The organism is Prauserella aidingensis (assembly GCF_024171865.1).
GTDB lineage: Bacteria > Actinomycetota > Actinomycetes > Mycobacteriales > Pseudonocardiaceae > Prauserella > Prauserella aidingensis.
On the sequence record NZ_JAMTCN010000001.1, the window covers coordinates 401,512 to 457,317 of the forward strand.

Here is a 55,806-nt window from a genome sequence, read left to right on the forward strand (position 1 = left end):
TCACGTCGACGGGCAGCCACCGCGCAGTGGCCAAGAAGCCGAAACGCAAGGTCGCGGCATGGCCCGTCGCCTGCGGGGTGCTGGTGGTCCTCGTCGTGGCGGGTTTCTTCGGCTGGAACTGGGCCGACGGTGTCCTGTCGAACCGCGCCGAGGCCCAGGCAGCGGCCTGCCAGGAGGGCCGGTCGACGCTGCGAGTGGCGGCCGATCCCGCGGTGGCCGAACCTGTCCGCCAGGCCGCCAAGACCTGGAACAACGACGACACGGTGGTGCACGGGCACTGCATCACCGTGAAGGTGCAACCGGGCAGCTCGCAGGTCGTCTACGACGATCTGACCGGCAACCGCGCCCGCGGCACTCCCGGCGCCTGGATCATGGCCGACACGAAGTGGTCGGACCGCCTCGCCTCGGAGCAGCCCGACCGGATCGGCGCCTCGCCGGAGAAGATCGCCTCCGGACCCGACGGCACGTTCACCTACGTCAGCCTCGCGGGCGACGGCGTGGACACCGTGCAGCAGCGGGCTGCCCAGTCCTTCCGCTCCTACCTGACCTCGCCGAAGCAGGAGAAGCACTTCACGCAGGCGGGCTTCACCGGCTGACGCTCTCGTCCCGGCCTGTCCGTGGCGGGGACCCGTCGTCGGTGGAGCCGTCGTCGAGTCGAGGCCGGAACCGAAACGACCCGCCGTATAGGTCGTTATACGACTTCGTGGCTCACAGACGAAGCGGCGCCCGAACACTCCATGAGCGTTCGGACGCCGTTCGGGTGCGTCCGTAGGTCGGGTGGTCGACCGGCGAGCGAGTCGCTCAGCCCGTACGGCGAGCGTTGCGCCGCTGCGACAACTCGTCCGCCGCCACAGGCGTGTCGAGCTCGCCACCGTCGGCCCGTTCGGCAGGGAACTCGTGCAGCGAACCGCTGATCTCCTGCATCGCCCCGCTGACCGCGATACCGAACACGCCCTGACCGCCCTGGAGCAGATCGACGATCTCCTCGGGCGACGTGCATTCGTAGACGGTCGTCCCGTCGGAGAACAGGGTCACCCGGGCCAGGTCGCGCACTCCCCTGCCGCGCAGATGATCGACCGCCACACGGATGTTCTGCAACGAGATGCCCGTGTCGAGCAGCCGTTTGATGATCTTGAGGACCAGGAGGTCCTTGAACGAGTAGAGCCGCTGCGAACCGGAACCGTGCGCGGTGCGAATGCTCGGCGCGATCAACTTCGTGCGCGCCCAGTAGTCCAGCTGACGGTAGGTGATACCGGCGATCTGACAGGCCGCTGGACCACGGTAGCCAACCAGTTCGTCCGGCAGCGAGTCGTCAGGGAACAGCGCTCCCTGCTCGCCACCGTCGATGCCCCTGATCGGACTGTCGTCGACCACGCATGCCTCCTCTCGCCCGGCCGCGCGGCCGACGAAACAAGACCGCCGACCCGGACGGGCCGACCGGTACGACTACGCCCGTGCGGCCCGGTCGCCGACCACGGCGCGTTTCGTCGCTCTTCGAACGGTATGCCTGCCCCAGGGGGCGGTCAACGCGACGCGCGGGCACCGTGGCGACATCTCGACCGGATTACCCGGTTGTCGGGTTTTACTCACCCGAGTAATTTATTACCCATGCAGGTAACCACCCCATCGGACGACACAGGCGGCGACGGCGACGTCAGCACCTTCGGCGCGGGCGCCGGCCTCACCCCGACAGAAGACATCCGGCGTAGACAGATCGTCGACGCCACGATCACCGCGCTCGCCGAACTCGGCTACGCCAAGACATCGTTCGCCCGCATCGTCGAGCGGGCGGGTCTGTCCAGCACGCGGATGATCTCCTACCACTTCGCGGGCAAGAGCGACCTCGTCCAGGCGACCCTCGGGACGATCATCGACCGGCAGGACACGTTCGTCGCCGAGCGTCTCGGCGACGAGAAGGACCTGAGACGGCTGTTGCTGGGCCAGCTGGCCGCGGAGGTCGCGTTCGTCGCCACCCACCCGCGGGAGTCGACCGCGCTCGTCGAGATCGCCTCCCATGCCGGGACCGCCGACGACGCCGACATCTCGCCGCAGGTCGTGTACGCGGTCCGCGTGGGCAGGCTCGAGGGGCAGCTCGTCCAGGGCAAGCGACACGGTGTGTTCCGCGACTTCGACCCGAACGTCATGGCACTCGCCATGCGCCAGGCGGTCGACGGCGTGACCCTCCGGCTCCGCCAGGAACCGGATCTCGACCTCGACGCCTACGGCCGCGAACTGAGCGAGCTGTTCGACCGGGCCGTCCGGGCCGAGTGAGAAGGCGGGCCGTCGTGGACCGGCGGCATCGGGCGGCGGCAAGCCCCGCAGGAGCGGGACCCGGCCGCGGGTGCGGTGCGGTACCGACTACGTGTCGGCGCCGCGGAAGTCCTCCGGCGAGACGGAGTCGAGGAACTCACGGAACTTCTCGACCTCGTCCTCCTGCTCGTCCGGGATGATCAGGCCCGCTTCGTCGAGCACGCCTTCCTCCGCGTGAATCGGCACGCCCATCCGGAGTGCCAGGGCGACCGAGTCGCTCGGCCGTGCGGAGACCCGGACGTCCCCGTCGAACACGAGCTCGGCGAAGAAGGTGCTCTCCTGCAGGTCGGTGATGACGACCTGTTCGAGCTCCCGGCCGAGGCCACCGATGACGTCCTTGAGCAGATCGTGAGTCAGCGGACGGGCCGGCCGCACGCCTTGCTGTTCCAAGGCGATCGCGGTCGCCTCCACCGAGCCGATCCAGATCGGCAGGTACCGCTCGCCTTCCGTCTCCCGCAGCAACAAGATCGGCTGGTTCGCGGGCAGCTCGACCCGGACGCCGACGACGCGCATCTCGCTCATCGGGCTTCGCCTCCCTCTCTGCGCGCGGGCTGCAGCGCTTCGCGGTGGATCATCCGTTCGGCCGGCCCACACGACACTCCGCGCGGACACCGCCGACGCTACCCGCCATCGCTGCGCTGTGCTCGCTTCTCACTCTCGCCGGCCCGGTCTCTTCGAGCCCGCCTTCAACCGTACGTCATCCCGGGGGCTGCACCGAAGTTTCGCCACCCGGCTTCTGAATCCGTGACCGCCGCGCTGCTCCGTCCGAGCGTGTCCCGGCCGCCGAACGACGCCGTCCCTGCCGCCGTCCGCGACCTCACCCGTGGGTCATCCCCCGGATGCCCGCCTTGACGAGGAGCGTGTGCAACGTGACCGACAGTGCCGCCAGCTCCCGGACGAGCTCGTCGCCGCGTTCGCGGGCGCCCTCGTCACGATGCCGGTACACCGGTGCCGCGATCTGTTCGAGCAACCCGACCTCACGGTCGGCCGCGACCCGCAGTGCCCGCAGGTGCCGCGGTTCGATGCCGAACGCCCCCATCGCGGTGACCGTTCTGGCGATGGCCACGGCATCGGCGTCGTAGAAGCCGCCGGCGCCCGGCCGGACCAGGCCGTACTGATCCAGTTCCGTCAGCAGGTCCTCGTCGATCCCCGCCTCGGCGAGCAGCTGATCCCGCGACAGCCGGGACGGGGCCGTGACCGCGAAGTCCTCCGCCGTCGGCACCGGGGCACCGGTCTCGGGGCTGTCGAGCGGGACCAGTCGCGGCGTCCGGGGCTGCGATGCGGGTGCCGGCTCGCGTTGCGGGCCGCCGTCCGATTCCGGGGCCGCGCCGCGATCCACGGCATCGAGCTGTTCCTTGATCACCTTCAGCGGCAGGTAGCGATCACGTTGCGCCGTCAGGACGAACCGGAGCCGTTCCACGTCGGCGGTCGTGAACTGACGGTAGCCGGACGGCGTGCGAGCGGGTCGGACCAGGCCTTCGGATTCGAGGAACCTGATCTTCGAGATCGTCACCCCGGGAAAATCCGTGCGCAGTTGCGCCAGCACGGCCCCGATGCTCAGACCCTCGCGTGGTTGCCGTCCGGCAGCCGTCACTGCGCCCCCTGGCCTCCGGTCAGGAACACCAGACGGAACTTGCCGATCTGCACTTCGTCACCGCCGGCCAGGACGGCCTGGTCGACCGGCTCGCGGTTGACGTACGTGCCGTTCAGGCTGCCCACGTCGATCACCACGAAGGAACCGCCTTCGCGCCGGAACTCCGCGTGCCGCCGGGACACGGTGACGTCGTCCAGGAAGATGTCGCTGTCGGGGTGCCGGCCCGCGCTCGTCGTGTCGCGGTCGAGCAGGAATCGCGATCCCGCGTTCGGACCCCGCTTGACCACCAGCAACGCCGAGCCCGCGGGCAGCGCGTCAACGCCGGCCTCCTGCGGCTCCACCGCCGGCGCCTCCTGCCCCTCCCCTTCCGACAGGAAGTCCGCCCGGAACACGGAGGTCTTCTCCGGAGCTCCCTCCGGGGGAATCTCGGGCCCGTCGTTCGTGCTCACCTGAGCTCTCCTTACGCACTGACAGTGTGTCGCTTGGCATTCTCACCGCCCGTGGTCGCGAAACCTCGGGCGGCCATGAAACCTGGTGCGCCTCAACGTACCGCGCGGGCGACCGCACGCAATGCCCGGGCTCCCCGATCAACTCCCGGTCAGGCGCTGGTATGCCTCGGCGTCGAGCAACCCTTCCAGGGTGTCCGGATCGGCGACCCGGAGCTCGACGAGCCAGCCCTCGCCGTACGGGTCACCGTTGATCAGCTCGGGGGTGGCCGTGACGGCGTCGTTGGCCGCGACGATCTCCCCGTCCAGCGGGGCGTAGATCTCGGACACGCTCTTGGTCGACTCGACCTCACCGAACGTGTCGCCCGCGGCCACCTCGGTGCCCGGCTCCGGGAGATCGACGAACACCACGTCGCCCAGCTGGTCCTGGGCGTACTCGGTGATGCCCACCCGCACGACGCCGTCGCTCCGTTCGGCGACCCATTCGTGGTCCTCGGTGTAGCGCAGTTCCTCGGGTGTGGACTGTGCAGCCAAGGTTCGTTCCCCTTTCACTCCCTACGTGGCCGCGAACGAGGGGCATCGTCGCACGGCGCCGCGGCCTCGTCAGGCCGACCGGCCCGGGGCCTCAGTGCCCGCCGGATCACTCCGGTCACGGCCCCGCGTGACGGCCAGCACGGTCTGCGCAACGTACAACGCACCGGACCACAGGTAGAGCGCGCCGCCCCAGATCGTGAACGCGTAGGCCAGCGGTGCGGCCACCGTGGCCGCGGTCGAATCGCCCTGGACCAGCAGAAGCAGCGGGAAGGCGTACATGAGGACGAACGTGGCACCCTTGCCGACGTAGGTCACCTCCGGTGGTTCGAACCGGTAGTGCCGCAGGATCAGCAGGCAGATTCCCCCGGCGGCCTCGCGCAGCAGCAGCGCGGCGACGGCCCACCACGGGATGATGTCGCGCAGCAGGAACGCCACGAGCGTGGCGACGATGTAGAGCCGGTCCGCGGCGGGGTCGAGCAGCTGCCCCAGCCTGCTCATCTGGTTCAGCCACCGCGCGAGCTTGCCGTCGAGCCAGTCGGTGAGGCCACTGAACACGAGGATCGCCAGCGCCCAGCCGTCGGCGTGCGGCCCGAGCAGTAACCACAGGAACACCGGAACGCCCGCGAGTCGCAGTACCGACAGCAGGTTCGGCGCCATCACCGCCTGTCGCAGCAGCGACGGTTCGCCCTCCCCCGCATCGTCGCCGGACGCCGTCGTCGCCCCCGAGCCACCCGACATTCGCGTGCCGCCGGAAGCTCCGGCGCCGCCCGACGTTGCGACGCCGCTCGATCCCCCCGAATCCCCCGTACCTGCCGCCTCGTCGCCGACATCGGTCGAGCGGCCCGCCACCTCGTCACGGCCGTTCCGCCCCGCACGCTTCCCCTCCGCGTCCTTCACCCGCTCACCGTATCGACTCGCCGGTCCCGGCGGGTGCGGCCGTGGTCACCCCGCCCCGTCACGATCGCCACACGGCGCCCGCGCGGGCCGGACCGGAGGCCGAAGCCGGGGCCGAGATCGCCGCCGCGGGCGTCGACCACGGCGACCTCGGACCGTCATCGGGTGCGGTGGTAGCTCCAGCCGCGGCGACGGAGCTCGTCACCCGTGAGTGCCTGGGGCCTGCCGTGACGATCCGTCCCCATCCACCGCGGGCGGCCCGCCACGTTCTCGAGCACGTACGGCCTACCCTGACTCCACACGACCGTGCACGGCGTGGTCGGCGGCGCAGTCGCCTGTCGCCGAGCAGGTGCCCGCAGCGGCTCGGTGCTCTGCTGCGAGGACGGAAGCTGCTGCGAGGGTGGAAGCTGCTGGGAGGACGGGACGTGCTGGGAGGACGGGAGTTGCCGCGGGGCGGTGTTGTACCGCACCTCGGTGTTCGACCGCGGCGTGGTGTTCGACCGCGGCGTGGCGTTCTGCCCTGCCGCGTTCTGCCGCGGGGCGGGGTTCTGCCGCGCGGAGTTGGTGTGCCGCTCCGCGGAGTTGGTGGCACGGGCGGCGGGTTGCTCACTGTCGTTCATCACCGTCGTTATCGGCACGTGACCCGCCGGTGTTAACCGCCCGCCGCAGGGTTCACCCGTCCGCGGCCGGCCCACCTGTTGTCCACTGTGGACTTCGAGGTGGGCCGGCCTGCGTCCGGTCAGCTCTTCAGTCCGGGGAAGTCGTCGTCCCGGAACTCCCCCGCGGGACGGTCGGTGGCGTCGTTCTCCTTGCCGCGCAGCTCGACCCTGCGGATCTTGCCGGAGATCGTCTTCGGCAGCTCGGCGAACTCGAGCCTGCGCACGCGCTTGTACGGCGCGAGGTGCTCACGGGTGAACGCGAAGATGCTCTCCGCCGTCGCCCCGTCGGGAGCGTGTCCGGAGGCCAGCACGACGTACGCCTTCGGCACCGCCAGCCGGATCGGGTCCGGAGCGGGCACGACGGCCGCCTCGGCGACCGCCTCGTGCTCCAGCAGCACGCTCTCCAGCTCGAACGGCGAGATGCGGTAGTCCGAGGCCTTGAACACGTCGTCGGTGCGGCCGACGTAGGTGATGTAGCCGTCCTCGTCGATCGAGCCGACATCGCCCGTGTGGTAGTAGCCGTTCGCGAACGCGGTCGCGGTGCGCTCGTCGTCACCCGCGTACCCGACCATCAGCCCGGTCGGCCTGCGCGACAGGTCCAGGCACAGTTCGCCCTCGGTGGCGGGCTCGCCGCTCGCCGGGTCGACCAGCACGACGTCGAAGCCCGGCACGGCGCGTCCCATCGAGCCCGGCTTGACCTTCTGGCCGGGCGTGTTGGCGATCTGCACCGTGGTCTCGGTCTGGCCGAAGCCGTCCCGGATCGTCACGCCCCAGGCGTCCCGCACCTGTTCGATGACCTCCGGGTTCAGCGGCTCCCCCGCGCCGACGACCTTGGTGGGCGGCGTCGGCAGCGCGGACAGGTCGGCCTGGATGAGCATCCGCCACACCGTCGGCGGAGCGCAGAAGCTCGTCACGCCGCACCGCTCCAGCTGGGCCAGCAGGGCGTCGGCGTCGAACCGCGAGTAGTTGTAGAGAAAGACCGTGGCCTCGGCGTTCCACGGCGCGAACACGTTGCTCCAGGCGTGTTTCGCCCAGCCCGGCGAGGCGACGTTCAGGTGCACGTCACCGGGCTCGAGGCCGATCCAGTACATCGTCGACAGGTGCCCAGCCGGGTACGACGTGTGCGTGTGTTGCACCAGCTTCGGTTTCGCCGTCGTGCCGGAGGTGAAGTACAGCAGCAGCGGGTCGGTCGCCTGCGTCGGCCCGTCCGGGGTGAACGCGTCGTCGGCGGAGTAGGCGTCGCCGTAGGACAGCCAGCCACCGGTGGGCTCCCCGACGGCGATGCGCGTGTAGTCGCCGGGCACGTCGGTGAACTTCTCCGCGTCGGCCGACCGTGCCACGACGTGTCGCGCCTCCCCACGGTCGACGCGGTCCCGCAGGTCGGCGGGCCCGAGCAGGGTCGTCGCCGGGATGAGCACGGCGCCGAGCTTGACGGCCGCGAGGATCGTCTCCCACAGCTCGACCTGGTTGCCGAGCATGAGGATCAGCCGATCACCGCGCCGCACGCCCTGAGCGCGCAGCCAGTTCGCCACCTGGTTGGACCGCCGCGACAGCTCGGGGTAGGTCCAACGGCCCTCGGTGCCGTCCTCCTCGACGATCCACAGCGCGGGACGCTCGGCGTTGGCCGGGTCGGCCGCCACGCGGTCGAACCAGTCGAGCGCCCAGTTGAACTCGGTCAGCTCGGGCCAGCGGAACTCCGCGCGGGCCGTGTCGTAGTCCTCCCGATGGGCGACCAGGAAGTCCCGGGCCCGACGGAACTCGTCGTGACCCGCGTTCGAATGGGCGGTGTGGGCCTCGTTGCTCACGTTCGTGCTTCTCCTCGTTCGTGCCGGTTCCGCTGTGGTCCCTCGCTCCCGGGTGCTCCCGGGCTCCGCGGTGTTCCCGGGGCTCCGCGATGCTCCGGGGCTCCGTGTTCCCAGGGCTCCGCGGTGGCCCCGGGGCTCCGCCGTGTTTCCGGGGCTTCGCCGCGGCGCCGCTATTCGCCGGTGAAGTGGGGCGGGCGCTTCTCCAGGAACGCCTGCACCGCCTCACCGAGATCCTTGCTGGGCAGGAACGCCGCGTTCCACGCGGACACGTAGCGCAGCCCGGCGTCGACCTGCTGCTCGGTGCCCATGGACAGTACGTCCTTGATCCCCCGCACCACCAGCGGAGGATTGGCCGCGAGTTCGGTGGCCAATTCTCGGGCTGCGGCGAGCAGCGCGTCGCGGTCGGCGTAGGTGTCGTTGACGAGTCCGATCTTCTCGGCCCGTGCGGCGTCGATGTCCTTGCCCGTGAGGGCGAGCTCCCGCAGGTGCCCCTCCCCGATGACGGCGCCGAGCCGCTGCAGACTGCCGATGTCGGCGACGATGGCGACCTTGACCTCGCGCACGCTGAACCGCGCATCGGCGCTGGCCAACCGGATGTCGGCCCCGGCGATGAGGTCGACGCCGCCGCCGATGCACCACCCGGCCACCGCGGCGACGACGGGCGTGCGGCACTTGGCGACCGAGCTGACCGCCTCCTGCATCGTCCGGATCTCCTCGAGGAACCGCGTACGCGGACCGGCCTGTGCATCACCGGCCAGGAATTCGGACCAGCCCGGCAACATCGCGTTCAGGTCCAGGCCGTACGAGAAGTGCTCACCACTCCCGGCCAGCACGATCGCCCGCACGTCGGGGTCGGCGTCGAGGGCACCGAACACCAGCGGCAGCTCGCGCCAGAAGTCCGGGCCCATGGCGTTGCCCTTGGCGGGGCCGAGGAGCGTGACCTCGGCGACGTGACCGTCCCTGCGGACGTCGAAGGCGACCAGGTCGTCGGGCAGTTGTGCAGTGTGCGCGGCGTTCATGGCGCCATCCTCGCTCACGGCCCGGCGGGTCAGGTGAGCAGGTCGACGACCGGGCCGATCACCGTCACCGCGGGCGGGCGCATCCCTTGGCGGGCGGCGTCGGCACCGACCTCCTTCAGCGTCGAGCGCAGCACCTTCTGCCCCGCCATCGTGCCGTCCTGGATCATCGCGACCGGAGTGTCGGCGGGCCTGCCCGCGGTCATCAGCGCATCGGCGAACCGGTCGATCCGCTCGACGCCCATCATCAGCACGATCGTGCCCCGCAGGCGGCCGAGCGCGTCCCAGTCGGTCAGCGACGTCTCGTGGTCCGGCGGGACGTGCCCGGAGACGACGACCACCTCGTGGGTCACGCCCCGGTGCGTCACGGGCACGTCGGCCAGCGCCGGGACGGCGAACGCGCTGGTGATCCCGGGCACGACCGACACCTTCACGCCTGCCTCCACGCAGGCGAGCAGCTCTTCGAAACCGCGGCCGAACACGTACGGATCGCCACCCTTGAGGCGGACGACGAACTTGCCCGCCCTGGCGTTGTCGATCAGCGCGCTGTTGATGACGTCCTGGCTGGCCGCGCGGCCGTACGGGATCTTCGCCGCGTCGATCACCTCGACGTGCGGCGGCAGTTCGTCGAGCAGGTCACGCGGCGCGAGCCGGTCGGTGACCACCACGTCGGCGCGCGCGAGCAGCCTGCGACCGCGCACGGTGATCAGCTCGGGGTCGCCGGGGCCGCCGCCGACCAGCGCGACCCCGGCTTCGGGCCTGCGATCGTCCTGCCCCGCACCCTGGCCGTAGCCGCGTCCCGGGTCCGCGGCCGCTCCCGAGCGCAGCGCGTCCAGGAGGCCGTCGCGCACCACGGCGGAGCGCTGAGGCTCGCCACCGGACAGCACGCCCACGAGCACGCCGTCGTTCTCGCCCGCCGCGGGCGTCACCGCACTGCCGTCGGGCCCGGAGTCCGCGCGGACACAGAAGACACGCCTCCGGTCGGCCTCCGCGCACACGGCGGCGTTGACGTCCGCGTCGTCAGTGCACGCCAGCGCGTACCAGGCGTCGGCGAGGTCGCCGTCGGCGTACTCCCGCCGGGTCCAGGTGATCTCGCCCTCGTCGGCCATCGCTCCGACCGACGGGGTGGTGTCCGGGGCCACGACTTCGATGACGGCCCCGGCCCTGACCAGCCGTGGCAGCCGCCGCTGAGCGACGGTGCCGCCGCCCACGACGACCACGCGCCGCCCGGTGAGGTCGAGTCCGACCAGGTAGTGCTCTTCCTGCGCCATGCCGGTCAGCATGACGCATGCCCTGTCACGGTCCTACGCTCAGGGCCTGCGCAACGTGAGGAGTTCCTCTGCGCCGAACATCCGGGCGGTCTCGACCGCGCTCGGCTGCCCCGCCTCCGGATCGGCGCAGCCCTCGAGCAGCGCGCGCACGACCTCCGCCTCGCCCTTGAACACGGCACCGGCGAGCGGGCTCTGGCCCCGGTCGTTGAGCCGGTTCGGGTCGGCGCCGCGGCTCAGCAGCGCGGCGACGGTCCCGGCATGGCCGTGGTAGGCCGCCAACATCACGAGCGTGTCGCCGCTGTCGTTGGACAGGTTCACCGGTACACCGGCGTCCACGTACGCGGCCAGCGTGTCGGTGTCACCGTGGCGGGCGAAATCGAAGACACGGCCCGCGAGTTCGAGCAGTTCGGGGTCGATCTCGGTGCCGGCGGCGTGCGCCCGCCCGTCCCCGTCGGTCCGGCCGGGCGCAGGATCCGGATGCCGCTCCGTCATCAGGCCAGGGTGGCACGTTCCGACCCCGAGCGCTCGGCGCCGGACCGTGCGCAACAGCGCCGTGTCCTTCCCGTCGACGTGCTCGACACCCTCGGCACGCAACAGGTTCCGCGTGCGGCGCTTCTGCGGTGCGGGCTTCACCGGTCCCCTCCTACCAGCTCGCCGTGCTCACACCGGGCAGCTCACCCCGGTGCGCCAGCTCGCGCAACCGGATCCGGGACAGCCCGAAGGCGCCGTAGAAGGCGCGCGGACGGCCGTCGACGGCATCGCGGTTACGGATACGCGTGGGACTCGCATCGCGCGGCATCCGTTGCAGCTCCGACACGGCCGCCGCCTTCTCCTCCGGAGCGGACCGGGGCGAGCGGATCGACTCCTTCAACTCCACCCTCCGCTCGGCATACCGCGCGGCGACGACCTTGCGCTGCTCGTTCTTCGCGATCTTCGACTTCTTCGCCATCAGAGCCTCACCCCTCGTGCACGCAGGTCGGCCACGACGGCGTCGATCCCGCGCTTGTCGATCGTCTTCATGCCCTTGACCGACACCCGCAGCCGCACCCAGCGGTTCTCGGACGGAACCCAGCACCGGCGCGGCTGGATGTTCGGCTGCCAGCGGCGCGGGGTACGCCGGTGCGAATGCGACACCTGCTTGCCGTAGCCCGGCCCGCGACCGGTGACCTGGCAGATCGCCGACATCGACCCTCCCTGGATGGTGTTGATAATCGTTTTCATTTACAGTACACGGCGTGGCCGCACCGCAACGACGACCCCTGGTCCGGCCCTGCGACAGGAGGAACGATGAAGCCCGACATCCATCCCGACTACCACCCGGTGGTCTTCCAGGACGCCAACACCGGTGACCGGTTCCTGACCCGCTCGACGGCCACCTCGGAGCGCACCACCGAGTGGGAGGACGGCAACACCTACCCGCTGGTGACCGTGGACATCAGTTCCGCGTCGCACCCGTTCTGGACGGGCACGCAACGGATCATGGACACCGCGGGTCAGGTGGAGAAGTTCCGCCGCCGCTACGGCGACGCGTCGGCCGCGCGGGGCCGGTAGAGCGTTCCGAGGAACTCGGCGAGCAGCCGCTCCCGCAGCCTCGGCGACGCGACCGCCAACATGGCGTTGATCCCGGCCATTCGGTCAGGCAACCGGATCGGACGGCCGGGACCACGGCCCTGTCCGTCACCGGTCCGTCCGTCGCCGTTCCCGTCGGGGCCGTCCTCGTCGGGGCCGTCCTCGTCGGGGCCCGCGCCGAGACCCGCCGCGGCGAGCAGGCCCGCGAACTGCTCCGGCGTGAGCGCCTCGGGGTCGAGAGCGTCGATCAGCGCCCGCAGGTCGTCGTCGAGCGTGACCGGCCCTGCGGCCACGGCCGACGTCACGGCCTCGCGCATCGCCGTCAGCAGCGCGTCCTCGTGGCCGCGGTTCGCGGCGGTCACCGTCAGGTGCAGATTGGCGGGCGACGACTCGTGCGGGAACTGGAGTTGCACGTACCAGCCGCGGGCTGCCAGCTCGTCGGCCACCGTGAACAGGTCGAACCCGGGGTCCCCGTCGAGCGCGACGGCCAGCAGCGTGGAGTCGGGCTCGCCGAGCACGCCGAGTCCGTCGATCGCGGTGATCCCGGCACGGATCTCCTCGGTCGCCGCGCGGGCGGTGCGGGCGAGCGCGGCGTAGCCGTCGTCGCCGACGTGGCGGACGACCGCCCACGCCGCCGCGAGCGGACCACCCGACCTGGTCGACTGCAACGTCGGGTTGAGCATCGTGTACCCGGGCCAGTCGGCGCTCGCGAAGTAGTGGCCGCGGCGCAGCTCCGCGTCGGCGTGCAGCAGCACGGACACGCCTTTCGCGCAGTAGGCGTACTTGTGCAGGTCCACCGACAGGCTCGTGACCCCGGGCACGGAGAGGTCGAACGCGGGAGCGCGGGTGCCCACGCGCTCGCGGCGCAGGTACGGCAACACCCAGCCGCCGATGCACGCGTCGACGTGCAGGCGGACGCCGTGTTCGCGGGCCACCGCGGCGATCTCGGGGATCGGATCGACGACCCCGTGGGCGTAGGACGGCGCGCTCGCGACGACGAGCACCGTGGTGTGGTCGATGGCCGCGGCCGTCGCGTCCGGGTCCGCGCGGAAGGTCGTGGGATCCACCGGCACGCTCACCACGCGGACGCCGAACAGGTGGCCCGCCTTGCGGAACGCGGCGTGCACCGTCGACGGGACGACGATCGACGGGTCGACGACGTCCCGTCGGCCCTCGCGCGCCGCCAGCACGGCCAACAGGCACGACTCCGTGCCGCCCGACGTCACCGTCCCGACGGCGGCCCGCCCTCCGCCCAGCAGCTCGATCGCGGTGCCGACGAGGTCGTTCTCCATGTGCAGCAGGCTGGGAAACGCCGTCGGGTCCAGCCCGTTGGCCGAGGACGCCGCCGCGTGCGCCCGCGCGGCCAGTTCGTCGAGGTCGCCGAGACCACTGTCGTAGACGTAGGCCAGCGTGCGCCCGCCGTGGGTCGGTGCGTCCCCGGCCCGCAGCCGGGTCAGCTCCGCGAGCACCTCGTCGGCGCCGGGACCCACGCCGGGGATCACGCGCCGCCCCCTTCGGCCGGGGCCGTGGCATCGGCATCGGGGTCGCCGTCGGGGCGGCGGTCCCCCAGCACGCTGCGCCGCAGCAACGGCAACGCCAGCGCGACGAACACCGCGGGCAGTGCGGAGAAACCGACGGTGATGGCCGTGACCGCGCTCTCGGGCTGGGTCGCCACCGACTGTCCACTCGAGACGTACCCGCCGAGCGAGAGCACGAGTCCGAACAGGCCGGGGCCGACGGCGAGCCCGAGCGTCTCGGCTGCCGTCCAGACGCCCGCGGTGATCCCGGCGCGGGTGGCACCGGTGCGTTCCTCCTCCGCGGAGATCAGGTCCGGGAGGATCGCCAGCGGGAACACCTGGATCCCCGCGTATCCCACACCCGCGAGCGCAACGAACACGAACACCACCGGCGTCGCCATGGCCGGTGAGAATGCGAGGGCTCCGAGCGCGGCCGCCAGCAGTACCGACGAGACGCGGAAGCCCGTGAGTTTGCCGCCGCTGCGGCCGATGCGGTCCCACACCGGCATGACGAGCAGTGCCGGGCCGACGAAGCCCGCGAACAGCGCCGACTGCAGGTCGGGGTCACCGAGGACGTACCGCGCGACGTAGTTGACCCCGGCCAGCAGGGTGGCGACGCCGAGCGCCTGGAGGAAGTAGACGGTCAGCAGCCAGCGGAACGCCCGCCAGGACCGCATGGTGGCGAGCAGGTCGCGCCACCCCGGTGTGGGCTCCCGCAGCCTCCCCACGGGTGCACCGCGCGTGCCGGCGTAGACGGCGACCGCGCCGAGTGCGATGAGCACGCCGACGAACGCGCCCATGGCGCGATAGCCCGCGGTGCCGCCGAGCCCGCTCGCGATGGCCGGTGCGACCGCGCCCGACACCAGGATGGCGAGCGCCAGCACGGCGATGCGCCAGGTCGTCAGTCGCGTCCGCTCGTGATAGTCCTCGGTCAGTTCCGCGGGCAACGCGTTGAATGGCACCTGGAAGAAGGCGAACGCCGTCGCGCACACGAAGAACACGACGACGACGTAGGCCGCGTCCGCGGCCGTCGAGCCGAGGCCGGGACCCGCGAACAGCGCGGCGAAGCACGCGGCCAGCACCAGACCGCCGATCAGCAGGAACGGTCTGCGGCTGCCGTGTCTGCGCAGCGCGCCGTCCGAGATCCGCCCGGCGACCGGGTTGAACAGCACGTCCCACGCCTTCGGCAGCAGCACGATCGCACCCGCCACGGCGGCGGGCACGGCCATCGTGTCGGTCAGGTACGGCAGGAGCAGCAGCCCCGGCACCGTCCCGAACGCGCCCGTCGCGAACGACCCGAGCGAATACCCGAGACGAGTCCTGGTCCCCAGCGCCGACATGCTCCTCCTCGGACGGTGCGCGTGGAGGAATCGTGCCACCCCGGCGCCGCCACCCGGCTCCGACCCCGACGTGCGAGACAGCGCCGGGTCAGCCGAGCACGTCGGCCACCCGGCGCAGCGTCGCGGCGTCACCGCGGACGAGCAGCGTGGTCACGACCGTGTCCTCCCACGCCTGCAGTTCGTCGCGGATCTTCGCGGGCGGCCCGATCAGCGACGTGTCCTCGACCAGTGAGGTCGGGATCGCCGCCGTGGCCTCCTCCTTGCGGCCCGCCAGGTACAGGTCCTGCACCGTGTCCGCCACATCGGCGTAACCCATGCGCGCGAACACGTCGTGGTGAAAGTTGGCGTCCTTCGCGCCCATACCGCCGATGTAGAGCGCCAGCGACGGCTTGATCATCGCCGCGGCCTGTTCGACGTCGTCGTGCACGATCACCGGCACCGACGCGGCGACCTCGAACCCCTCCGGCCGGTGCCCGCGCGCCGCGAATCCCTCGTCGAGGGCCGCGCGGTAGAAGGCGTCGCTCTTCGGGGAGAAGAACAGCGGAAGCCAGCCGTCGCAGATCTCCGCCGACAACGCCACGTTCTTGGGCCCCTCGGCCGCCAGGTGGATCGGGATGTGGGACCGCAGCGGGTGCACGGTGGACTTGAGCGGCTTGCCCAGCCCGGTGCCGCCCTGCAGCGGCAGTTGGTACTGCTTCCCGTCGTGCACGACCGGTGCCTCGCGCGCCACCACCTGGCGCACGATGTCGACGTACTCGCGGGTCCTGGCGAGCGGCCTCGGGTACGGCTGCCCGTACCAGCCTTCGACGACCTGGGGTCCGGACGCGCCGAGCCCGAGGACGAATCGGCCGCCCGACAGGTGGTCGAGCGTCATCGCCGCCATCGCCGTGGCCGTCGGCGTACGGGCCGACAGCTGGACGATGTTGGTGCCGAGGGTGACGCGGGAGGTCGCCGACCCCCACCAGGCGAGCGGGGTCAGGGCGTCGGAGCCGTAACCCTCGGCGGTCCAGACCGAGTCGAATCCGAGTCGTTCGGCCGTCGTGATCGCCTCGAGCGCACCCTCCGGCGGGCCCGACGACCAGTATCCGAGGTGGTAACCCAGTTTCACGTCGTGTTCTCCTTCGGGCCGCACTGTCGTCGGATGCCACCGGGGTCCGGTGGCGCTGCCGGTCCGTTGCCGTCGTCACCGGTCCGCGCCGGATCGTGCGTCAGCCCGCGGGCCGGTGTTCGGCGGGCACGTAGTGGGTGGGCCGCGACCGCTCGGCCACGGGCGGCAGGTTCCGCGGCGGGGTCTCGACGGTGGGCGTTCCCGCAGGGTCCCTGCCGAGCGCGCGCCGCCAACCCGCCCTCGCCCGCGGATGGTACCGACGCTGCCACGGGACGAACCGGAACGCGAGCCCGATCGCCTTTCCCACCAGCCGGTGCACCCGCTGGTCGCGCGGCGACCACGGGTAGCCGAGGCGGGTGCGCACGGGTTCGTCGTACATGCCGACCGTCAGCCACACGAAGCCGCGATGCACCAGCGGCCGGACGAGTGTCCACAGGGGACGCGGCAGCCACTTCAGCAGTGGCGGCCTGCCGATCCGCGAGATGTCGAGGACGTCGCGTGTGGCCTTGTTGTCCTCGAGCACGTCCCGGCACATGCGGTCCCAGTACTCCTGGAAGTCCTCCCAGGTGGCCGGGACCGGGCGCATCGACATGCCGTACATCCGGTACCAGCGCTTGTGTTCGTCGAACAGCTGCCGCCGCTGCGCCTCGGTGAGCCCGCCCATGAAGTTCTCGGCGATGATCAGCGTGCTGACGAAGAAGGTCGCGTGCGCCCAGTAGAACGTGCCGGGGTTCAGGGCGTGGTAGCGGCGGCCGAACTCGTCGGTGCCCTTGATCGTGTCGTGGTAACCGCGCACCTCGAGCGCCGTGGCGTGGGCACGCGGGCCGTCGTAGATCACCCCGCCGATCGGGTACAGCGAGCGGAACAGCCGTTCCCAGCGTTCGTCGAAGAACCGGGAGTGCTCCTCGACACCGGCCCCGAGTTCGGGGTGCATGTTCTGCATGCTCCCCGCCCACAGGGCGATGAGCAGCCCTCGCCAGTCGCCGAAGATCCGCCAGGTCAGCGAGTCCGGCCCCAGCGGCTCGGGGGCGTGTCGGGCAGTGGCGGCGTACGGCGCGGCCGTGTGCACGTCGGAGGCCGGGGCCACGTCGGAGGCCGGGTCCGCCGCCTGTTCGCCCGCGGAGTCCCGTGCAGACGGTGCGTGCGGGGACGGCACGCCGTCGCGGGAGCGGCTCTGCGTCATCGTCGACTCCAATGTGACTACGGCCGTTGTCACCTTCGTCGGTCACGGTACGGTCGACAACGTTCGTGGTCAATCGAGGGAAGCTGACATGACTGCCGAAAGCCGCACCTGGGCGGGCACCACCCTGGCCGACCGCAAGGCCACCCGCAGGCGCCGACTGCTGGACTCCGGGCTGACCCTGCTCGGCTCCGAGGACAGTGCCGCCCTGAGCGTGCGCGCCGTCTGCCGTCACAGCAGGCTCACCGAGCGCTACTTCTACGAGAACTTCGCCGACCGCGACGAGCTCATCGTCGCCGTCTACGACGAGCTGACCTCCGAGGCCCACCGCGTACTCGTCGACGCCGTGGCGGCCGCGCCCACCGACGACCGGCCCGCCCGCGCCCGTGCCGCGGTCACCGCCTTCGTCGAGCTGATCATCGACGATCCCCGCAAGGGGCGGGTGCTGCTGCTCGCGCCGCTCACCCACCCGGCACTGAGCCGCAGCGGCGTGCAGCGCATCCCGATGTTCGCCGGGCTGGTCCGCGACGAACTCTCCGCCAACGTCGACGAGGAGGACCGCGCGATGACCGCCACCGCGCTGGTCGGCGGACTCGCCAACCTGTTCACGGCCTACCTGGACGGCACGCTCGACGTCGACCGCGAACGACTCGTCGTCCACTGCGTCAAACTCGTCCTCGGCATCGACGCCCTCCACAGCTGAACTGTCCGCAGCGGAACCCTCTCCGGCTGCGGCCTGTACAGCCGGACGTTCCACGGCCGGATCCACCGCTCACGCGCCCGCGACGTTCTTCTTCTCCTCGACCAGTTCGAGCGCGATGTCGATGATCATGTCCTCCTGGCCGCCGACGTAGCGCCGCTCACCCACGCGGTAGAGGATCTCGTGGGCGGGCACGCCGTAGCGCTCCGCGGCACGTTCGGCGTGCAGCAGAAAACTCGAGTACACGCCCGCGAAGCCCTGCACGATCGAGGAACGGTCCATCACGGGCAGCCGCGTGATGAACGGCTTGACCACGGTGTCCGCCGCGTCCATCAGCGCATCCTTGTCGACGCCCGTCTCGACACCGAGTCGTTCGAACGTCGCGGCGAGCACCTCGGTCGGCGAGTTTCCCGCGCCGGCACCCAGTGCGACGAGCGACCCGTCGATCTGGCGGGCGCCCGCGCGGTGGGCCAGGACCGAGTTGGCCACGCCGAAGCTGAGGTTCTGGTGCCCGTGGTAGCCGACCTGCGCGTCATCGCCGAGTTCGGCGACCAGAGCGGCGACCCGGTCGGACGCGTCCTCGAGGATGAGGGCGCCTGCGGAGTCGACGACGTACACGCACTGACAGCCGGCGTCGGCCATGATCCGCGCCTGCTTCGCCAGCGTCTCCGGCTCCGCCATGTGCGAGAGCATCAGGAATCCGACCGTCTCCAGCCCGAGATCCCTGGCGGCCGTGAAGTGCTGCACCGACACGTCGGCCTCGGTGCAGTGCGTCGCGATGCGCACCGCGCCCGCGCCGAGATCCGCCGCGGCGCGCAGGTCGGTCACCGTGCCGAGCCCGGGCAGCAACAGCACCGCGATGCGCGCCCGGCGCGCCTCCTCGACGGCCGCGGCGATCAACGTACGTTCGTCGACGAGGGAGAAGCCGTAGTTGAACGTCGACCCGCCGAGGCCGTCGCCGTGGGTCACCTCGACGAGGGACACCCCGGCGTCGTCCAGCGCCCGCACGGTGTCGCGCACGTGCTGTTCGGTGAACCGGTGCGCCATCGCGTGGCTGCCGTCGCGCAGGGTCGTGTCGACGATCCGAACCGGGGCCGTCATGCGTACACCGCCTTCGTCGAGGGGCCACTGTCGGCGCCGAGGAGTCGCTCCGCCATGAGCTCGCCGATGCGCGCCGCCGCGGCCGTCATGATGTCCAGGTTGCCGGCGTAGGTCGGCAGGTAGTCGCCGTTGCCTGCCACTTCGAGGAACACGCCCACCCGGGCGCGGCCGTTCCAGTCGGGTCTCGGGTCGTCGAACTGCGGTTCGGCCTTCACCGTGTAGCCGGGAACGTACTCCTGCACCCGGCGCGCGGTGTCGTGAATGGACTGTGCGATGGCCGCCCTGTCGGCGTCCGGGTCGATCGCGCAGAACACGGTGTCCCGCATGATCATCGGCGGTTCCATCGGGTTGATGATGATGATCGCCTTGCCGCGTTCAGCCCCGCCGACCACTTCGAGCCCCCGTGCGGTCGTCTCCGTGAACTCGTCGATGTTGGCGCGCGTGCCGGGCCCCGCCGACCGTGACGACACGGACGCCACGATCTCCGCGTACGGCACGTCGGTGACACTGCTGACGGCGTGCACGATCGGGATGGTCGCCTGCCCGCCACAGGTGATCATGTTCACGTTGGGCACCTCGAGGTGCTCCGGCGGGGCCACGACGGGGCACGTGAACGGGCCGGTCGCCGCCGGGGTCAGGTCGATCGCCCGGATGCCGGCCTCGGCGTAGCGCGGCGCGGCGGCCAGGTGCGCCTTCGCCGAGGTCGCGTCGAAGACCAGGTCCGGAGTCTCGTCGCGGTCCAGCAGCCAGTCGACGCCACCCGCCGAGGCCTCGACCCCGAGCGCCTCCGCACGGGCGAGACCCTCCGAGGCCGGATCGACGCCCACCATGTACCGCACGTCGACGAGGTCGCTCCGTTGCAGTTTCGCGAGCAGGTCGGTGCCGATGTTGCCGGGGCCGACGATCGCGGCCACCGCTCGAGGTGTGGTCATGGGGATGACGCTCCGGCACGGCGTACGCCAGAATCAACGTATGTGTCCCGCTCATCGGAACAACGCGGCTCCGAACAACGCGGCTGCGAACAACGCGACTCGGGACAACGCCGCCTCCTCGGGTGCGGACGGTGCCGCCGACGGTGTCGCGTCAACGGCCGCTCGGGTGGCGGCGTTGCTCTCGGCGTTCAGAGCCGGCGACGACGCGCTCGGCGTGTCCGAACTGGCACGGCGCACGGGCGTGCCGAAGTCGACCACACACCGGCTCGCCGCACACCTGACCGACCAGGGACTGCTGGAGCCCGCGGGCAGGGGCAGACTGCGGCTCGCGCTGAAACTCTTCGAGATCGGCCAGCTCGCCGCGGCCCAACGGGGCCTGGTCGACGCGGCCCGGCCGTACCTCGCCGATCTCCGCGAGGCGACCCGCAACACGGCACATCTCGCCGTGTTGGAGGGCACCGAGGTCGTCTACCTCGACATCCTCCGCGGGCCCGACGCGCCGACGCTGCCCTCCCGCGTGGGCGGCCGGTTCCCCGCCCACGCCACGTCCGTCGGCAAGGCGATCCTCGCGTTCTCCTCGCAGTCCGTTGTGGACGGCGTGGTGACCGCGGGCCTGCCCCGGATCAGCCCGCGGACCGTGACCGCTCCCGGGCTCTTCCGGACCCAGCTGGCGACGATCGCCCGCGACGGGATCGCCTACGACCGTGAGGAATCCGGGGTCGGGGTGGTCTGCGCCGGCGCACCACTGGTCGGCTCGGACGGGACCGCCGTCGCCGCGCTCTCGCTGTCCGGCTGGACCAATCGGATGCGGCTCGACCGTGTCGCCCCCGCCGTCCGCACCGCCGCGCTGACCCTGTCCCGCCTGCTGCCCTGAAAACGACCGCCGCGGTTCACACCGCGACATTCACACCGCGGCGTTCACACCGCGACCGGGGGCTCCGACTCGTAGGCGTCGTGCAGCAGGCTCACCAGCTCGCCGGGGTCTTCCATCGTCGTGTCGGCGATGCGGGCGAGTCCGACACCAGGACTCCAGGAATTCATGACCACGCCGGCGAGTCCCGCCGTCAGCTCGGTCTCCCCGACCGGCCGCACCACCTGGTCCACACCACGGGCCGCAAGCCGCCGTTCGACGATCTGCATCGTGACGCCGCGGAGCACCGGCGCCTCGGGCCAGACGACCGTTCGGCCGTCCCGGAACGCCAGATTCCAGATCGTGGCCTCGCTCAGGTGCCCGGCCGGATCCGCGAACGCGGCATCGTCGAAACCGCGCTCGGCCGCCCGCCGGAGAAATCGGGTCTTCGCGACTTCGCCCACGTGTTTGATATGCGGCAGGTGCCGCTGGTACGGCACGACGTCGAGCGCGAGCGGCTCCGCCGACGGCGTCACCGGGTCCGCCACGGTGACCAGGACGTCGATCTCGTCCGCTCCCCCGCTCTGCAGGAACTCGCCGGGCCGCGTGGTGAGGTGGCACGTGAGGGAGACGTCGGGCGGTGCGGACGCGACGGCCGACGACAGCAGCTCGCGGATCCGGCCGTCGGGCAGGTGGTGCCCGAACAGCTCGTCACTCGCGGTCCTGAGCCGGTCGAGGTGCAGGTCGAGCCCACGCACCGCCCCGTCGCGCACCTGCATGGCCGTGAAGTGCGCGAAACCGGAGAAGGCCAGCGGAGCGAGATCGTCGGCGGTCGCGACACGACCGTTGACGTACGTTGAGATGATCGCCATGCCGACAACGTAGGAGTTGACACCAGTGACAAGGGCAAACACGGATGCCCCACTTCGGGTGGGGGACCTCGCCGCCCGTACCGGGGTCAGCGCCCGACTCCTGCGCTACTACGAGAACCAGGGCGTCCTGCCGGCACGACGGTCCTCGTCCGGGCAGCGCCTGTTCGACGCGACCGCGGTCGACCAGGTGCTGCGGATCCGGGAGCTCCTGGATGCAGGCCTGCCCCTCCGCGTGATCCGCGAACTGATCGACTGCATCCGCGCGCCGGGGCGCCTCGAGCCGTGCGCAGTCCCTGTCCTGGCCGAACATCTCACCGAGTACGACTCGCGGATCGCCGAGCTCGTGACCACGCGGGACTCGCTCCAAGGGCTCATCGACGCGTCGGCCGGATGATCGCCGGCCCGGCCCGGCCCTGCCCGTGTCCGCGCGGCCGATCGCCACGTCCGTGACGTCCACACCGCACCGCGTACGCCTCGCGACCGCCTGCGCCTAGGGTGGGCGCATGTCCGACACATCCAGGCCGAGTGACGAGCTGACCGAGTTCTGGCGCGAGCGTCACATCGCGACGTTGACGACGCCGCGCGCCGACGGCACACCGCACGTCGTCCCCGTGGGTGTGACCGTGGACGAGGAGTTCGCAGTGGCCCGGGTCATCTGCTCCGGCGACAGCGTCAAGGCGCGCAACGTCCGCCGCGCGGGTCCCGAGGGTGCGTCCGTCGCGGTCAGCCAGGTCGACGGGCGCCGGTGGTCGACGCTCGAGGGACGGGCCGTCGTCCGTGACGACGCCGATGCGGTGGCCGAGGCCGAGCGCCGCTACGCCGGGCGCTACCGCACGCCCCGCGTCAACCCGAAACGCGTCGTCCTCGAGATCACGCTCACCCGCAGGCTCGGCATGCGCTGAGCACGCTCCCCGCCCCTCCCGGCCGGGGTCGTGCCCACATGCGCTCGGGGCTCAGCCGCCGAACATCGCCCGGAACTGTTCCAACGACGAGGCACGGTAGACGAAGTTGTTCTCGGTGACCTCGGACAGTGGCGCCGACGGCTCGGCCGAGTACAGATGTCCGGGGTGCACCACCGGGTCGCCGGAGAGGCGCGCCAGCGCCTGCAGGCTGTGGTACATCGCGTCGGCGTCGCCGCCCGGAAAGTCGGTGCGCCCGCACCCTTCGAGGAACAGCGTGTCACCCGCGACGAGCTTGTCGCCGACGAGGAAGCACTGGCTGCCGGGCGTGTGCCCGGGCGTGTGCAGCAGCCGGATGCCGACGGCGCCCACCTCGAGCCGGTCGTCGTGTTCGTGCGCGACGAGGTCGCCGGACACGCCCGTCGTGCGCCGCACCCATTCGGACTCCGCGTCGCTGACGTGCACCGGTACCTGCTCGCGCTCCAGCAACTCGGCCAGTCCCGGCAGGGAGAACCCCATGAAGTCGCCGCCGACGTGGTCCGGGTGGTGATGCGTGGCGAGCACACCGCTGAGCCGCATGTCGTCGGCGGCGAGCGTGTCGAGCAGGTCGCCCGCCGCGTACGCCGGGTCGACGACCACGGCCTCCCGCGTCTCGGTGTCCCCGATGAGGTAGGCGAAGTTGCGCATCTGCGTCGCGACGGGATCGCCCACGGCGAAGTCCCGGCCCGCGAGCAACTGGCGGAAGTACAGCCGATCGGACATGGCGCGCAGGCTACCGGTCGCCGCTCCCGGATACGTCGCCGCAGTCCCGGGTACCCGTCCCGCCCTGGCCGTGGCGTCGTCCCCGCGCGGCGGCCGTTCGGGCGGTATCGGCGGACGCGGTGCGTGGCCGGGCGGTCACGGGTGCGACAATTCCCGGACCTGAATCCGCCGGCGAGGAGGGCCCCATGCAGCTCGGACGTGCCGCCGTCGGCGTGGTACTCGGCATCGCGATCCTGTTCACCGGGGCGGCCAGCGCGGCGCTCGAACCCGAGCCGGGTGACGCCGCACGGGCGGCCCCGCACCCGCCGCCACACCCGGCATCGCCGCCGGACCCGCACCACTCCCCCGACACCGCCCCGGACGCCGCGGGCCCGCACACCGTGCGTATCCACGTGTCCGGTCCGGACGACACGCTCATGCGGGTACTGCGCGACGACCAGGGCACCCAGGTGGCGCTGGGCGGTGAACCGTTCGACCACTCCTTCACCGAACCGGCGGGCAGCGACGGGCACCTCGGCATCCGGGTGGCCGCGGCGAGCAAACAGGCAGGCCGCCCCGCCGTGCAGTGCCGCATCACGGTCGACGGCGACGTCGTGGCCAGGGACCGGGCGACCGAGCGGGACGAGACCGGACTGGCTCAGGTCCAGTGCGCGGTGCCCCGCGGCGTCTGACGCGGGTACCGCCGGGCAGACTCGAGGGTCATGAACGGAACCGTCGTCGTCCTCGGCGGGCGCAGCGAGATCGGCGTCGCCGTCGCCCTGCGCCTCGTCCGCGCGGGCGCCACCGAAGTCGTCCTCGCCGCCCGCCGCAGCCACGATCTCGACGAGCAGGAACGCCTCCTCCGCGACGCAGGCGCCACGTCCGTGGCCCGCGTCGAATTCGACGCCGACGACACCGCGCGGCACGCCGACGTCCTCGGCGAGATCATGACCGCCAACGGACCGGTCGGCGTCGTCGTCACCGCCTTCGGAATCCTCGGCGACCAGCAGCGCGCCGAACACGATGCGGGCCACGCGCTGCGGATCGTCCACACCGACTACACCGCGCACGTCAGCGCGCTGACCCACCTCGCGAATCTGCTGCGCGCCCAGGGCAGCGGCAGTCTGGTCGTGTTCTCCTCGGTCGCGGGCGTGCGGGTACGGCGGGCCAACTACGTCTACGGGTCGGCGAAGGCGGGCCTCGACGGCTTCGCGAGCGGACTGGGTGATGCCCTCGCAGGCAGTGGCGTGCACCTGCTGCTGGTGCGGCCCGGGTTCGTCGTCGGCCGCATGACCGACGGCATGTCGCCCGCCCCCTTCTCCAGCACCCCGGACCAGGTGGCCGACGCCACCGTCGCCGCGCTCCGCGCGGGTAGGCACACCGCATGGGTGCCGCGCATCCTGCGGCCGGTGTTCTTCGGCATGCGCCTGCTGCCGCGTACCCTCTGGCGGCGACTGCCCCGCTGAGTTGCCCGACGCCGCAGCATCACCGGCGTCACAGCATCACCCCGCGTCCCAGCATCACCCGAACGTCACAGCGTCACCCGAACGTCACAGCGTCGCGCCGCCGCGCGGTGTTCGCGGCGCACGGGCACATCGCGTCCCCGTGCGGAGTTTCGCCACACCCCGCCACCGCGCCGTCGCGTACCGTCCCCGTAGGACGGACGAGATCACGAACGGGAGGCGCCGATGACCGAAGCCGGCCGAGGCCAGGGACCCGTCGTCGTCGGGACCGACGGTTCCGAGACCGCACTGCGCGGCGTGCAGTGGGCGGCGCGGGCGGCGGCGATCCGGCGCGCACCCCTGCACATCCTGCATGCCTCCGGCTACCCCGAGCGCTACACGGGCGAGTCGATACTGCCGCCCGAGTCGTTCAAGGCCGAGCTGCGCCGCCAGCGGTGGGCCTTCCTGCACGCGGCGCGGCAATCGGCGATCGACACCGTCGCGGCGGCCGGACTGCCCCGGCTCGACGTGGCGACCGTGCTCGATCCGGAACAGCCCATCCCGGCGCTGGTCCACGCCTCCGCCACCGCACGGCTGCTCGTCCTCGGCACGTCGGCGCACCGCAGCATCACCGGGCTCATCGTCGGCTCCACGACCATCGCGCTGGTCGGCCACGCCCACAGTCCCGTGGTGTCCGTCCGCGGTGACGTCGCCGACAGCGGCGAACCCGACCGCAGGCCGGTCGTGGTCGGCGTCGACGGCAGTCCGTTGAGCGAACGCGCCCTCGGGTACGCGTTCGACGAGGCCTCGTTCCGGGGCGTCGCGCTCGTCGCGGTGCACACGTGGAGCGACTCGGACACCTCCGCGTTCCGCGACACGTACGTCGACTGGGAGCCGCTGCGCGACACCGAGGAACGGCGGCTCGCCGAACGCCTCGCGGGCCGGCGCGAACGCTACCCCGACGTGCCCGTGGAACGCGTCCTGGTCAAGGACAAGCCGCGGCACGAACTGCTCGAATGGAGCAACCGGGCGCAGCTGGTCGTCGTGGGCAGCCGCGGCCGGGGTGGGTTCCGTGGCCTGCTGCTCGGCTCGACCAGTCACGCCCTGATTCACAACGCCGGCTGTCCCGTGCTGGTCGCCCGCCCCGAGGACGCCTGACCGTCTCCTCGGCCCCGCTCGTGCGCGGCGTGTGCGTCACCGCGGAGTGAGCAGTACCCACACCGGCCCTTCGGCGACCGGCACGCGCTGCCCGCCGCGGGTGCGGTACGTCGTCGGATCCTCCGGCGACGGGCGTGACCACGTGCCGTCGAACGCCGTGCCGTCGCGCAGGATCGTCGCCTCGCCGCGCCCGACCGTCCCGGCCACGGGCGAGAGCTGCCCACCGGAATCGCGCACCTGCCTGCCCTCGCGAACGGCCACGCGCTGCACGACGACCGTCCCCGCGGTGACCCGGCCCGCCTCCCGCGTGGTCAGCGGGGACCCGTTGAACGAGATCCGCCAGCGGTCGTCGGCCGCCGACCACGTGAACCGGTAGCGCGCGTCGCGGAAGTTCACCGCGCGGGCCTCGACCGGTGTGCCGCCCTCCGGTGCCGCACCCGGTCGGGTGACCGGCGTCGGCTCCCGCTCCCGTTGTTGCCCCGGAAGCTGCTGCGGGCGCACGTACAGGTTGTGCGGGATGGGCCGGTCGCCCCCGCGGAAATAGGCCCCGGGCCGTGTCTTGTCCGTGACGAGCGTGATCGGCGCGCGTTTCAACAGCGGCTCGATCTCCGGTGCGCCACCCGAGTAGGCCAGCACCGGTCTGCCGAACTGCCGGACGAGCGCGATGTCGGTCTCCCGCGCGCTGCGCACCGGTCCGACCGCCTCGGGCAGCCTGCTCGCGTACACCGCGGCGAGCCGCGTCAGCCCGCCTTCGACCGGTTCGACGTACACCTTGTCCGCGGCCGACAGACCGGCCTGCGGGCGCGCCTGCTCGACGTTGTCGACCTTCACGACCACGACCGGCCTGCGCGGGGGTTCGCTCGGCGCCGCGCCCGGCTCCGAGGGCGCCCGGTCCTCACCGTTGCCGCCTCCCGGCAGCACCAGCAGCGTCACCGCCACGGCGGCGACGAGGAACACGACCACCGCGGCGATCAGCCGCAACGCGGAACGCGACAACGTCATGGCGTCACTGCCGCGCCCAGTCCTGTGCCACGCGCTGCCATTCGCGGTCCCACCACGCCTGCCGCGACCGTGCCAGCAGCACGCGGAAGGCGCCGTAGGCGAGCCCGCCCCCTGCGGCCACGAGCAGCCACAGGGCCAGGCCCGCGCTCGCACCGTCGACGACGGCGCCCGTTCGCGTCACGGGAGGCGAGGTGACGGCGCCGCCGGGGTCGACCCAGATGGCGACCTCCGTGCCCCGGGTGGCGCCGCGGTGGGCGGGTACCGATCCGGTGCGCTCGCCGCCTCCGGGCGCCGTCCACCGCGCCGGAGCGCGCACACCGCGCGCATAGCCCGTCGTCGCCGAGGTCGGCGCCTTCGCGGTCAGGACAGCGGTCACCTGGTGTTTCGCCGCCGCGTCGCGGGCGACGTCGTCCAGCCTGCTCGCGTACACGTCACCGCCCCAGCCGACCGCGACGGGCACGGCCGCGATCACGAGCGCCACGAGCATCACCAGCAGGCGGCCGTCCCAACGGTCACCCCTGCGTGCCAACGGGTTCTTGCCCGGACGGATCCGCCGCCACGCGCGCGTGAGCCGTCCGTCCGATCCCACGCCTCTCACCGTCACCGTTCTCCCCTCGTCGGCCGCTCGGGTGCGGGTCCTCGGACCACCGGCCCTCGGACCACGACACGCGGTCGGTACGCATGTCATGTTCCCGCCGCGGCGGCGAACTATTCAACACATCGCCCGCCCACCCACCGGAACGTGACCCGCCGACCGACGACGGCGGGCCGGCACATCGTCGATGTGCCGGCCCGCCGTGACAGCTGCCGAGATACTCCGCGGACTCACCGTCGGAGCCGCGGACGCCCCCTCGCCCGAGGGGCTCCCGTCAGGAGACGCTCGCCAGGTAGTCCGCCGCCTTCTGCGGGTCCATGAACCAGTGCTGATAGTCCGACGGGTCGGAGAAGCCGTTGGCGAACCGCTTCGCCACGACCGGGTTCTCCTGCGCCGCACCCAGGATGTCCATGACGTGCGGGGGCGGCGGGGTGAGCAGCGCGTTCGTCCAGTTCGTGACGTGCTGGGCGTAGTCCCAGTACTTCTCGAACGTCTCGTGCATCCACGCGTCGTCGAACGGCTGGTCGCCGCGCTCCATGATCGACTTCAGGTACGAGTCCGCACACTTGGCCGCGTTGTTCGAGCCCTGACCCGTGATCGGGTCGTTGGCGACGACGACGTCGGCCATGCCCAGCACCTTGCCCCCCGACGGCAGCGTGCCGACCGGCTTGCGGATGACCGGGGTGTAACCGCCCGCCAGCGTGGCGCGGTCGTCGGTCAGCTCGGCGTTCCGGGCCCGGTCGTACTCCCACGGCAGGAACTGCTTCATCAGCGCCAGCGTGCGGTCGAGGTGCTCCTGCGGGGACGGCCGGTCGGTGAACACGTCGAGCGGCCCGCCCGGAATGCCCTCGAAGAACAGGATCTCGCAGTTCCCGCTCAGCGTGTAGCCCGGGATCATGAACAGCTCACCCACACCCGGGATCAGGTTGAACCGGACCGCGCGGTTGTTCGGATGCTCCGGCCGAGGCTCGACGCCGTGCGCGTAGACGACCGACAGCGCACGTTGCGGCTTCGTCCACACCGAACGCTCGTTGTCGCGGTCGAACAGCTGCACCAGCTCGCCCTTGCCCGCGGCGACGACCGTCAGGTCGTACATCGTCGACAGCGAGTTCAGGTCGGCCGTCGTCACGCCGTGGATGACGAGCTTGCCGCCGCGCTGTTCGAACAGCTCCAGCCAGCCGGCCATCTTCACCCGCTGGTCGACCGACTGGCCGTAGTTGTCGAGCCAGCCGATCCAGTTGAGCTGGCGGCTGGCGTCCTCACCGGCGATCGACACGCCGAGGCCGTCGACCGTGACGCACTCGGACTCCCACAGGTTGAGGCCCTCGTCGCGCTCGGTCTGCAACGCGTCATTGAACATGCACTGGGTCGACATGACACGGCCGCCGCGGATCTCGTCCGCGGTCCGCGCCGACATCACGGTGACGTCGTACCCGTGCTGGAGCAGCGACAGCGCCAGCTGGAGTCCGGACTGGCCGGCTCCGACGACCAGAATCTTACGCATGCGTTCGTGCCCTCCCGGGGTCAGACAGTTCGGCCAACGCCAGCGTGTAGCTCACGAGCTCACGCAGCGTCTCGGCCGTGGATTTCGGCTCCCGCGCATCGACGGTGACCAGCGGAATCGACGCGTCGAGCGCCAGCGCGTCCCTGACGTCCTCGATGTCGTGGTACATCTCGCCGTCGAACCGGTTGACCGCGACGATGAACGGCAGGTCCGAGTCGTTCTCGAAGTAGTTGATGGCCGCGAAGGACTGGTCGATCCGGCGGGTGTCGACGAGCACCACGGCGCCGAGCGCACCGCGGGACAGGTCGTCCCACAGGAACCAGAACCGCGCCTGGCCGGGCGTGCCGAACAGGTACAACAGCAGATCGTCGTGCAGCGTGATCTTGCCGAAGTCCATCGCCACGGTCGTGGTCGACTTCTGGGCGGTGTCGGGCGCCTCGTCGATGCCCGTACCCGCCTCGGTCATCCAGGCTTCGCTGTTGATCGGCGGCACTTCGGACACGGATCCGACGAACGTGGTCTTGCCGACGCCGAAACCGCCGGCGACCACGATCTTCGCCGAGACCGCCAGCTGTTCCGGGTCGCCGCCGCCGGCCGCCGCCTGCGCGCCGTCAGACCGGTAGCCGCTTGAGTCCATCGAGGATCCTCTCGAGTACGTTCCGATCGTGCGCGTACGCGTACGCAGTGGGGTGGATGTAGATCGCTCCCTGGGCAGCCAGGTCGCTGACCAGCACGCGGATCACGCCCAGCGGCAGTCCCAGCGACACCGAGAGCTCGGCGATCGACACACGCGTGCGCGCACGCTCGTACAGCCGACGCGACTCCGGCATCAGGGAGTCCGCCAGGCTCGGGTCATAACGCGGCACCGAAATCAGCGTTTCGACGAGCAGGTCGTAACGCGGTTTGGTGCGGCCGCCGGTGAGCGCGTAAGGACGGATCCGCTTGCTGCGCATCCGGTTCGGCTGACCGGCCCCATTTTCTGTGGACACGGTGGTCACTTCCTCACCAGTGGGGTCGTCACGCCTGCGCCCTGCGGGCGGTCAGCACGCGTCGCATGTCGGCACGGATTTCCGGAGTCAGGGCGTGGCCGGCGTTGCGGACGAACTGGGTCATCTCGTACGCCACCACCTTCATGTCGCAGTCGGGCCCGGTCAGCACGGCGAGGCCGGCGCCGTTCCCGATGCCCATGAACAGGAAGTAGCCGTGGGTGAGCCGGATGATGATCTGCTCACACCCGCCCTTGTCGAACAGCGTCGCGCTGTTGCGCGCGAGGCTGAGCATCCCGCTCGCGATCGCCGCGAGCTGCTCCGATTCGTCCGTCGAGACCTCGTCGGACGCGGTGAGCGGAAAACCGTCGGACGACATGATCAGCGCGTGCGTGACCCCGTGGACCTTGCGGACGAAGTCGTTGATCAACCACGCGAAATTCTGTTTGCCTGAGGCCTGCGGGTTCACTCGGCCTCCTCACCGACGTCGTCGAGCCTGCGGTGCTTGGCCCGCGGAGCGTCGTCGCCCTCCTGGCCCGGCTCGGCGGCCTCGGCGTTCTCGGCGTTCTCGGCGGCGAGCTGCTCACCGTCGGAGAAGGCGTCCAGATCGGCCAGCAGCCGGTCGTGGCTCTCCTCCATCGACACCGGGTCCTCGAGCACGTCCTCGGGAGCCGACATCGGCTCGTCCGACCCGCTCGTGCCCGCGCCGGAACCCGCACCCGCCGCGGTGGTGTCCTTCAGGCTCTGCGACACGCGGCGGGGAAGCCCGCTCGCGGTCGTACCGCCGGTCGCGTTCGACGACGGGCGCGGCCGGGGCCGCGGCGAGGGCGGCTCCTCGACCGGAGCCGCGGTGTCCGCCTGCGGCGGAGCGGCGTCGGTCGGGGACGGGGCGGCCTCGGCCGGGGGCGGCGGGGTGGCCGCCGCACCGGTCTGCTGCGGCACGCGCTGCGGCAGCTGGCCGGAGATGGCCCCCGCCGAGCGTTCCGGCGGTTCGGGCGCGGGCTCGACCAGGCCAGGGCCCTGGGAGTAGAAGACCGTCTCGTTGCCCGACCACATCGCGTCCGGCACCTCGGTCACCAGCGCCAACGGCAGCAGCACGGTCGCGGTCGTACCGCTCGGCAGCCGGTTGGCCAGCGACACGGTGAGCTTGTGCCGGTCGGCCAGTCGCCGCACGACGGTCAGGCCCATGCTGCGGACCGCCTCGTCGTCGATGACCTCGTCGATCTCGGTCTCAACCGGCGACAGTCGCCGGTTGAGGTCGTCCATCCGGTCCGGCGGCAGGCCGATGCCCTCGTCCTCGATCCGCAGCAGCACGCTGCCGCTGTCGGTCAGGTGGGCACTGACCCGCACCGGAGCGTTGGGCGGCGACTGGTTGGCCGCGTTGTCCAGCAGCTCCGCCAGCAGTCGGCTGATGTCCTCCGCCGCGAACCCGGCGACGCCCAGGGACGCGACGCGCCCGATGGTGACGCGGGAGTACTGGTCGATCGACGACATGGCGCCACGCACGACGTCGACGAGCGACAACGCGTCCGTGGACGGACCACCGGCGTCCTTGCCCGCGAGCACCCGGAGGTTCTCCGCGTTGCGCCGCAGCCGCGCCGCGAGGTGGTCGAGGCGGTACAGCTGACCCAGCCGCTCCTCGTCCTCCTCGTCGATCTCCATCTTCTCGAGTTCCTGCAGCAGGGTGTCGACCAGGTTCAGGTCGCGGAGCGCGAGGTTCGCGCACATGTCGACCAGTGCCTGCTGCTGCTCGCCGCCCCGCGCCGGGAGGGGTTGCGCCAGGGCGGCGATCGCCGTCCCGTCGGATCCTTCCCCGTCCTGCCGTGGAGGATCCAGCAGCTGAGCCGCCGCCACCCGGGAGCGGTCAAGTAACACACGCGAGCGCTCCAGAATTTCCCGCGCTCTCGCCCGCCTCGCCATTCGGTGTCCACACTTTCTTGAGTCTCGCGTACGGGCCTCGGAATTCGGCCGTATGTCCCCCGACCAACGGTGGCATATGCAAGCAGACGCCCTCCCCGATGTCCACTAGCAGTCCCTGCGTAGTCGCGCGCCGTGATGCCTTACTCTCACCACCGCAAAGAAGCGTGGCGTGCACCCGTTCGTGGGACGGGAATCACCGTCCGTGTCCCATGTACTGCCACACAGATCACACCTAGAGTGACCGGATCCCTGCCGGACGGGTGTCCGGACGTGCGATCCTCACGGGAGGCACCACACCCGGTACGACCACCGGCCGAGCCGGACCGGACACGACAACCGAGCACCGACGACCGCATCGACAGCACCCGGGCCCGCCGCGCGGCCGGCGGCCCCGCCGACACGCGCCGTGGAAGGATCACGAGTGAGCAGCCACACCGCACAGGTCGACGACATCCGGCTCGTGGCCATGCCCAGCGCACTGAACTGCGCGAGCATGTTCGTCGAGTTCTCGCTGACCGAGTGGCAGCTGCCGATGCTCCGTGACACCACGTCCGAGGCGGCACGTGCGCTCGTGCAGAACGTGCTCGACCACGCCGACGACAAGAACCCCGGGTTCGTCAACGTACGGCTCCGGCTGAAGGGCGACTGCCTGGTGATCGAGGTCGAGGACGACCAGCTCGCCCGCGCCCACGACGAAGCACCGGTGATCGACGGCCGCCGGACGGGCGCCGTCCCGGTGCAGGGACGCGGCAAGCTCGTGTGGTGCGAGGTTCCGCTGCCCCCGGGCATGTCGGCCACGCAGGTGCGCCTGCCGCACCGCGGGGAGCGCCGCAATCTGCCACCCGAGGCCGCCGCCCCGCCCGCCGAGCAACCGCAGTCCGTCGACCCGGCGCTCGCCGACCGGGTGCTCGTCGGACTCAAGAACCGCGAGTGGTGAGCGCCCCGCAGCACCGGAGCGGCCCGCAGGCCGACGGCTCCGGCGAGAACCCCTCCGGTCGCGACACCCCTGGGGAGGTCGCGGACCTGTTCTACGCCCTCTGCGGGCGGCGGCGGGACGTGCGCGGGCAGTTCACCGGCGAGCCGCTCGACGACGTGGTGTTGCGCCGCATCCTCGGCGCCGCTCACGCCGCGCCCAGCGTGGGCCTGAGTCAGCCCTGGGACTTCGTCCTCGTGCGGGACCGCGGCACCCGCGAGACGTTCCGCGACCACGTCGCCGCCGAGCGGGACACCTTCGCCCGCGAGCTCTCCGGCGAGGACGCCGAGACGTTCTCGAAGATCAAGATCGAGGGCATCCTCGAATCGACCCTGTCGGTCGTCGTCACCTACGACCCGGACCGTGGCTCCCCCGCCGTGCTGGGCAGGCACGCGATCGCCGACGCCGGCCTCTACTCGGTCTGCCTGGCGATCCAGAACCTGTGGCTCGCCGCGACCGCCGAAGGTCTCGGCGTCGGCTGGGTCAGCTTCTACCGCGAACCCGTACTGCGCGAGCTGCTGCACATCCCCGAGCGGGTCCGCCCGGTCGCGTGGCTGTGCCTGGGTCCGGTGACGCACCTGGAGCAGACCCCGGACCTGGAACGGCACGGCTGGCGTTCCAGGCTTCCCCTGGACGCCGTCGTGCACGCGGAGCGCTACCCCGAGTCGTGACACGCCGTCCGTGACAAGCCATCCATGACGCGCCGTCCGTGACGTGCGGGCCGTGACCGCTGCCGCGGGGCGGGACCGCCCAGCCGGACACCGGACACCGGACACCGGACACCCGCACACTGGACACCCGCGGCGACTGCGCGCACCCTGGACCGGCGGGGACCTTCCCCGGGAACCTGCCCGCGTACGGAGCATGCGCGCATGGAGTTCACCGACCGCCGCGACGCCGGACGTGAGCTGGCTGCCCGGCTGCATCACCTGGCCGGGCAGCGACCGCTCGTGCTCGGCCTGCCACGGGGCGGGGTCGTCGTCGCCGGGCCGGTGGCCGAGGCGCTCGGCGGAGAACTCGACATCATCGGTGTCCGCAAACTCGGCGTGCCCGGCGACCCGGAGCTGGCTCTCGGGGCCATCGCCGAGGGCGGGACGGTCGTCGCCAATCCGGACGTCCTGCGGCATCGCCGGCTCGGCCGGGACGATCTCGACCGGGCCGCGGCCGAGGCGTTTCCGGAACTGGACAGAACCGTCGCGCGGCTGCGCCGCGGCAGGCCGCCCGTGCCGTTGGACGGGCGCTGCGTGATCGTCGTCGACGACGGCATCGCCACCGGCGCGACCACCCGTGCGGCGTTGCACTCGGTGGCCGCCCGCGGTGCGCGGCTGCTCACCCTCGCCATCCCCGTCGCGCCGGCCGACGTGCTCGAGGAGCTGTCCTCCGCCGCCGACCGCACCGTGTGCCCCAATCCGCGGGTCTGGATGCGCGCGGTCGGCAACTGGTACCGCGACTTCCGTCCGGTCTCCGACGAGGAGGTCATGGCGCTGCTGCACCCGCAGCACGCGTGAACCGCCTGCCACGGATCGGGCACGTCGCGGGCGCCGAGCGCGTCGGCGTGGCGGGTCGTCCCGTGGTGCGGGCGCCGTCGAGCGCCTCCCCGAACGATGGTCACGCATGTCCACTGCGGACGTCCGTTGTAGACAGCGGTCGACGGACGCGGGTCACGGGCGCGGAATGTTACGCAGGTTGGAGCGGGCCAGCTCGACCATCTTGCCGACGCCGCCTCCCAGGACGACCTTGCTCGCCGCCAGCGCGAAGCCCTTCATCTGCTGCGCGGTGATGTGCGGTGGCATCGACATGGCATTGGGATCGGTGACCACGTCGACGAGCGCCGGGCCCGGCCGTGCGAGCGCGTCGGCCAGAGCGGTACGCACCTGTCCCGGCTCGGTGACCCGGGTGGCCGGTATTCCCGCTCCCTGGGCGATCGCGGCGTAGTCGACGCCCGCGTGGTCGGTCTGGTAGTCCGGCAGCCCGTCGACGAGCATCTCGAGTTTGACCATGCCGAGCGACGAGTTGTTGAACAGCACGATCTTCACCGGCAGATCGTGCAGTCGCACCGTCAGCAGTTCGCCGAGCAGCATCGCCAGGCCGCCGTCGCCGGACATGGACACGACCTGCCGCTGCGGGTACGCCAACTGGGCGCCGACGGCGTGCGGCAGCGCGTTGGCCATCGTCCCGTGCAGGAACGACCCGATCACGCGCCTGCGCCCGTTCGGCGTGATGTAGCGCGCCGCCCACACGTTGCACATGCCGGTGTCGACGGTGAACACGGCGTCCTCGGCGGCCAGGTCGTCCAGCACGTCGGCGACGTACTCCGGATGGATCGGCGTGCGGTCACCCACCTCCTTGGTGTAGGCGTCGACCACCGTCTCCAGGGCTCGGCAGTGTTCCCGGAGCATGTCGTCGAGGAAGCCGCGGTCGGTCTTCTGGTCCACGAGTGGCAGCACCGCGCGCAGTGTCTCGCCCACGTCGCCGTGCACGCCGACCTCGAGCGGGGTGCGCCTGCCGAGCCTGCTCGCGTCGTGGTCGACCTGCACGGTGCGTTCGAGCGGCAGGAAGCCGTCGTAGGGAAAGTCGGTGCCGAGCAGCACGAGCAGGTCGGCGTCCTGGGTGGCCCGGTAGCACGCCCCGTAGCCGAGCAGGCCGCTCATGCCGACGTCGTAGGGGTTGTCGTACTGCACCCACTCCTTTCCTCGCAGCGAATGCCCCACCGGCGCGTGCACCCGGCCCGCGAGTTCCATGACCTCGGCGTGGGCGTCGGCGACCCCGGCACCGCAGAACAGCGTCACGGTTCTGGCCCGGTTCAGCGCGTCGGCCAGTGCGCGGACCTGAGTCTCCGGCGGCACGGCCACGGCGCGTTCGGTGACGAACGAGCTCGTCCCGGTCGCTTCGGTGGCGTCGCGGTGAGCCAGGTCGCCGGGCATCACCAACACCGACACGCCGCCACCGGCGAGTGCACGCTGCATCGCGATCCGCGGCACGCGCGGCACCTGCTCGGGCGTGCTGATCGTCTCGCAATAGCCGCTGCAGTCGACGAAGAGCCGTTCGGGGTGCGTCTCCTGGAAGAACCCCGTGCCGATCTGACCGGCCGGGATGTGCGAGGCCAACGCGAGGACCGGTGCGCCCGTGCGGTGGGCGTCGTAAAGGCCCTGGACGAGGTGGGTGTTGCCGGGGCCGCAGCTGCCCGCGCACACCGCGAGCCTTCCGGTCAGCTGCGCCTCCGCCGCTGCCGCGAACGCGCCCGCCTCCTCGTTGCGCACGTGCACCCATTCGATACCGGGCGTGCGCCGGATCGCGTCGACGATCGGGTTGAGGCTGTCGCCGACGACGCCGTAGATGCGGGACACGCCGGCCTGTACCAGCACCTCGATGAACTGATCGGCGACCGAGGCTCGGGCCATCTCGTACTCCTTCACGGATCGCGGGGCGGTGGTTCGGGCTGACGCGCTCGATTGTCGAGGCGTGAGCGCCACCGCGCGATCCGGGAAGCCGGGGCGCGGCTCCGCAGGGTGCGGGGCCCGCGGCCGGAGCGTGGTGGTCAGCCGGCCAGCGCGGCGAACACGAGGTGCTTGATCTGGTCGGCGTCGGCGATGCGCCTGCGCCGGATGCACAGGTCACCCGCGATGTTCAGCGCCGCATGCACGGCGAGCCGCGCGTGCGTGGCGCGGGTGTCCCCGCGGACGGCCATCACCAGGCGCACCCACTGTTCGACGTACTCGCGCTGGACCTTGCGCAGGTGCCGCCGGTCGTCGGGCGGCAGGTTGCCGTACTCGGACCGGTACACCGCAGCCAGGTCACTGTCCGAATAGTTGTAGCCGACGTAGGCGTCGACGAGTGCCCGCAGCGCCTCGCCCGGTTCGGTCGCCGACTCGATGGCCGTGCCGGTGGCCACGGTCAACCGGTCCGCCGCGCGGTAGTAGACGGCGGCGAGCAGCTCGGCCTTGCTCGAGAAGTGCCGGTAGACGCTCGAGCCGCCGATGCCCGCGGCCGCGCCGAGTTCCTCCATGGTGACCGCGTGGAAGCCCCGCTCGCGGATGGGCCGCAACGCCGCCACGACGAGCCGTTCCCGCCGGGAGACGAACCGGCTCGCCGCGGGCGGCTCGGGCCGCTGCTCGGCGAGTTCTCCGCTGAGCCGGGGCGGCAGTCCGGTGGCGAGCACGCCGAGCGCGATGCTCCGCAGTCCCCGCTGCGCCACCCGTGCCGACACGGTGGTGCGGTGGGTGGCGAGGCTGGCGATCGCACTGAGTCCCGCGGTCGCGACGGTCGCACGGTCGGCCTCGGGAAGCCCGGGACGCCCCTCCCCGACGAGCCCGGCGACGGTGTCGACCAGCGTCTCCAGGGTCGCGGTGAACCGGGCGTGGTCCTCCGGGTCGAGGTGCCGCCGCTCCCACTGATACAGCTGCGCACTGGCCCTGCGTTCGATCACGAGCTTCGTCAGTGAACCCACGATCGCGTCGATGCGGGCCCACGGGTCGTCGCCGGCCTGTGCGAGCGCGGTCTGCACGGCGCCGCTGGTCGCACTCGCCAGGTCCTCGGCGGCGTAGGTGAGGATCGCCTGCTTGTTCTCGAAGTGCCGGTAGATCGCGGGCCCGGTGATGCCGGCCTCGGTGGCGATGTCGCCGAGGCCCACCGCGTGGTATCCGCGCAGGCAGAACAGCTCGGCAGCGATGCGGGCGAGCTGCGCCCTGCGGTCACCGCGGCGGCGCGGCGTACCCGTCCCGGCGGCCGAGCCGGCGTCCGATTCCTGCAACGGCGTTACCTCCGACTCGCTCCCGCGTTGTCCCGAACAACGGATTCGACCCTATCGCGCCGCGCCCTGCAACCGCCGTCAGGAGTTCTTGACAACGGCCCGTGTCAGGAAGCTAGGTTAATCGGCATTCGCAACGGCGCTGAATTCGGAGGAACCATGAACGAGGCCTCCCACCGCGGGACGCCCGCACTGCCCGGCCCCGGCTCGGTGACATGGCGGCGCTTCGGTGTCGCCCCCGGTGCTCTGCTCGCCGGAACCGGCCTCCTGCTCCAGGTCGCCCACCCGGTCGTGGGCCAGGGCGTGCTCGACCACTCCGAATTCAGGCAGCACCCGTGGAAACGCGCCTGGGGCACCCACCTGTCCACCATGCGCTTCGTGTACGGGATGGGCGGCGGCGCGCACGCCGAAGGCGAGCGGCTCATCGAGCTGCACCGGGACATCAAAGGTGTCGACGACGAGGGCAGGCGGTACCACGCGCTCAACCCGGAGGCATACGCCTGGGTCCACGCCACGCTGGCGAAGTTCATGGTCGACACCGCGGCGTGGTTCTGCGAGCCCATGAGCCCCGCCGAACTCGACGACATGTGGCGGGAGTGGCGTACGATCGGCCTGGCACTGGGCCTGAAACCGCATCATCTCCCCGCCGACTGGGCGGGCACCGAGACCTACATCGAGGAGATGGTGCGGGACCGCCTCGAGGCGAACCGGAGTACCGCCGACGTCCTCGAGGCCCTGTCCCGTCCACAGCGCCCGAGCCGGTTCCTGCCCCCTCCACTGTGGAACGCCGGTATCGCCCCGGCGGCGAGCCTGGTGCGGCTGACCACCGTCGGCACGTTGCCACCGCTGTTGCGTGACCGGCTCGGTCTGGAGTGGACCGATGCCGACCGGCGCAAGCTGGACCGGCTGGCCTCGGTGGTCCGGGCCACCCACCGGAGGGCGCCGGAACCGCTGCGGTACTCACCACTGGCGTACTGGCTGATCATCCGTGGCCGCCGCGCCGAAGGCCGCCGTCGCCGCGCCGAAGGCACGGACGGTTCCGCACGGGCCGCCTGATGACGTTCACCCCGCCGCCCACCCGCACGGCCGTCGGCGACGCGTTCGCCCAGGCCGGGATGCTGCTGAGCTTCACGGCGAGCACGGTCGCCGCGCTCGGCCGCACCGTCGCGCGCCGTCGACTGGCCTGGCGGGACGTCCTCGAGCAGACGTGGTTCCTCGCCTCGGTCACGACGTTTCCCTCGCTGCTCGTGACGGTGCCGCTGGGCGTCGTCGTCGCGCTGAACGTCGGGTCGATGGCGGGGCAGCTCGGCGCCGAGGGATACGGCGGCGCGGTCGTCGCGTTCGTCGTCGTCGCGCAGGCGTCGCCCCTGATCTGCGCGTTGATGATCTCCGGGGTCGGCGGGTCGGCGGTGTGCGCCGACCTCGGCGCGCGGACGATCCGGGAAGAGGTGGACGCCATGGAGGTCATGGGCATCCCCGCGCTCGAACGCTTCGTCGTGCCCCGCCTGATCGCCGCCGTGGTGGTCACCACGTTGCTCGCGTGTCTGGTGATGGCGGTGGGGATCGGCGCCAGCTACGGATTCCAGACGCTCGTGCTCGGCGACTCGCCGGGCGCCTTCCTGAGCAGCCTCACCGAGTTCTCGCGTGTCGAGGACTTCGTGATCGCCGAGATCAAGGCCGCCGCGTTCGGGGTGATCGCGGCACTGGTGGCCTGTTTCAAGGGACTCACCGCGAAAGGTGGGCCGAGCGGCGTGGGCGACGCCGTCAACGAGGCCGTCGTGCTCGCGTTCATCCTGGTGTTCGTCGCCAACACGGTACTCACGGAGCTGTACGCGGCGATCGTCCCGGCGAGAGGGGCGTACTGATGCTCGCCCCGGTCCTGCACCTGCCCGCCAGGGCGGCACGCCCCGTGGTGGACGGGTTCGCCGGCCTGGGCAGGCATTCGACGTTCTACGCCCGGGTACTCGCCGCGGTGCCCACGGTGCTGGTGCGCCACTGGCGGCACGTGCTGCGCCACGTCAACGACATCAGCTTCGGCTCGGCGTCGCTGCTGGCGGGTGGCGGCACGATCGGCGTGGTGTTCGCGATGTCGGCGGTCGCGAGCACGCAGATCGGCCTGGAGGGTTACCGCGGGCTGGACATCATCGGACTGTCGCCGATGACCGGGTTGATGTCGGCGCTGGTGAACACGCGGGAGATCGCCCCGGTGGTGGCGAGCGTGGCGCTCGCCGCGAAGGTCGGCACGGGTTTCACGGCCCAGCTCGGCGCGATGCGCATCTCCGACGAGATCGACGCGCTGGAGACGATGGCGGTGCCCTCGGTACCGTTCCTGGTCAGCACCCGGATGGCGGCGGCCGTGCTGGCGGTCGTGCCGCTGTACCTGGTGGGGCTGTTCGCCTCGTACGCCGCCACGAGCCTCGCCGTCGTCCAGCTCAAAGGCCAGTCGAGCGGCACCTACGACTACTACTTCCAGCTGCTGCTCACGCCTGCCGACGTCGGTTTCTCGCTGCTGAAGGCCGTGATCTTCGCGGTGATCATCACGCTCGTCCACTGCGGGCACGGTTTCCATGCCACCGGCGGGCCGGAAGGCGTGGGCAAGGCCGCGGGCCGCGCCCTGCGCACGAGCATCGTCACCATCGCGATCGTCGACGTGCTGCTGACACTGACGATATGGGGCACCCAGCCGACGTTGCCGGGTGTGGGGGCGTGACGATGCGATCCCACCGCCGCGACACCGGCCGCACCGCACTGGCCCTGCGCGGGGTCGCCGCCGCGACCGCGCTCGTCGTGGGTGCCGGCGTGTTGATCGCCGCGGGCAACGACGCACTACGGCCCGCGCCGGAGGTCACGGCGCTGCTGCCCGCGTCGGCCGGTCCGGTGCGGGAGAACTCGGCTGTCCAGTACCACGGGGTCACCGTCGGCAGACTCACCACGGTCGACGGCGGGATCGACGGCTCCGAGCTGCGGCTGCGCATGGACGAGGAGTTCCTCGGGCAGGTACCCGCCAACGTGCGGGTGCGCGTGCTGCCGCGGACGCTGTTCGGCGACCAGTACGTCGACCTCGCCGTGCCACGGGGCGCCGAGCCGCGCGGCTCCCTGGACGCCGGAGCCACGCTTCGGCCCGACACCTCGCGGCGCACCGTCCGGCTGTACTCGGCCTACACGCGACTCTACGACGTGATCACCGCCTTGCGGCCCGCCGAGTTGCAGGTCGCGATGACCACGCTGGCCGACACTGTCCGCGGGCGCGGCGAACGGCTCGGCCGCATGATCGACGACGCCGACGCGCTGCTCACCGAGACCTCGCCGTTGCTGGAGACGCTCGAGGAGGACCTCGACACGGTCGCGCGGCTGTCGTCGGACGTCGAGGCAGCCACCCCCGACCTCCTCGCGACGGTGGACAACGCGACCTCGCTGGCCACGACGATCACCGAGGAGCGGCGGTCGATCGGGGCACTTCTCGGCTCCGCCATCGACCTCACCGACACCGGCCGCCGCGTCGTGTCGGATCACGCGCAGCGGATCGTCACGCTCGCCGAGGCGACCGGCCCGATCGCCGACGTGCTGGCTCGCCACCCGGGTGCCGCCGGCGAGTCGCTCGACGCGGCCCGGTTCTTCCTGACGCGCGGTGCGCGCACGTTCGCCACGGGCAACTTCACGATCGACGCCGCGCTGACGCTCGACCAGCCGTTCCCCTACACGGCCGCGGACTGCCCGCGCTACCCCGGGCTCGCGGGGCAGAACTGCCGGCAGGCTCCCTCGTCCCGGCACGACCGGACGTTCCCGCAGCCGCAGCACGAATCCGGCACCGATCACGGCCGCGGCGGCGACACGACGGCGCGCGGCGACGACGCGCACGGTCGCGACAGCGGCAGCGGTCCGGTCGTCGGCGGCACGAGCGGCCCCGTGGGCAGCGAGAGGGAGAAGCGGTCCCTGCGCGAACTCGGTGGCCTGTTGCCCGCCGGTCCGCGTGCGCGGACCTCGCAGGACCCGGACCTGCTCGGCCTGATGCTGGGGCCGCTGGTACGCGGCGAAACGGTGGTGGTCCCGTGAGGCTCGCCCCGGTCGTCACCAAGCTGACGGCGTTCGTGACCGTGTGCGTGTTCGGTGCCGTCCTGGTGGTCAACACGCTCACCGACCCGCTGCCCGGCGACATGCGCACCTACCACGCGGTGTTCACCGATGCCCACGGGTTGTACGCCGGATCCGACGTCACGATCGCCGGCGTGCGCGTCGGCACCGTGCGGGAGCTGCGCCTCGACGGCGGCCGCGCGCACGTCACCTTCGAGGTCTCGACCGACCAGCGGATCCCCGCGGGCGCGCACGCAGCGATCCACTACGCCGACCTGCTCGGCTCCCGCCACCTCGCACTGACGACACCTCCCGCGGAAGGCGAGGACGCGGCCACGTCGGGCGCGGCAGGCGGCGACCCGGCGGCCCGGGGTCCGGAACTGGAACCGGGCGCGACGATTCCCGTGTCGCGCACCCGTCCCCCACTCGACCTGACCGCCCTGTTCAACGGGTTCAAGCCGCTGTTCGAGGCGATCGAGCCCGGCGAGGTCAACCGGCTCGCACGGACGATCGTCGCCGTGTTCCAGGGCGAAGGCCCGGCGATCGAGTCGCTGCTGTCCAGTGTGGTCTCCCTGACGTCGACGGTGAACGGCAAGGAACGGGTCCTCGACCGGTTGTTGCGGAATCTCACGTCGGTGCTCGACACGATGAACGGCCACACCGAACAGTTCACCGAGCTCGTCGACGGGCTGAAGCGGCTGACGTCGTACGCCGCCCGGCACCGCGGTGACATCGCCACGGCGCTCGACAGCGGCACGAAGCTCGCGGGCTCGCTGAACACGCTGCTGGCGGGCATCACGCCGCACCTGTCCGAGGACATCACCGCGCTGAGGAAAGTGACCTCGTCGCTCGTCGGCAACACCGGCCGGTTCGACACGCTCATGGCCGAAGCACCCGACTTGCTCGACACCGTGGGCCGCGCGACCGACTACGGCTCGTGGGTGAACGTCTACGTCTGCAACCTGCGTGTCGACGTGACCGGTGATGCTCCCGTGAATCTCAGTCCCGGGCCGCATTCGGAGGTGTGCCGATGAGCAGGCTGCGTACACTCGCCCGGGCGCTGACCCGGCGCGGTCCCGTGTCCTCCGGCGTCGCCGGCGCACTCGTGCTGGCTCTGCTCGTCGCGGCGGCAGTGGCCGTTCCTCAGCTCCGGTTCCGCGCCGACACGGCGGAGTTCACCGCGGAGCTGGCCAACGCGGCCGGACTCGCGGCGGGCGACCAGGTCCACGTGGCAGGCGTGCCCGCGGGCAGGGTCGTCGCCGTGGAACTGGCGGGCGACCACGTCGACGTGCGCTTCCGGCTCGACGAGATGCAGCCGCTCGGCCGGTCCAGCGCCGCCTCGGTGAAACTCGCGACGGTGCTCGGCACCCGCTACCTGGCGGTGCAGCCCCGCGGCACCGGCGAACTCGCCGACGCCACCATCCCTCGGCAGCGCACGTCCGTGCCCTACAGCCTCGCCGACATCGCCGACGACGCCCACCGCACCACGGAGAAACTCGACACGACACAGCTCCGGAACATGATCTCCACCCTGCAGGAGGCCGCGCCCGACGGGAAGGTGCTGGGCGATGCGCTCGCAGGGATCCGCCGTGCCGCGCAGATCGTCGGCGAGCGGGGAGAGCGGTTCCGGCAACTCCTGGGCGGCGTCCGCACGCTGACGTCCACTCTGGCCGGACAGCGCGGCCACCTGACGCAACTGCTCGGCGACGCCAAGCTGGTCGCGGGAACCCTCACCCAGCGACGCGAGACGATCCGCACACTCGTGCGGGAGGTCGACACCCTCACCGCGGCACTCGACGTGGCGATCCGGGAGAACAAGTCGGCGTTCTCACCGCTGTTGTCCGACCTGCATTCGATCACCACGACGTTGAAGCGCAACGACCGCGCCCTCTCGCAGACGCTCGCGAAACTCGGACCGGTCAGCCGCTACGTCACCAACGCGACCGGCAACGGCCCGTGGGGCGACGTCTCCGGTCCGGTCGGCCCACTGCCGGACAACCTCCTGTGCGTAGCCGGACTCGTGGAGGGATGCCGATGACCGAGCGATCCGCGGCGACAGGCTCGGGACGCCGGCCGCTGTCCCGCATCGCGGCGATCGCGCTCGTCGTCGCGCTCGTCGTCACGTCGGGCTGGTACGTCCTGCTGCGGCCGGAGCCCCAGCTGCGCATCTCCGCCGACTTCGCCACCGCCGACGGCATCTTCCCCGGCAGCCGGGTCGCGCTGCTGGGCGTGCCGGTCGGACGCGTCGAACGCACCGACCCGCGTGGCGACTCGGTGCGGGTCACGATGTCGCTGCCCGGCGACACCAGACTGCCGGAGTCGGCGAACGCCTACATCATGAACCCGGCCGTCATCAGCGACCGGTTCGTCGAACTCTCCCCCGCCCACACCGGCGGTCCGACCCTCGACGACGGCGCCGTCATCCCCGTCTCCCGCACGCACGCCCCGGTCACGTGGGACGAACTGACCGAGTCCCTCGACACGCTCCTGCAGACGTTCGGCCCGGACGGCAAGGGCGGAGGCGGCCTCGGCGAGCTCGTCTCCACGGCCGCCGGCTCGCTGGGCGGCCACGGGCCCGAGTTCCGTGCCGCACTGAACACCCTCGCCAGTGCCTCCGAGGTGGCGGCGAACAGCACCGGCGATCTCGGCGCCGTACTGGACAATGTGGACACACTACTGACGGTGTTGAAGAAGCACCGTTCCACGATCGACGACCTGACCACGACGGTGACGACCGCGTCGAAGGACTTCACCACCCAACAGCGATCCATCACCCGCGCGATCGGCAGGCTCTCGCGCGCCCTCGGCACGCTGAACACGCTGCTGCGCGAGCACGGCGACCAGCTGCCCGGCGACGTGTCCCGGCTGACCCGGTTGTCGACCACGCTGGTGTCCCGTAAGGAACAGCTCGCCGAGACACTCGACACGCTGCCGCTCGCGCTCGAGAACTTCGACCGCGCCGTGTCCGACGACGACCGGCTCCGCATCCGGTTGAACCTGTCCACCAACCTGAACCAGTTCGGCACCACCGCGAAACTCTGCGAGCAGCTGCCGCTGCCGTTGTGCAGCGGCGCAGGCATCGTCAACCCGGTCGAGTTCCCCAACACGCTCGGCGTTCTCGACCTGCTCAGCGGGGGGCGCCGATGAACCGTCGCCACGCGCCCTCCCGCCACACCGTCGTCGCGGTCGCGCTGTCGGCCGCACTGTTGCCCGCCACCGGATGCGGCATCAGCCTCCAACGCACCGCCACCCTCGGCAGCCCCGCCGACACCTACCCCGTCACCGCGGTGTTCTCCGACGCCGCGAACCTGCCCGAAGGCGGGATCGTCCGCATCGGGCAGGCCGACGTGGGCCGAGTGACAGCGATCCGTGCCGAGGCCTTCCGGGCCCACGTCGACCTCGCGATCGACACGTCCGTCCGGCTCCCGGCGAACACGGGGGCGCGGCTGGAACTCACGTCGGCGCTCGGCGACCAGTTCGTCGTCCTCGAACCTCCTCGGTCCGGAGAGGACCGCGGGACGTCAGGTGCACCCGACCCGTCCACAGCAGACACGCCGGCCGGCACCCGGGCCGGTGGCCGGACGCTGGCCGACGCCGGCCGCATCCCGATCGAACGGACGTCCCGTGGGCCGGACGTCGAGGACACGCTGGCCGCGCTGGGCACGCTGCTCAACGGTTCGGGTCTCGACCAGGCCCGGACGGTGGTGCGCGAGGTGAACTCCGCGCTCGGCGGCCGGGAGGCGAAGGTCCGGCGCATCGTCGAACGGCTGGACGACGTCCTCGGCAGGCTCGCCCGCCGCGGCGACCGCATCACCGCCGTCATCGACTCGATGGACACGGTCGCCGCCGCACTGAAGAAGGGCACCCCGACGCTCGAGAAGGGCCTGACCGACATCCGGCCCGGGTTGCAGACGCTGCTGGACGAACGCACCCGCTTCACCGAACTGCTCCGCAACGTCGGCTCGCTCGGCACGACGACGCGCGCTCTCGTCGACAAGACCGGCGGCGCACTCACCCGGCAGCTCGACCGGCTCCGGCCCGTCCTCCGTGACCTGTCCACACTGGACGAGGACCTGGGTCCGACGCTGCAGTCACTGACCCGGTTCTCCCGCGCGCTGCGCAGCGCGACCCCGGGCGACTACCTCAACCTCGACGGCACGGTCAACGTCCCCACCGGTGTCGCCGAACTGCTCGACATCGACCTCTACGGCGAGGACTCGGGCCCGCCCGCCCTCGACCTCGGCGACACGGCCGGTTCCGGGGAGGGTGAGGGCGGCGGTGCCACGGGTGCCGGAGCCCGCACCCGCGAGCCCCGGCCGGGCGGTCTGGACCGGCTGCTCGGAGGTGGTCTCCGATGAGCCGGCTCGCGCTCGCCCAGCTGCTCGTGTTCGCCCTCGTCGCCGTGGCCTGCGGTTACTACGTCGCCGACCGGGTGTTCGGGCCGAACGCCACCGGCGAGTCCGTCACCGTGACCGTGCACATGCCCGACACCGGTGGGCTGCGCACCGGCTCGCAGGTGACCTATCGAGGCGTCGGCGTCGGGGAGGTGTCGGACGTGCGGATCGCGCGCGACCGCGAGGGCGTCGAGGTGGTCGCCTCGCTGCACCCCGGCACGCGGATCCCCGCCGACACCGACGCCGTGGTCACGATGGAGAGCCCGATGGCGATCCTCCGCCTCGACTTCCGGCCCGGCGACCGTTCCGGACCGTACCTGGCGACCGGCGACACCGTCACCGCCGACCGCACCCGCAGGCCGCTCCCCCTCGAAGCACTTCTGGGCAACTTCGTCCGCCTCGCCGACACCCTGCCCACCGAGGACCTCTCCGTGCTCGCCGAGTCTCTCGCCACCGGCCTCCAGAACGCCACCGGGGACCTGGACCGGATCCTCGACGACACCGACACACTCCTTCGGTTCGGCCGATCACGCACCGACCAGCTCGAGCGCATCCTCGACAACGGACGGCTCCTCGCCGAGTCGAACGGGTCGCGGCTCCGGGAATTCGCCTCCGCCATGCGCGACCTCAGCGGCGGCCTCCGCGAGACCGCGCCCAGGCTGCGAACGCTGGTCCGCGACGTGCCCGAACCGGCGGGGCGCGTCACGACACTGATCGAACGCACGGAGCCGTCGCTCGGCACCCTGCTCGGCAACCTCGTCACGACGACCCGGCTCGTCGGTATGCGCGGCCCGGCGGTGGAGCAGCTCCTGCGCTCGGCGCCGAAGGCGTTCCGCTCGCTCGGCGACGTCGTCGAGGGCGACACCGCGAACTTCTACCTCGTCGGCACGCTCGGACCGGTCTGTTACAACGACACACCGCGCCGGGCGCCGCAGCGCACCGAACCGCGCGAACCGCAGTGGCAGTGGCACTGCACCCCCGGACAGGACCTGAGCCAACGCGGCGCGCAGAACGCTCCCCGGCCCGACGCAGGCATGCCCACCGCCCCCGGCTCCGGCTCCGGCTCCGAGTCCGGGTCGGCCGCGAACGCCGACCCCGGCCCTCCTGCCGACCACAGGCCCAGCGCCTCCTCCCCCGACACCTCCTCCCCCAGCGCCTCCTCCCCCGACGGCGCCACCCGCGACGCCGCCACCGGTGACCGCGCGCCGTTCACGCTCGGCACCACCGGCGGCCAGGCCGCCGTACTCGGTCCCCGTTCCTGGTCATCGCTGTTGTTGCAAGGAGTTCACTGATGCGCCTTCCCGTACCGGCCGGCCGGAAACCGTCGCCCCGCCCCCGCGCCGGCGTCGGCGATCCGCCCGGCGACGCCCAGGATGCCGACGGCGTCGCGCCCTCCGCCGACGACGCGGCGCACACACCGGCCGTCCCGGCCACCGTCTCCGTGACGACCGGTACGGGCACCGCGGTGGCCGAGCCGGACGACACGGACACCGGACCACGCGAACCCGCCCGGTCCGAATCGGACAGCGCCGACGGTGACAGCGCCGACGGCCACACAGTCGACGACGACAGCGGCGACCACACCGGCGCCGGCGAATCGGAGGGCCGCACCACGACCGTGGCAGCACTGTTGCGACCACGGCGGGTCCTCGCCGCGCTGCTCGTCCTCTCCGTGCTCGGCGGGCTCGGCTTCGCCGCGCGTGAGTTCTTCGCCCAACGCGCCGAGGAGCAGGCGCGGGCCGAGGCCCTCGCCGCCGCCGAACGCTACGCGGTCGACCTGTCCTCGTACGACCACAAGGACCTCGACGGCAACTTCCAGGCCGTGGAGCGCAACGCCACCGGCCGATTCGGACAGCAGTACCGGCAGGTGAGCGACAACCTCACGAAACTGCTCCAACAGCACAAGGCGACCTCGGAGGGCAACGTCGTCCGCGCCGGGGTCACCGAGGCCGACGCCGACCACGCCGTCGTCCTCCTCTTCGTCGACCAGACGATCAGCAACACCAACACCGAACAGCCCCGCGTCGACCGCAACCGGATGGAGATGACCCTCGTCCACCGGGACGACCGGTGGCTCGTCGACAAGGTCACCCTGCTGTGAGAGGAACCCATCGCATGCTCACCGAATCCGACGTGCGCGCCCGCCTCGGCGACGCCACGGTCCCCTCGCTGGTTCTCCGCAACGCCGAGCATCACGGTGACAGACCCGCCTTGACCGGAGCGGACGGCACCCACACGTGGGCCGAGGTGCGCGAGCAGATCGCCGCGGTCGCCCACGGGCTGTCGGCCGCCGGGCTCGGCCGGGGCGACCGCATGCTCATCGACGTCACCAGCCGTCCCGAGCACTGGATCGTCGACTTCGCGGCGGTGCACCTCGGGGCGCTCCCCTGCACGACGTACGCCACGCTCTCGACCGAGCAGATCCGCCACGTGGCCACCCACAGCGCGGCCACGATCGTCGTGCTGGAAGGCGCCGCGCAGTTGCACCGGTGGCGGCCCGTCCTCGACACGTTGCCGAACCTCCGGGCTGTCGTCGTCCTCGACACCGCGGCCATCCCCGACGGCGAATCGGTGTTCGTCTCCTACGACGAACTGCTCCGTGGCGGGGCCGATCTGCACCGGCGCGACCCGGCCGCGATCGAGCGATGGACCGCCGCGCCGCAGCAGACCGACCCGGTGTGCATGATCTACACCTCCGGTACGACCGGAACGCCGAAAGGCGTGGTGCTGAGCCACGAGAACGTGCTCTACCAGGCTGCGGCCCAGGAGCTGATCCGCCCGGTCGAGGATCACCCGCGCATGGTGGCCTACCTGCCCCTGGCGCACGTGGCCGAGCGCGTGCTGGGCATGTACCTGCTGTTGTTCTCGGCGGGACACGCGACCGTCTGCCCGGACCAGGCTCAGCTGGTGCCGACGCTCACGGAGACCCGCCCACACGGCTTCTTCGGCGTGCCACGGGTGTGGGAGAAGATCGCGGCCGGCATTCAGGGCATCCTCGGCGGCCTGCCCGAGGAGCAGGCCGCCGCGATCGAGCAGGCCCGGGACGTCGCCGCGACCGTGTACCGGGTCCGCGCCGACGGCGGCGAGCCGACCCCTGAAGTCGCCGAGGCGTTCGACCGGGCCGACCGGACCGTGCTGCGGCCGTTGCGCGAGCAGCTCGGGCTCGGGGAGGCCGAACGTCTCGGCAGTGGCGCCGCCCCGATCCCGGCGTCGGTACTGGAGTTCTTCGGCAGCCTCGGCATGACGATCATGGAGGTGTGGGGGTTGTCGGAGACGACCGGTGCGGCCACCTCGACGTTTCCGGCGAAGTACCGGGCCGGCACCGTCGGCCTGCCGATGCCGGGCATGGAGGCGCGTATCGCCCCCGACGGCGAGGTGGAGGTACGCGGCCCGCTGGTGTTCCTCGGCTACCTCGACGCCGACGGCGGGATCCGGCCGGACACCGACGCCGACGGCTGGCTCGCCACCGGCGACATCGGCAGCTTCGACGACGACGGCTTCCTCACCATCACCGACCGCAAGAAGGAGCTGATCGTCACCTCCAGCGGCAAGAACGTCGCACCGAGCAAGGCCGAAGGGCTGCTGCGCACCCACCCGTTGGTCGGCTACGCCGCCGTCGTCGGCGACGGGCGCCCGTACGTCACGGCGCTGCTGACGCTCGACGAGGAGGCGGCCCCCGCATGGGCGAAGGCCCACGGCATCGACACCACCGACCTCACCGAGCTCGCAGGCCACCCCGATGTGCTGACCGCGATCGCCGGGGCCGTCGAGGCGACGAACGCCGAACTGGCCCGGCCGGAACAGATCAAGCGGCACCGCGTCCTGCCCCGGCCGTGGACGCCGGAGACCGGTGAGCTGACTCCGACGATGAAGTTGAAACGCCGGGTGATCGACGACCGCTACGCCGACGACATCGCATCCCTGTACGCCGACGGAAAGGCGACCGCCCCGTGACACTCATGACGCTCACTCAGGAGCAGCAGGACTTCGTCGACGCCGTCGCCGACTTCTGCCGCCGCGAAGTCACCGACGATGTCGCAAGGCCGCACGACGACGGCCTCTACCGCAAGATGGCCGACCTCGGCTGGCTCGGCGTCACAACGCCCGAGGAGTACGGCGGCGCGGGCCTCGGCGTGCGGGAGCTGTTGCTGCTGCTGGAGACCAGCGCCTACGGCAAGGCCCCGACGGGCGGTTATGCGACGTCGGTGATCACCGCGGCGGCGTTCGAGAAGTTCGGCACCCCGGACCAGAAGCGCACGGTGCTCGGCGACTTCGTGGCAGGCGACGTGCTGTCGATCTCGATGTCCGAACCCGGAGCCGGCTCCGACGTCGGCGGGCTGACCTGCCGCGCCGAGAAGACCGGCGACGGCTGGGTCGTGAACGGGCAGAAGACGTGGTGTTCGAACGCGCACATCGCCAAGCACATCCTGCTCGTGGCGCGCACCTCGACCGAGGGCGGCAAGCACGCGGGGCTGACCATGTTCCTCGTGCCCGCCGACGCGCCCGGGCTTGAGATCCACGGCATCGAGACGATGGGCGGCCGCGAGGTCAACGACCTCTACTTCACCGACTGTCACCTGCCCGAGGACGCGGTCGTCGGGACCGAGGGCGACGCGTGGCCGCAGCTGATGGCCGGGCTCAACGTCGAGCGAATGATCCTCGCCGGCCTCATGCTCGGTACGGCTCGGCGGATCTTCGACGACACCGTCTCCTACGTGACCGAGCGGGAGCAGTTCGGACGTCCGATCGGCTCGTTCCAGGCGCTCAAGCACCGCGTGGCCGACCTGGCCACCGACCTCGAGGCGACCCGCCTGCTGGTGCACGACGCGGCCGCGCGCATGGACGCCGCCCCGGGTGAGTTGTTCCCGCGCGAGGCCTCGATGGCCAAGCTGAAGGCCACCGAGCTGGCCAAGACGATGGCACTCGAAGGCATGCAGATGATGGGCGGATACGGCTACGCCACCGAGTACGGCATGGAGGCGATGCTCCGCTCGACCGTCGTGTCCACCGTGTACGGCGGAACGAGCGAGATCCAGCGCGACATCATCGGCAGGTCCTACGGCCTGTGACCGCCGGTGGTGGTGCGCCGCCCGGCGCACCACCACCGGTCCCCCTTCCGTGGGCGCCGCTCCCCCGGCTCCCGTCCGGCCCGCTCACGCGTCCCGATCGCGCGGCGGACCGGCGCCGAGCAGCGACAGCGGATGGTCGTAGAGCTGCGTGAGCAGTCCCGTGCAGGCCGCCATCGCCTGCACGTTCCGCCCGAACCGGGTCACGGTGATCAGGTCCGTGCCCGGCAGCGTCGTCGTGGCCGCGAATTCCTCCCGCACCGTGTCGAGATACGCGGGAGCCTCCGTGATCGCCTGACCGCCGAGGACGACGAGTTCCGGGTTGACCAGGTCCCGGGTCATGGCGATCGCCCGGCCGAGCGCCCGCGCGCGTTCGGTGAGGATCTCCCGCGCCCGCGGATCGGTGTCGGCGGCGGCGACGAGATCGCCGAGTTCCGAGCCGGTGATGATCCCCGCGCTGCGGGCGCGTTCGACCACGGCCCGTTCCGCGACCGTCGCCTCGAGACACCCCGTGCGCCCGCACTCGCACCGGACGTCGCTGCCGACCGGAAGGTGGGCGATGCTTCCGGACTGTCCCGGACCGCGATGCAGCACGCCGTCGACCGCGATCGCCACGCCCGCCATCTCTCGTGCGTAGAAGTACAGCGAGCTGGCCGCGCGACGGGACACGCCGAAGAGCAGCTCCGCGGTCGCCATCGCGGGTACGTGCCCGTCCAGGTGCACCGGAAGGCCGGTCACCTGCTCGAGCACCGCACGCGCGGGCACGCCGCGCCAGCCGAGCGGGCCGTGGTCCAGCAACCCGCCGTCGGCGTCCACCTGTCCGCCGATGGCCAGTCCGACACCGATGATGCGCCGCCGGGGCCAGTCGGCCAGGAAGGTGCTCACCTCGTCGCCGATGGCCCGCAGCACGTCGGTGGCCGATCCCTGCGGGGTCGGGATGCGCTCACTGCCCAGCAACGTGCCCGACAGGTTGGTCAGGCCGTAGGTCGTGGTCACGATCCCGATGTGCACACCGCAGGCCGCGATGACGTCGTCGTCGAGCCGCACCGGCACGGTCGGCCTGCCGATGCCGCCACCCGTCGCCATCTCGGGTGCTTCCCGCAGCAACGCCAGGTCGGTCAACGCGGTCACCTGCCTGCTGACCGTGGGCATGCTCAGCCCCGTCAGCCGTGCCATCTCCGCGCGTGACAACGGCCCGTCGGTACGGGCCGCGGCCAGTACCGCCGCCGCGTTCGACTCCCTCACCCCGCCCGCGCCGGGGACGTCCCGCACCGACTCCGGTAGTCGCCTGCCCACTCGCGTGCCCTCGCTTTCGCCTCGCCCGGAACCCTACGTGTCCGCCACCCATCTCACCGGATTTCCCACACCCCGGAACCACCCGGGTATTTTTTTTCGCGGTGTTCCGAAATTTCTTTTCACCAAGTTAGAAAATCCGTGTTCCCTGCCACATCCCCGCGGTACGAGAAACGGTGGACCGGGCGGCGAATTCTGTGTCAGCATCGAATCCGGCGGCGGACGGGACTGCCCTGCACCGGATACCCACCGGAGCCGGTGGCCGAAGCCACGAGTACACGACGCTCGCGGTCACCGCACGCACCCACCGTTCGCCACACGTCCGGAAACCGCGACGGCGACAGCGCCGAAGACGTTCGACGCCGACAATTCCGACACTCTCGGAATTGTCGGCCACTTTCGATTCACCGAGGTCGGCATGCACACACTTCTCCTGTTCGGACTGGCCGGGTTCCTCGCCCAGTTGGTCGACGGCTCGCTCGGGATGGCGTTCGGTGTCACCGCGACGACCACGCTGCTGGTCGCAGGTACGACGCCCGCCGTCGCCTCCGCGGCGGTGCACCTGGCCGAGGTCGGCACGACACTGGCGTCCGGCCTGTCGCACTGGAAGATGCGCAACGTCGACTGGCGGGTGGTCGGCACACTCGCCCTGCCGGGGGCCGCCGGCGCCGTGCTGGGCGCCTACGTGCTGACGTCGCTGGCCACGTCCTCGGCCGAGCTGTGGATCACCACGATCCTGTTGCTGCTCGGCCTCTACGTGCTGATCCGGTTCGCGTTCCTCGAGCTGGGATCCCTGCTCACCGCCAAGCGGCCCGGCGCACGGTTCCTCGCCCCACTGGGCGTCGTCGCCGGGTTCGTCGACGCCAGCGGCGGAGGCGGGTGGGGGCCCGTCGCGACGACGACCCTGCTCTCGTCCGGCAGGCTCGAACCGCGCAAGGTCGTCGGGTCGGTCGACACGTCCGAGTTCATCGTGGCGATCGCCGCGAGCGTCGGCTTCCTGGTCGCCCTGTCGCACACCGACGGCATGAACTACACGGTCGTCGCCGGGCTGATGATCGGCGGCATGCTCGCCGCACCGCTGGCCGCCTGGCTGGTACGGAAACTGCCACCGCGGATCCTCGGCGCGGCGGCGGGCGGCCTCATCGTGTTCACCAACAGCCGTGCGCTGCTCGCCTCGCTCGACGCACCGACGCCCGTGACCGTGGTCGTGCTGGTGGGCATCGGGGTGCTGTGGGCCGCGGGCCTGACCGCCGCGATCCGCTCGATCCGCGCGGAACGCCGCATGAACGTCCTGGCAGGCGAGACCGATCCGGACGGCGACCCGTCCGCCCAGCCCGCCGCGGGGGCCACGGCCGAGGGCCCGGTGGCGACCGACGCCACCGAGCCCGCGGGCCCGACCCGGTCGGCCGACCACGCCTGACCGGCCACCGTCGCACGGGCGGGCCGGGGAATCACTCCCCGGCCCGCCCGTGTGCGCAGCCGTACCTGCCGGCCGTCAGGACCGTTCGATCGCGTCGATGATCGCCGGCCGCAGTTGTTCGGGCCGGATGACCGCGTCGACCGAGCCCACGTCGACGGCGCGGCGGATGCTGTGGATGCCGTCGAACTCGGACGCCACCTCGCCGAGCTTGTCCGCCCGCACCTCGGCGCGCACCTCCGCCAGCGCGGCGGCCGCCGCAGCGCGATCGCCGCCCTCGGCCGCCGCCGCGGCCCGCTGCGCCTCCTGCACCCGCGGATCCGCGGCCGTGCGCGCGTCGACGTCCCCGGAGAACACCACTGCCGCCGCGGGCGCCCCGCCGAGCACCGAGGCGTACGAGCCCTCGACCGCCAGCACGGTCATGTTCGGGTTGAGCGCCTTGGAGAACACCACGAACGCCCCGCCGTGATAGCGGGAGATCACGCAGAACACGATCGGCCCGTCGAAGTTCACGATCGCCCTGCCGATCTCGGCGCCGTACTCCAGCTGCAGCTTGCGCATCGACTCGGGGCTGCCGTCGAATCCGGACAGGTTCGCCAGCACGACGAGCGGCCGGTTGCCGCTGGTCGCGTTGATCGCGCGCGCGGCCTTCTTCGACGACCGCGGGAACAGCGTGCCCGCGGTGTAGGTGTCCGGTCCGTCCGCAGGCGGGAACCCGCGACGCGGCACGGGCCTGGACTCGATGCCCAGCAGGCACACCGGCCGCCCGCCGAGGTGCACGTCCTGCACGACCGCGGTGTCCGCGTCGGCCATGCCCGCCCAGCGCTCCAGCACCGGATGGTCCTGATCGGACAACGCCCGCATCACGGTGCGGATGTCGAACGGCTTCTTCCGGTCCGGATTCGACTCGGACGAGAAGATCTCCCCGACCGTCGTGAAGTCGCTGCCCGCGACGTGGTGCGGGAAGCCGGAGACGTCGCGATCGGCCGGGTCGGTCGTACCCGCCGCCCGCGGCGCGGTCTCACCGGACGCGACGTACGTGTGGTCGTAGTGCCGCATCAGCACGTCGCGCGCGCCCGCGAGGTCGGCGGCCCAGTACTGCGCCTGCCCGTTCGGCCCCATCACCCGGTCGTACCCGCCGATGCCGAAGTTGTCCTCGGCCGAGACGCCGCCGGAGAAGTCCAGCGACTGCTTGCCGGTGAGCACCATGGCCGAATCCGGAGTCATCACCAGGATGCCCTTGGTGTGCATCAGCATCGTGGCCTCGGCGTTCCAGTACGGCTGGGCGCCGACGTTGATTCCCGCGACGACGATGTTGATCTCACCGCCCGCCTGGGTGAACTCGACGATGCGCTTCAGCGCGGCCGCGACCCAGTCCATGTTCTCGGTGCCCGAGTCCATGGCGATCCGCGCACCCGCCGACAGGGCGAACCATTCGACGGGAACACCCATCCGGTCGGCCAGGTCCAGCGCGGCGATCACGCGCGCACACTCCGGTTCGGACAGCGACCCCAGCGACTTCGTCGGGTCACCCAGCAACACCACGCGGGTCACGCCGTCGGGGTGCAACGCCGTCGGGGTGGTGACGACCCCCGCGACGATGCCGGCCGTGTTGCCGCCCTTCGGCCGGTCGACGGGCGTGAGCGCGCCCGTCCCGTCGAGGTCGTGTTCGGTGAACATCCCGTCCGGGCCGGCGAGCATCGCGGTGAGCTCGTACGGGTACACCGCACCGCGCCGCCGCGCCCGCAGCACCTTCTGGCCGTAGTCGTCGAGCGGCTGGATGTCCTCCGACGGCGGTTCGACGACCTCGACCTTCACGCCGGATTCGAGGTCGTAGCCGATGCGGACGGCGGTGTCCCGGAGCTCGCCCTGCTCGTCGTCCGACCGGCGGCCGATGAGC

58 protein-coding genes (2 of these 58 cut by a window edge) are annotated in these 55,806 nt (G+C 71.5%); 26 read left to right on the plus strand and 32 right to left on the minus strand.

What is annotated here, in order from left to right; translation table 11 throughout:
* On the plus strand, positions 1-596 hold the end of the coding sequence (locus LY13_RS01590) for a substrate-binding domain-containing protein (RefSeq protein WP_253826301.1). It extends 694 nt beyond the left edge of the window; the window shows 596 of its 1,290 coding nt (coding positions 695-1,290); the start codon falls outside the window, past its left edge; its stop codon occupies positions 594-596.
* A 205-nt stretch (positions 597-801) separates the two neighbouring features.
* Here LY13_RS01590 and LY13_RS01595 read toward each other — a convergent pair whose 3' ends face one another.
* Positions 802-1,374 (minus strand): MerR family transcriptional regulator, encoded by a 573-nt coding sequence (locus LY13_RS01595; protein ID WP_308216245.1) that lies wholly within the window; start codon positions 1,372-1,374, stop codon positions 802-804.
* A gap of 234 nt (positions 1,375-1,608) precedes the next feature.
* On the opposite strand from LY13_RS01595, the gene LY13_RS01600 reads away from it, so the two are divergent.
* Entirely contained in the window at positions 1,609-2,271 is a 663-nt protein-coding gene (locus LY13_RS01600; RefSeq protein ID WP_253826302.1) for a TetR/AcrR family transcriptional regulator, read from the plus strand.
* Between the two features lie 87 nt (positions 2,272-2,358).
* Here LY13_RS01600 and LY13_RS01605 read toward each other — a convergent pair whose 3' ends face one another.
* From LY13_RS01605 to rpmB, 12 genes are all read right to left on the minus strand, one after another.
* Positions 2,359-2,832, minus strand: a complete 474-nt coding sequence (locus LY13_RS01605; protein ID WP_183652297.1) for a bifunctional nuclease family protein — start codon at positions 2,830-2,832, stop codon at positions 2,359-2,361.
* Positions 2,833-3,127: 295 nt separating this feature from the next.
* A complete protein-coding gene (gene ftsR, locus LY13_RS01610; RefSeq protein ID WP_253826303.1) occupies positions 3,128-3,904 on the minus strand; it encodes a transcriptional regulator FtsR in 777 nt (258 codons plus the stop codon).
* A complete protein-coding gene (gene garA, locus LY13_RS01615; protein WP_183652303.1) occupies positions 3,901-4,353 on the minus strand; it encodes a glycogen accumulation regulator GarA in 453 nt (150 codons plus the stop codon). Before garA ends, ftsR begins: the two co-directional genes overlap by 4 nt.
* A 138-nt stretch (positions 4,354-4,491) precedes the next feature.
* On the minus strand, positions 4,492-4,884 hold the full coding sequence (gcvH, locus tag LY13_RS01620) for a glycine cleavage system protein GcvH (protein WP_253826304.1): 393 nt from the start codon (positions 4,882-4,884) through the stop codon (positions 4,492-4,494).
* Positions 4,885-4,953: 69 nt separating this feature from the next.
* Positions 4,954-5,622, minus strand: a complete 669-nt coding sequence (gene clsA, locus LY13_RS01625) for a cardiolipin synthase ClsA (RefSeq protein ID WP_253826390.1) — start codon at positions 5,620-5,622, stop codon at positions 4,954-4,956.
* 314 nt (positions 5,623-5,936) lie between these two features.
* Positions 5,937-6,398: a hypothetical protein gene (locus tag LY13_RS01630; protein ID WP_253826305.1), complete on the minus strand. Its 462-nt coding sequence runs from the start codon at positions 6,396-6,398 to the stop codon at positions 5,937-5,939.
* Between the two features lie 119 nt (positions 6,399-6,517).
* Positions 6,518-8,242, minus strand: a complete 1,725-nt coding sequence (locus LY13_RS01635; RefSeq protein ID WP_253826306.1) for an AMP-binding protein — start codon at positions 8,240-8,242, stop codon at positions 6,518-6,520.
* A 170-nt stretch (positions 8,243-8,412) separates the two neighbouring features.
* On the minus strand, positions 8,413-9,261 hold the full coding sequence (locus LY13_RS01640; RefSeq protein WP_253826307.1) for a crotonase/enoyl-CoA hydratase family protein: 849 nt from the start codon (positions 9,259-9,261) through the stop codon (positions 8,413-8,415).
* A 29-nt stretch (positions 9,262-9,290) separates the two neighbouring features.
* Positions 9,291-10,529, minus strand: coding sequence for a uroporphyrinogen-III C-methyltransferase (gene cobA / locus LY13_RS01645; RefSeq protein ID WP_253826308.1), 1,239 nt, complete (start codon positions 10,527-10,529; stop codon positions 9,291-9,293).
* Positions 10,530-10,568: 39 nt separating this feature from the next.
* A complete protein-coding gene (locus LY13_RS01650) occupies positions 10,569-11,021 on the minus strand; it encodes an ankyrin repeat domain-containing protein (protein ID WP_253826391.1) in 453 nt (150 codons plus the stop codon).
* Between the two features lie 151 nt (positions 11,022-11,172).
* Positions 11,173-11,478, minus strand: coding sequence for a 30S ribosomal protein S14 (gene rpsN, locus LY13_RS01655; protein WP_253826309.1), 306 nt, complete (start codon positions 11,476-11,478; stop codon positions 11,173-11,175).
* Complete coding sequence (gene rpmB, locus LY13_RS01660; RefSeq protein ID WP_253826392.1) at positions 11,478-11,714, minus strand: 50S ribosomal protein L28; 237 nt, start codon at positions 11,712-11,714, stop codon at positions 11,478-11,480. The genes rpsN and rpmB overlap by 1 nt, the downstream gene beginning before the upstream one ends.
* Positions 11,715-11,816: 102 nt before the next feature.
* Between rpmB and LY13_RS01665 the strand changes: the two genes are divergently transcribed.
* The gene (locus LY13_RS01665; protein WP_253826310.1) at positions 11,817-12,080 is read left to right on the plus strand and encodes a type B 50S ribosomal protein L31; all 264 of its coding nucleotides are present in this window, start codon (positions 11,817-11,819) and stop codon (positions 12,078-12,080) included.
* Here LY13_RS01665 and LY13_RS01670 read toward each other — a convergent pair.
* From LY13_RS01670 to LY13_RS01685, 4 genes are all read right to left on the minus strand, one after another.
* Positions 12,047-13,600 (minus strand): pyridoxal phosphate-dependent decarboxylase family protein, encoded by a 1,554-nt coding sequence (locus tag LY13_RS01670; RefSeq protein ID WP_253826311.1) that lies wholly within the window; start codon positions 13,598-13,600, stop codon positions 12,047-12,049. The genes LY13_RS01665 and LY13_RS01670 overlap by 34 nt on opposite strands.
* Positions 13,597-14,955: an MFS transporter gene (locus LY13_RS01675; RefSeq protein ID WP_253826312.1), complete on the minus strand. Its 1,359-nt coding sequence runs from the start codon at positions 14,953-14,955 to the stop codon at positions 13,597-13,599. The genes LY13_RS01670 and LY13_RS01675 overlap by 4 nt, the downstream gene beginning before the upstream one ends.
* A gap of 88 nt (positions 14,956-15,043) precedes the next feature.
* Entirely contained in the window at positions 15,044-16,063 is a 1,020-nt protein-coding gene (locus LY13_RS01680; protein ID WP_253826313.1) for an LLM class F420-dependent oxidoreductase, read from the minus strand.
* Positions 16,064-16,163: 100 nt separating this feature from the next.
* Positions 16,164-17,246, minus strand: coding sequence for an oxygenase MpaB family protein (locus LY13_RS01685; protein ID WP_253826314.1), 1,083 nt, complete (start codon positions 17,244-17,246; stop codon positions 16,164-16,166).
* A gap of 88 nt (positions 17,247-17,334) precedes the next feature.
* Here LY13_RS01685 and LY13_RS01690 point away from each other — a divergent pair, with 88 nt between their 5' ends.
* On the plus strand, positions 17,335-17,946 hold the full coding sequence (locus LY13_RS01690; protein ID WP_253826315.1) for a TetR/AcrR family transcriptional regulator: 612 nt from the start codon (positions 17,335-17,337) through the stop codon (positions 17,944-17,946).
* A gap of 69 nt (positions 17,947-18,015) precedes the next feature.
* Here the strand turns inward: LY13_RS01690 and dmpG are convergent, their stop codons facing one another.
* Entirely contained in the window at positions 18,016-19,044 is a 1,029-nt protein-coding gene (gene dmpG, locus LY13_RS01695; protein ID WP_253826316.1) for a 4-hydroxy-2-oxovalerate aldolase, read from the minus strand.
* On the minus strand, positions 19,041-19,976 hold the full coding sequence (locus tag LY13_RS01700; RefSeq protein ID WP_253826317.1) for an acetaldehyde dehydrogenase (acetylating): 936 nt from the start codon (positions 19,974-19,976) through the stop codon (positions 19,041-19,043). The genes dmpG and LY13_RS01700 overlap by 4 nt, the downstream gene beginning before the upstream one ends.
* Before the next feature lie 40 nt (positions 19,977-20,016).
* On the opposite strand from LY13_RS01700, the gene LY13_RS01705 reads away from it, so the two are divergent.
* Positions 20,017-20,850, plus strand: a complete 834-nt coding sequence (locus LY13_RS01705; protein ID WP_253826318.1) for an IclR family transcriptional regulator — start codon at positions 20,017-20,019, stop codon at positions 20,848-20,850.
* Positions 20,851-20,894: 44 nt separating this feature from the next.
* On the opposite strand, the gene LY13_RS01710 is transcribed toward LY13_RS01705, so the two are convergent.
* On the minus strand, positions 20,895-21,698 hold the full coding sequence (locus LY13_RS01710; protein ID WP_253826319.1) for an aminotransferase class IV: 804 nt from the start codon (positions 21,696-21,698) through the stop codon (positions 20,895-20,897).
* 58 nt (positions 21,699-21,756) lie between these two features.
* On the opposite strand from LY13_RS01710, the gene LY13_RS01715 reads away from it, so the two are divergent.
* Both LY13_RS01715 and LY13_RS01720 read left to right on the plus strand, forming a co-directional pair.
* Positions 21,757-22,092, plus strand: coding sequence for a MerR family transcriptional regulator (locus LY13_RS01715; RefSeq protein WP_253826320.1), 336 nt, complete (start codon positions 21,757-21,759; stop codon positions 22,090-22,092).
* Positions 22,093-22,201: 109 nt separating this feature from the next.
* On the plus strand, positions 22,202-22,600 hold the full coding sequence (locus LY13_RS01720; RefSeq protein WP_253826321.1) for a pyridoxamine 5'-phosphate oxidase family protein: 399 nt from the start codon (positions 22,202-22,204) through the stop codon (positions 22,598-22,600).
* Positions 22,601-22,651: 51 nt separating this feature from the next.
* Here the strand turns inward: LY13_RS01720 and LY13_RS01725 are convergent, their stop codons facing one another.
* A complete protein-coding gene (locus LY13_RS01725; RefSeq protein WP_253826322.1) occupies positions 22,652-23,359 on the minus strand; it encodes an MBL fold metallo-hydrolase in 708 nt (235 codons plus the stop codon).
* A gap of 185 nt (positions 23,360-23,544) precedes the next feature.
* Between LY13_RS01725 and LY13_RS01730 the strand changes: the two genes are divergently transcribed.
* From LY13_RS01730 to LY13_RS01740, 3 genes are all read left to right on the plus strand, one after another.
* Entirely contained in the window at positions 23,545-24,030 is a 486-nt protein-coding gene (locus LY13_RS01730) for a hypothetical protein (protein ID WP_253826323.1), read from the plus strand.
* Positions 24,031-24,060: 30 nt separating this feature from the next.
* Positions 24,061-24,804 (plus strand): decaprenylphospho-beta-D-erythro-pentofuranosid-2-ulose 2-reductase, encoded by a 744-nt coding sequence (gene dprE2 / locus LY13_RS01735; protein ID WP_253826324.1) that lies wholly within the window; start codon positions 24,061-24,063, stop codon positions 24,802-24,804.
* 222 nt (positions 24,805-25,026) lie between these two features.
* A complete protein-coding gene (locus LY13_RS01740) occupies positions 25,027-25,938 on the plus strand; it encodes a universal stress protein (protein WP_253826325.1) in 912 nt (303 codons plus the stop codon).
* Positions 25,939-25,974: 36 nt separating this feature from the next.
* Here the strand turns inward: LY13_RS01740 and LY13_RS01745 are convergent, their stop codons facing one another.
* The 7 genes from LY13_RS01745 to LY13_RS01775 all read right to left on the minus strand — a co-directional run bounded on the left by LY13_RS01745 (position 25,975) and on the right by LY13_RS01775 (position 31,879).
* Positions 25,975-26,940: a DUF3048 domain-containing protein gene (locus LY13_RS01745; RefSeq protein ID WP_253826326.1), complete on the minus strand. Its 966-nt coding sequence runs from the start codon at positions 26,938-26,940 to the stop codon at positions 25,975-25,977.
* A 4-nt stretch (positions 26,941-26,944) separates the two neighbouring features.
* Complete coding sequence (locus LY13_RS01750; protein ID WP_253826327.1) at positions 26,945-27,529, minus strand: Rv1733c family protein; 585 nt, start codon at positions 27,527-27,529, stop codon at positions 26,945-26,947.
* A gap of 280 nt (positions 27,530-27,809) precedes the next feature.
* Complete coding sequence (locus LY13_RS01755) at positions 27,810-29,039, minus strand: styrene monooxygenase/indole monooxygenase family protein (RefSeq protein WP_253826328.1); 1,230 nt, start codon at positions 29,037-29,039, stop codon at positions 27,810-27,812.
* Positions 29,032-29,676 carry a GTP-binding protein gene (locus LY13_RS01760; protein WP_253826329.1) on the minus strand — a complete coding sequence of 215 codons (645 nt, stop codon included), beginning with the start codon at positions 29,674-29,676 and terminating at the stop codon, positions 29,032-29,034. Before LY13_RS01760 ends, LY13_RS01755 begins: the two co-directional genes overlap by 8 nt.
* Positions 29,651-29,992: a DUF742 domain-containing protein gene (locus tag LY13_RS01765; protein WP_183653775.1), complete on the minus strand. Its 342-nt coding sequence runs from the start codon at positions 29,990-29,992 to the stop codon at positions 29,651-29,653. Before LY13_RS01765 ends, LY13_RS01760 begins: the two co-directional genes overlap by 26 nt.
* Positions 29,993-30,056: 64 nt before the next feature.
* Positions 30,057-30,494: a roadblock/LC7 domain-containing protein gene (locus LY13_RS01770; RefSeq protein WP_253826330.1), complete on the minus strand. Its 438-nt coding sequence runs from the start codon at positions 30,492-30,494 to the stop codon at positions 30,057-30,059.
* Complete coding sequence (locus LY13_RS01775; RefSeq protein ID WP_308216247.1) at positions 30,491-31,879, minus strand: sensor histidine kinase; 1,389 nt, start codon at positions 31,877-31,879, stop codon at positions 30,491-30,493. Before LY13_RS01775 ends, LY13_RS01770 begins: the two co-directional genes overlap by 4 nt.
* Before the next feature lie 487 nt (positions 31,880-32,366).
* Between LY13_RS01775 and LY13_RS01780 the strand changes: the two genes are divergently transcribed.
* The 3 genes from LY13_RS01780 to LY13_RS01790 all read left to right on the plus strand — a co-directional run bounded on the left by LY13_RS01780 (position 32,367) and on the right by LY13_RS01790 (position 34,426).
* Positions 32,367-32,882 (plus strand): ATP-binding protein, encoded by a 516-nt coding sequence (locus LY13_RS01780; protein WP_253826332.1) that lies wholly within the window; start codon positions 32,367-32,369, stop codon positions 32,880-32,882.
* A gap of 86 nt (positions 32,883-32,968) precedes the next feature.
* On the plus strand, positions 32,969-33,589 hold the full coding sequence (gene bluB, locus LY13_RS01785; protein WP_253826393.1) for a 5,6-dimethylbenzimidazole synthase: 621 nt from the start codon (positions 32,969-32,971) through the stop codon (positions 33,587-33,589).
* 201 nt (positions 33,590-33,790) lie between these two features.
* Complete coding sequence (locus tag LY13_RS01790) at positions 33,791-34,426, plus strand: phosphoribosyltransferase (protein ID WP_253826333.1); 636 nt, start codon at positions 33,791-33,793, stop codon at positions 34,424-34,426.
* 153 nt (positions 34,427-34,579) lie between these two features.
* On the opposite strand, the gene LY13_RS01795 is transcribed toward LY13_RS01790, so the two are convergent.
* Positions 34,580-36,319, minus strand: coding sequence for a pyruvate dehydrogenase (locus LY13_RS01795; protein WP_253826334.1), 1,740 nt, complete (start codon positions 36,317-36,319; stop codon positions 34,580-34,582).
* A 137-nt stretch (positions 36,320-36,456) separates the two neighbouring features.
* Complete coding sequence (locus LY13_RS01800; protein WP_253826335.1) at positions 36,457-37,668, minus strand: TetR/AcrR family transcriptional regulator; 1,212 nt, start codon at positions 37,666-37,668, stop codon at positions 36,457-36,459.
* Positions 37,669-37,824: 156 nt separating this feature from the next.
* Between LY13_RS01800 and LY13_RS01805 the strand changes: the two genes are divergently transcribed.
* The 12 genes from LY13_RS01805 to LY13_RS01860 are packed head-to-tail and all read left to right on the plus strand — an operon-like array spanning position 37,825 to position 51,199.
* Positions 37,825-38,721 (plus strand): oxygenase MpaB family protein, encoded by an 897-nt coding sequence (locus LY13_RS01805; protein ID WP_253826336.1) that lies wholly within the window; start codon positions 37,825-37,827, stop codon positions 38,719-38,721.
* The gene (locus LY13_RS01810) at positions 38,721-39,530 is read left to right on the plus strand and encodes an MlaE family ABC transporter permease (protein WP_253826337.1); all 810 of its coding nucleotides are present in this window, start codon (positions 38,721-38,723) and stop codon (positions 39,528-39,530) included. The genes LY13_RS01805 and LY13_RS01810 overlap by 1 nt, the downstream gene beginning before the upstream one ends.
* On the plus strand, positions 39,530-40,375 hold the full coding sequence (locus LY13_RS01815) for an MlaE family ABC transporter permease (protein WP_253826338.1): 846 nt from the start codon (positions 39,530-39,532) through the stop codon (positions 40,373-40,375). Before LY13_RS01810 ends, LY13_RS01815 begins: the two co-directional genes overlap by 1 nt.
* 2 nt (positions 40,376-40,377) lie before the next feature.
* Positions 40,378-41,718, plus strand: coding sequence for an MCE family protein (locus LY13_RS01820; protein WP_253826394.1), 1,341 nt, complete (start codon positions 40,378-40,380; stop codon positions 41,716-41,718).
* Complete coding sequence (locus LY13_RS01825) at positions 41,715-42,770, plus strand: MCE family protein (RefSeq protein WP_253826339.1); 1,056 nt, start codon at positions 41,715-41,717, stop codon at positions 42,768-42,770. Before LY13_RS01820 ends, LY13_RS01825 begins: the two co-directional genes overlap by 4 nt.
* Positions 42,767-43,774 carry an MCE family protein gene (locus LY13_RS01830; RefSeq protein ID WP_253826340.1) on the plus strand — a complete coding sequence of 336 codons (1,008 nt, stop codon included), beginning with the start codon at positions 42,767-42,769 and terminating at the stop codon, positions 43,772-43,774. Before LY13_RS01825 ends, LY13_RS01830 begins: the two co-directional genes overlap by 4 nt.
* Positions 43,771-44,883, plus strand: a complete 1,113-nt coding sequence (locus LY13_RS01835; protein ID WP_253826341.1) for an MCE family protein — start codon at positions 43,771-43,773, stop codon at positions 44,881-44,883. Before LY13_RS01830 ends, LY13_RS01835 begins: the two co-directional genes overlap by 4 nt.
* Positions 44,880-46,094 carry an MCE family protein gene (locus LY13_RS01840; RefSeq protein ID WP_253826342.1) on the plus strand — a complete coding sequence of 405 codons (1,215 nt, stop codon included), beginning with the start codon at positions 44,880-44,882 and terminating at the stop codon, positions 46,092-46,094. The genes LY13_RS01835 and LY13_RS01840 overlap by 4 nt, the downstream gene beginning before the upstream one ends.
* The gene (locus LY13_RS01845; RefSeq protein ID WP_253826343.1) at positions 46,091-47,422 is read left to right on the plus strand and encodes an MlaD family protein; all 1,332 of its coding nucleotides are present in this window, start codon (positions 46,091-46,093) and stop codon (positions 47,420-47,422) included. Before LY13_RS01840 ends, LY13_RS01845 begins: the two co-directional genes overlap by 4 nt.
* Positions 47,422-48,231, plus strand: a complete 810-nt coding sequence (locus LY13_RS01850; protein ID WP_253826344.1) for an Rv1363c family protein — start codon at positions 47,422-47,424, stop codon at positions 48,229-48,231. Before LY13_RS01845 ends, LY13_RS01850 begins: the two co-directional genes overlap by 1 nt.
* 14 nt (positions 48,232-48,245) lie before the next feature.
* Complete coding sequence (locus LY13_RS01855) at positions 48,246-50,084, plus strand: AMP-dependent synthetase/ligase (RefSeq protein ID WP_253826345.1); 1,839 nt, start codon at positions 48,246-48,248, stop codon at positions 50,082-50,084.
* A gap of 5 nt (positions 50,085-50,089) precedes the next feature.
* A complete protein-coding gene (locus LY13_RS01860; protein ID WP_253826346.1) occupies positions 50,090-51,199 on the plus strand; it encodes an acyl-CoA dehydrogenase family protein in 1,110 nt (369 codons plus the stop codon).
* 84 nt (positions 51,200-51,283) lie between these two features.
* Here the strand turns inward: LY13_RS01860 and LY13_RS01865 are convergent, their stop codons facing one another.
* Complete coding sequence (locus LY13_RS01865) at positions 51,284-52,492, minus strand: ROK family transcriptional regulator (RefSeq protein WP_253826347.1); 1,209 nt, start codon at positions 52,490-52,492, stop codon at positions 51,284-51,286.
* 415 nt (positions 52,493-52,907) lie between these two features.
* Here LY13_RS01865 and LY13_RS01870 point away from each other — a divergent pair, with 415 nt between their 5' ends.
* Positions 52,908-53,909: a sulfite exporter TauE/SafE family protein gene (locus LY13_RS01870; protein ID WP_253826348.1), complete on the plus strand. Its 1,002-nt coding sequence runs from the start codon at positions 52,908-52,910 to the stop codon at positions 53,907-53,909.
* A gap of 75 nt (positions 53,910-53,984) precedes the next feature.
* Here LY13_RS01870 and LY13_RS01875 read toward each other — a convergent pair whose 3' ends face one another.
* Positions 53,985-55,806, minus strand: partial view of an ATP-binding protein gene (locus LY13_RS01875; protein ID WP_253826395.1) — the 3' portion only. 3,695 nt of this gene lie beyond the right edge of the window; the window shows 1,822 of its 5,517 coding nt (coding positions 3,696-5,517); its start codon lies off the right edge, out of view; its stop codon occupies positions 53,985-53,987.

Bases quoted from the DNA above. Each gene is read 5' to 3' on its own strand.
- LY13_RS01600 (WP_253826302.1), top strand. From the start codon at position 1,609: ATGCAGGTAACCACCCCATCGGACGACACAGGCGGCGACGGCGACGTC.
- LY13_RS01605 (WP_183652297.1), bottom strand. From the start codon at position 2,832: ATGAGCGAGATGCGCGTCGTCGGCGTCCGGGTCGAGCTGCCCGCGAAC.
- clsA (WP_253826390.1), bottom strand. From the start codon at position 5,622: ATGTCGGGTGGCTCGGGGGCGACGACGGCGTCCGGCGACGATGCGGGG.
- LY13_RS01630 (WP_253826305.1), bottom strand. From the start codon at position 6,398: ATGAACGACAGTGAGCAACCCGCCGCCCGTGCCACCAACTCCGCGGAG.
- LY13_RS01640 (WP_253826307.1), bottom strand. From the start codon at position 9,261: ATGAACGCCGCGCACACTGCACAACTGCCCGACGACCTGGTCGCCTTC.
- cobA (WP_253826308.1), bottom strand. From the start codon at position 10,529: ATGGCGCAGGAAGAGCACTACCTGGTCGGACTCGACCTCACCGGGCGG.
- LY13_RS01650 (WP_253826391.1), bottom strand. From the start codon at position 11,021: ATGACGGAGCGGCATCCGGATCCTGCGCCCGGCCGGACCGACGGGGAC.
- rpsN (WP_253826309.1), bottom strand. From the start codon at position 11,478: ATGGCGAAGAAGTCGAAGATCGCGAAGAACGAGCAGCGCAAGGTCGTC.
- rpmB (WP_253826392.1), bottom strand. From the start codon at position 11,714: ATGTCGGCGATCTGCCAGGTCACCGGTCGCGGGCCGGGCTACGGCAAG.
- LY13_RS01665 (WP_253826310.1), top strand. From the start codon at position 11,817: ATGAAGCCCGACATCCATCCCGACTACCACCCGGTGGTCTTCCAGGAC.
- LY13_RS01675 (WP_253826312.1), bottom strand. From the start codon at position 14,955: ATGTCGGCGCTGGGGACCAGGACTCGTCTCGGGTATTCGCTCGGGTCG.
- LY13_RS01685 (WP_253826314.1), bottom strand. From the start codon at position 17,246: ATGACGCAGAGCCGCTCCCGCGACGGCGTGCCGTCCCCGCACGCACCG.
- LY13_RS01690 (WP_253826315.1), top strand. From the start codon at position 17,335: ATGACTGCCGAAAGCCGCACCTGGGCGGGCACCACCCTGGCCGACCGC.
- dmpG (WP_253826316.1), bottom strand. From the start codon at position 19,044: ATGACGGCCCCGGTTCGGATCGTCGACACGACCCTGCGCGACGGCAGC.
- LY13_RS01700 (WP_253826317.1), bottom strand. From the start codon at position 19,976: ATGACCACACCTCGAGCGGTGGCCGCGATCGTCGGCCCCGGCAACATC.
- LY13_RS01705 (WP_253826318.1), top strand. From the start codon at position 20,017: ATGTGTCCCGCTCATCGGAACAACGCGGCTCCGAACAACGCGGCTGCG.
- LY13_RS01710 (WP_253826319.1), bottom strand. From the start codon at position 21,698: ATGGCGATCATCTCAACGTACGTCAACGGTCGTGTCGCGACCGCCGAC.
- LY13_RS01720 (WP_253826321.1), top strand. From the start codon at position 22,202: ATGTCCGACACATCCAGGCCGAGTGACGAGCTGACCGAGTTCTGGCGC.
- LY13_RS01725 (WP_253826322.1), bottom strand. From the start codon at position 23,359: ATGTCCGATCGGCTGTACTTCCGCCAGTTGCTCGCGGGCCGGGACTTC.
- LY13_RS01730 (WP_253826323.1), top strand. From the start codon at position 23,545: ATGCAGCTCGGACGTGCCGCCGTCGGCGTGGTACTCGGCATCGCGATC.
- dprE2 (WP_253826324.1), top strand. From the start codon at position 24,061: ATGAACGGAACCGTCGTCGTCCTCGGCGGGCGCAGCGAGATCGGCGTC.
- LY13_RS01740 (WP_253826325.1), top strand. From the start codon at position 25,027: ATGACCGAAGCCGGCCGAGGCCAGGGACCCGTCGTCGTCGGGACCGAC.
- LY13_RS01745 (WP_253826326.1), bottom strand. From the start codon at position 26,940: ATGACGTTGTCGCGTTCCGCGTTGCGGCTGATCGCCGCGGTGGTCGTG.
- LY13_RS01755 (WP_253826328.1), bottom strand. From the start codon at position 29,039: ATGCGTAAGATTCTGGTCGTCGGAGCCGGCCAGTCCGGACTCCAGCTG.
- LY13_RS01760 (WP_253826329.1), bottom strand. From the start codon at position 29,676: ATGGACTCAAGCGGCTACCGGTCTGACGGCGCGCAGGCGGCGGCCGGC.
- LY13_RS01765 (WP_183653775.1), bottom strand. From the start codon at position 29,992: ATGCGCAGCAAGCGGATCCGTCCTTACGCGCTCACCGGCGGCCGCACC.
- LY13_RS01790 (WP_253826333.1), top strand. From the start codon at position 33,791: ATGGAGTTCACCGACCGCCGCGACGCCGGACGTGAGCTGGCTGCCCGG.
- LY13_RS01795 (WP_253826334.1), bottom strand. From the start codon at position 36,319: ATGGCCCGAGCCTCGGTCGCCGATCAGTTCATCGAGGTGCTGGTACAG.
- LY13_RS01805 (WP_253826336.1), top strand. From the start codon at position 37,825: ATGAACGAGGCCTCCCACCGCGGGACGCCCGCACTGCCCGGCCCCGGC.
- LY13_RS01810 (WP_253826337.1), top strand. From the start codon at position 38,721: ATGACGTTCACCCCGCCGCCCACCCGCACGGCCGTCGGCGACGCGTTC.
- LY13_RS01815 (WP_253826338.1), top strand. From the start codon at position 39,530: ATGCTCGCCCCGGTCCTGCACCTGCCCGCCAGGGCGGCACGCCCCGTG.
- LY13_RS01820 (WP_253826394.1), top strand. From the start codon at position 40,378: ATGCGATCCCACCGCCGCGACACCGGCCGCACCGCACTGGCCCTGCGC.
- LY13_RS01830 (WP_253826340.1), top strand. From the start codon at position 42,767: ATGAGCAGGCTGCGTACACTCGCCCGGGCGCTGACCCGGCGCGGTCCC.
- LY13_RS01835 (WP_253826341.1), top strand. From the start codon at position 43,771: ATGACCGAGCGATCCGCGGCGACAGGCTCGGGACGCCGGCCGCTGTCC.
- LY13_RS01840 (WP_253826342.1), top strand. From the start codon at position 44,880: ATGAACCGTCGCCACGCGCCCTCCCGCCACACCGTCGTCGCGGTCGCG.
- LY13_RS01845 (WP_253826343.1), top strand. From the start codon at position 46,091: ATGAGCCGGCTCGCGCTCGCCCAGCTGCTCGTGTTCGCCCTCGTCGCC.
- LY13_RS01850 (WP_253826344.1), top strand. From the start codon at position 47,422: ATGCGCCTTCCCGTACCGGCCGGCCGGAAACCGTCGCCCCGCCCCCGC.
- LY13_RS01855 (WP_253826345.1), top strand. From the start codon at position 48,246: ATGCTCACCGAATCCGACGTGCGCGCCCGCCTCGGCGACGCCACGGTC.
- LY13_RS01860 (WP_253826346.1), top strand. From the start codon at position 50,090: ATGACGCTCACTCAGGAGCAGCAGGACTTCGTCGACGCCGTCGCCGAC.
- LY13_RS01870 (WP_253826348.1), top strand. From the start codon at position 52,908: ATGCACACACTTCTCCTGTTCGGACTGGCCGGGTTCCTCGCCCAGTTG.